This window comes from Burkholderia sp. D-99 (genome assembly GCF_011605345.1).
Taxonomy (GTDB): Bacteria; Pseudomonadota; Gammaproteobacteria; order Burkholderiales; family Burkholderiaceae; genus Burkholderia.
Genome location: NZ_JAAOXM010000004.1, coordinates 518238 through 575908 on the forward strand (window position 1 = coordinate 518238; position 57671 = coordinate 575908).

48 protein-coding genes (1 of these 48 only partly in view) are annotated in these 57671 nt (G+C 66.4%); 17 read left to right on the top strand and 31 right to left on the bottom strand.

Annotated features, from left to right (window positions below):
• Window positions 1-141 precede the first annotated feature (141 nt).
• The 19 genes from HAV18_RS19520 to HAV18_RS19610 all read right to left on the bottom strand — a co-directional run bounded on the left by HAV18_RS19520 (window position 142) and on the right by HAV18_RS19610 (window position 22213).
• Window positions 142-1485, bottom strand: a complete 1344-nt coding sequence (locus tag HAV18_RS19520) for an LLM class flavin-dependent oxidoreductase (RefSeq protein WP_166958669.1) — start codon at window positions 1483-1485, stop codon at window positions 142-144.
• Window positions 1486-1645: 160 nt separating this feature from the next.
• Window positions 1646-2077, bottom strand: a complete 432-nt coding sequence (locus tag HAV18_RS19525) for a biopolymer transporter ExbD (RefSeq protein WP_166958671.1) — start codon at window positions 2075-2077, stop codon at window positions 1646-1648.
• A gap of 12 nt (window positions 2078-2089) precedes the next feature.
• Window positions 2090-2515: a biopolymer transporter ExbD gene (locus HAV18_RS19530; protein ID WP_166958673.1), complete on the bottom strand. Its 426-nt coding sequence runs from the start codon at window positions 2513-2515 to the stop codon at window positions 2090-2092.
• A 12-nt stretch (window positions 2516-2527) separates the two neighbouring features.
• Window positions 2528-3466 carry a MotA/TolQ/ExbB proton channel family protein gene (locus HAV18_RS19535; protein WP_166958675.1) on the bottom strand — a complete coding sequence of 313 codons (939 nt, stop codon included), beginning with the start codon at window positions 3464-3466 and terminating at the stop codon, window positions 2528-2530.
• A 69-nt stretch (window positions 3467-3535) separates the two neighbouring features.
• Complete coding sequence (locus tag HAV18_RS19540) at window positions 3536-4231, bottom strand: energy transducer TonB (protein WP_166958677.1); 696 nt, start codon at window positions 4229-4231, stop codon at window positions 3536-3538.
• A 167-nt stretch (window positions 4232-4398) separates the two neighbouring features.
• Window positions 4399-5448: an LLM class flavin-dependent oxidoreductase gene (locus HAV18_RS19545; RefSeq protein ID WP_208102023.1), complete on the bottom strand. Its 1050-nt coding sequence runs from the start codon at window positions 5446-5448 to the stop codon at window positions 4399-4401.
• 83 nt (window positions 5449-5531) lie between these two features.
• Window positions 5532-7343: an amino acid ABC transporter permease/ATP-binding protein gene (locus tag HAV18_RS40195; RefSeq protein WP_166958681.1), complete on the bottom strand. Its 1812-nt coding sequence runs from the start codon at window positions 7341-7343 to the stop codon at window positions 5532-5534.
• Between the two features lie 32 nt (window positions 7344-7375).
• Complete coding sequence (locus tag HAV18_RS19555) at window positions 7376-7621, bottom strand: hypothetical protein (RefSeq protein ID WP_166957927.1); 246 nt, start codon at window positions 7619-7621, stop codon at window positions 7376-7378.
• 43 nt (window positions 7622-7664) lie between these two features.
• Entirely contained in the window at window positions 7665-8666 is a 1002-nt protein-coding gene (locus HAV18_RS19560; RefSeq protein WP_166958683.1) for an LLM class flavin-dependent oxidoreductase, read from the bottom strand.
• Between the two features lie 153 nt (window positions 8667-8819).
• On the bottom strand, window positions 8820-11306 hold the full coding sequence (locus tag HAV18_RS19565) for a TonB-dependent siderophore receptor (protein ID WP_166958685.1): 2487 nt from the start codon (window positions 11304-11306) through the stop codon (window positions 8820-8822).
• A 116-nt stretch (window positions 11307-11422) separates the two neighbouring features.
• Window positions 11423-12364, bottom strand: coding sequence for an ABC transporter substrate-binding protein (locus HAV18_RS19570; protein WP_166958687.1), 942 nt, complete (start codon window positions 12362-12364; stop codon window positions 11423-11425).
• A gap of 427 nt (window positions 12365-12791) precedes the next feature.
• Window positions 12792-14330 carry an MFS transporter gene (locus tag HAV18_RS19575; RefSeq protein WP_166958689.1) on the bottom strand — a complete coding sequence of 513 codons (1539 nt, stop codon included), beginning with the start codon at window positions 14328-14330 and terminating at the stop codon, window positions 12792-12794.
• 4 nt (window positions 14331-14334) lie between these two features.
• The gene (locus HAV18_RS19580) at window positions 14335-14874 is read right to left on the bottom strand and encodes a GNAT family N-acetyltransferase (protein ID WP_166958691.1); all 540 of its coding nucleotides are present in this window, start codon (window positions 14872-14874) and stop codon (window positions 14335-14337) included.
• A gap of 67 nt (window positions 14875-14941) precedes the next feature.
• Complete coding sequence (locus HAV18_RS19585) at window positions 14942-15826, bottom strand: alpha/beta fold hydrolase (RefSeq protein WP_166958693.1); 885 nt, start codon at window positions 15824-15826, stop codon at window positions 14942-14944.
• On the bottom strand, window positions 15823-17511 hold the full coding sequence (locus tag HAV18_RS19590; protein ID WP_166958695.1) for an ABC transporter ATP-binding protein: 1689 nt from the start codon (window positions 17509-17511) through the stop codon (window positions 15823-15825). The genes HAV18_RS19585 and HAV18_RS19590 overlap by 4 nt, the downstream gene beginning before the upstream one ends.
• Window positions 17508-18341 (bottom strand): ABC transporter permease, encoded by an 834-nt coding sequence (locus HAV18_RS19595; protein WP_166958697.1) that lies wholly within the window; start codon window positions 18339-18341, stop codon window positions 17508-17510. Before HAV18_RS19595 ends, HAV18_RS19590 begins: the two co-directional genes overlap by 4 nt.
• Window positions 18338-19339, bottom strand: a complete 1002-nt coding sequence (locus HAV18_RS19600) for an ABC transporter permease (protein WP_166958699.1) — start codon at window positions 19337-19339, stop codon at window positions 18338-18340. Before HAV18_RS19600 ends, HAV18_RS19595 begins: the two co-directional genes overlap by 4 nt.
• Before the next feature lie 4 nt (window positions 19340-19343).
• Window positions 19344-20972: an ABC transporter substrate-binding protein gene (locus tag HAV18_RS19605; protein WP_243771705.1), complete on the bottom strand. Its 1629-nt coding sequence runs from the start codon at window positions 20970-20972 to the stop codon at window positions 19344-19346.
• On the bottom strand, window positions 20972-22213 hold the full coding sequence (locus HAV18_RS19610; RefSeq protein WP_166958701.1) for an SfnB family sulfur acquisition oxidoreductase: 1242 nt from the start codon (window positions 22211-22213) through the stop codon (window positions 20972-20974). The genes HAV18_RS19605 and HAV18_RS19610 overlap by 1 nt, the downstream gene beginning before the upstream one ends.
• On the opposite strand from HAV18_RS19610, the gene HAV18_RS19615 reads away from it, so the two are divergent.
• From HAV18_RS19615 to HAV18_RS19645, 7 genes are read left to right on the top strand one after another with little or no spacing between them, the layout of a single operon-like run.
• Window positions 22212-22562, top strand: coding sequence for a hypothetical protein (locus HAV18_RS19615; protein ID WP_166958703.1), 351 nt, complete (start codon window positions 22212-22214; stop codon window positions 22560-22562). The two genes, HAV18_RS19610 and HAV18_RS19615, sit on opposite strands and share 2 nt — an antisense overlap.
• 27 nt (window positions 22563-22589) lie before the next feature.
• The gene (locus HAV18_RS19620; RefSeq protein ID WP_166958705.1) at window positions 22590-24902 is read left to right on the top strand and encodes a TonB-dependent receptor; all 2313 of its coding nucleotides are present in this window, start codon (window positions 22590-22592) and stop codon (window positions 24900-24902) included.
• Between the two features lie 13 nt (window positions 24903-24915).
• Complete coding sequence (locus HAV18_RS19625) at window positions 24916-26289, top strand: LLM class flavin-dependent oxidoreductase (RefSeq protein WP_166958707.1); 1374 nt, start codon at window positions 24916-24918, stop codon at window positions 26287-26289.
• Window positions 26286-27308: an LLM class flavin-dependent oxidoreductase gene (locus HAV18_RS19630; RefSeq protein ID WP_166958710.1), complete on the top strand. Its 1023-nt coding sequence runs from the start codon at window positions 26286-26288 to the stop codon at window positions 27306-27308. Before HAV18_RS19625 ends, HAV18_RS19630 begins: the two co-directional genes overlap by 4 nt.
• Window positions 27305-28360: an LLM class flavin-dependent oxidoreductase gene (locus tag HAV18_RS19635; RefSeq protein WP_166958712.1), complete on the top strand. Its 1056-nt coding sequence runs from the start codon at window positions 27305-27307 to the stop codon at window positions 28358-28360. The genes HAV18_RS19630 and HAV18_RS19635 overlap by 4 nt, the downstream gene beginning before the upstream one ends.
• The gene (locus HAV18_RS19640; RefSeq protein ID WP_166958714.1) at window positions 28357-29085 is read left to right on the top strand and encodes an LLM class flavin-dependent oxidoreductase; all 729 of its coding nucleotides are present in this window, start codon (window positions 28357-28359) and stop codon (window positions 29083-29085) included. Before HAV18_RS19635 ends, HAV18_RS19640 begins: the two co-directional genes overlap by 4 nt.
• Window positions 29082-30191: an LLM class flavin-dependent oxidoreductase gene (locus HAV18_RS19645; RefSeq protein WP_166958716.1), complete on the top strand. Its 1110-nt coding sequence runs from the start codon at window positions 29082-29084 to the stop codon at window positions 30189-30191. Before HAV18_RS19640 ends, HAV18_RS19645 begins: the two co-directional genes overlap by 4 nt.
• Window positions 30192-30237: 46 nt before the next feature.
• On the opposite strand, the gene HAV18_RS19650 is transcribed toward HAV18_RS19645, so the two are convergent.
• A complete protein-coding gene (locus tag HAV18_RS19650; RefSeq protein ID WP_166958718.1) occupies window positions 30238-31326 on the bottom strand; it encodes a sigma-54-dependent Fis family transcriptional regulator in 1089 nt (362 codons plus the stop codon).
• A 727-nt stretch (window positions 31327-32053) separates the two neighbouring features.
• On the opposite strand from HAV18_RS19650, the gene HAV18_RS19655 reads away from it, so the two are divergent.
• The 8 genes from HAV18_RS19655 (at window position 32054) to HAV18_RS19690 (ending at window position 42463) form a co-directional block, all read left to right on the top strand.
• Window positions 32054-33145: a 3-deoxy-7-phosphoheptulonate synthase gene (locus HAV18_RS19655; protein ID WP_166958720.1), complete on the top strand. Its 1092-nt coding sequence runs from the start codon at window positions 32054-32056 to the stop codon at window positions 33143-33145.
• Between the two features lie 36 nt (window positions 33146-33181).
• Window positions 33182-34411: a prephenate dehydratase gene (gene pheA / locus HAV18_RS19660; protein ID WP_166958722.1), complete on the top strand. Its 1230-nt coding sequence runs from the start codon at window positions 33182-33184 to the stop codon at window positions 34409-34411.
• 1 nt (window position 34412) lies between these two features.
• Window positions 34413-35051, top strand: coding sequence for a shikimate kinase (locus HAV18_RS19665; RefSeq protein ID WP_166958724.1), 639 nt, complete (start codon window positions 34413-34415; stop codon window positions 35049-35051).
• 329 nt (window positions 35052-35380) lie between these two features.
• Entirely contained in the window at window positions 35381-38128 is a 2748-nt protein-coding gene (locus tag HAV18_RS19670) for a non-ribosomal peptide synthetase (protein WP_166958846.1), read from the top strand.
• A 19-nt stretch (window positions 38129-38147) separates the two neighbouring features.
• Window positions 38148-39014, top strand: a complete 867-nt coding sequence (locus HAV18_RS19675; protein ID WP_166958726.1) for an alpha/beta fold hydrolase — start codon at window positions 38148-38150, stop codon at window positions 39012-39014.
• A gap of 75 nt (window positions 39015-39089) precedes the next feature.
• The gene (locus HAV18_RS19680) at window positions 39090-40496 is read left to right on the top strand and encodes a DHA2 family efflux MFS transporter permease subunit (RefSeq protein WP_166958728.1); all 1407 of its coding nucleotides are present in this window, start codon (window positions 39090-39092) and stop codon (window positions 40494-40496) included.
• A 393-nt stretch (window positions 40497-40889) separates the two neighbouring features.
• A complete protein-coding gene (locus tag HAV18_RS19685) occupies window positions 40890-41111 on the top strand; it encodes a hypothetical protein (RefSeq protein ID WP_166958730.1) in 222 nt (73 codons plus the stop codon).
• Between the two features lie 242 nt (window positions 41112-41353).
• Window positions 41354-42463, top strand: a complete 1110-nt coding sequence (locus HAV18_RS19690) for a polyamine ABC transporter substrate-binding protein (protein WP_166958732.1) — start codon at window positions 41354-41356, stop codon at window positions 42461-42463.
• Window positions 42464-42705: 242 nt separating this feature from the next.
• Here HAV18_RS19690 and HAV18_RS19695 read toward each other — a convergent pair whose 3' ends face one another.
• The 7 genes from HAV18_RS19695 to HAV18_RS19725 all read right to left on the bottom strand — a co-directional run bounded on the left by HAV18_RS19695 (window position 42706) and on the right by HAV18_RS19725 (window position 50783).
• A complete protein-coding gene (locus tag HAV18_RS19695) occupies window positions 42706-44097 on the bottom strand; it encodes a hypothetical protein (RefSeq protein ID WP_166958734.1) in 1392 nt (463 codons plus the stop codon).
• 468 nt (window positions 44098-44565) lie between these two features.
• Window positions 44566-45117 carry a DNA-binding protein gene (locus tag HAV18_RS19700; RefSeq protein ID WP_243771706.1) on the bottom strand — a complete coding sequence of 184 codons (552 nt, stop codon included), beginning with the start codon at window positions 45115-45117 and terminating at the stop codon, window positions 44566-44568.
• A gap of 44 nt (window positions 45118-45161) precedes the next feature.
• The gene (locus tag HAV18_RS19705; RefSeq protein ID WP_166958738.1) at window positions 45162-46409 is read right to left on the bottom strand and encodes an MFS transporter; all 1248 of its coding nucleotides are present in this window, start codon (window positions 46407-46409) and stop codon (window positions 45162-45164) included.
• Window positions 46410-46706: 297 nt separating this feature from the next.
• Entirely contained in the window at window positions 46707-47036 is a 330-nt protein-coding gene (locus tag HAV18_RS19710) for an H-NS family nucleoid-associated regulatory protein (RefSeq protein ID WP_166958740.1), read from the bottom strand.
• Between the two features lie 348 nt (window positions 47037-47384).
• Window positions 47385-48734 carry a reverse transcriptase family protein gene (locus HAV18_RS19715; RefSeq protein WP_166958742.1) on the bottom strand — a complete coding sequence of 450 codons (1350 nt, stop codon included), beginning with the start codon at window positions 48732-48734 and terminating at the stop codon, window positions 47385-47387.
• 265 nt (window positions 48735-48999) lie between these two features.
• Window positions 49000-49572 (bottom strand): plasmid fertility inhibition factor family protein, encoded by a 573-nt coding sequence (locus HAV18_RS19720; protein ID WP_166958744.1) that lies wholly within the window; start codon window positions 49570-49572, stop codon window positions 49000-49002.
• A 203-nt stretch (window positions 49573-49775) separates the two neighbouring features.
• Window positions 49776-50783 (bottom strand): DMT family transporter, encoded by a 1008-nt coding sequence (locus HAV18_RS19725; protein ID WP_166958746.1) that lies wholly within the window; start codon window positions 50781-50783, stop codon window positions 49776-49778.
• Between the two features lie 774 nt (window positions 50784-51557).
• Between HAV18_RS19725 and HAV18_RS19730 the strand changes: the two genes are divergently transcribed.
• Entirely contained in the window at window positions 51558-51830 is a 273-nt protein-coding gene (locus tag HAV18_RS19730; protein ID WP_166958748.1) for a hypothetical protein, read from the top strand.
• A gap of 697 nt (window positions 51831-52527) precedes the next feature.
• Window positions 52528-52956, top strand: coding sequence for a VOC family protein (locus tag HAV18_RS19735; RefSeq protein WP_166958750.1), 429 nt, complete (start codon window positions 52528-52530; stop codon window positions 52954-52956).
• A 298-nt stretch (window positions 52957-53254) separates the two neighbouring features.
• Here the strand turns inward: HAV18_RS19735 and HAV18_RS19740 are convergent, their stop codons facing one another.
• From HAV18_RS19740 to HAV18_RS19755, 4 genes are all read right to left on the bottom strand, one after another.
• Entirely contained in the window at window positions 53255-54238 is a 984-nt protein-coding gene (locus HAV18_RS19740; protein WP_166958752.1) for a succinylglutamate desuccinylase/aspartoacylase family protein, read from the bottom strand.
• A gap of 82 nt (window positions 54239-54320) precedes the next feature.
• A complete protein-coding gene (locus HAV18_RS19745; RefSeq protein ID WP_166958754.1) occupies window positions 54321-55649 on the bottom strand; it encodes an MFS transporter in 1329 nt (442 codons plus the stop codon).
• A 181-nt stretch (window positions 55650-55830) separates the two neighbouring features.
• Complete coding sequence (locus tag HAV18_RS19750; protein ID WP_166958756.1) at window positions 55831-56739, bottom strand: LysR family transcriptional regulator; 909 nt, start codon at window positions 56737-56739, stop codon at window positions 55831-55833.
• A 120-nt stretch (window positions 56740-56859) separates the two neighbouring features.
• Window positions 56860-57671 carry the 3' portion of an SDR family oxidoreductase gene (locus HAV18_RS19755; protein WP_166958758.1) on the bottom strand. 142 nt of this gene lie beyond the right edge of the window, so the window shows 812 of its 954 coding nt (coding positions 143-954); its start codon lies beyond the right edge, outside the window; its stop codon occupies window positions 56860-56862.

Below are 57671 nucleotides of genomic sequence, written 5' to 3' on the forward strand. Positions count from 1 at the left end.
TCATCGGGTTCCGCAGGGCCATAAAGCCACGGGCTTGCCTGGCATTACTCGGTGCCAACTGCCACGACGCCGTATCGCGCGGCCGGGCGCAAATCATCGCAAGATCACGCCAACCCGGCCGCTCACCGATTCACCGCGCGCTTACGTCGACGCAAAGCGATTGCGCGGATGGCGCACTCCGAGATGATCGCGCAAGGTCGTGCCGTCATACTCGGCACGGAACAGTCCGCGTGCCCGAAGGATCGGCACCACCTGTTCGACGAAGTCGGTAAATGCCCGAGGCGTACCGCCCCCGACAATGAAGCCGTCCGCAGCGTCAGCCTCGAACCATTCCTGCAAGCCGTCCGCGATGTGCTCCGGCGTACCGATAAAACGCGGACGCGGTGCAGCCAGCTCGAGCGCAACCTGGCGCAACGTCAGCCCACCCTCGCGCGCCTTGTGCTTGATCTCGTCCGTCACGCTGCGGAAGCTGTTGCTGCCGAGGTCGCCGATATCCGGAAACGGCGCGTCGAGCGGGTATTGGCTGAAATCGTGATGCTCGAAAAACCGCCCGAGATGGTCGAGCGCGCTTTCGATCGTGATCAGTTCCAGACTCTCCTGGTATTGCCGCTCCGCGTCCTCGGCGGAACGGCCCACGATCACGCCGATCCCTTGGAACAGCTTCAGGTCGTCGGGCTGCCTCCCCTGCTCGATCACCTGCTGCTTGAGACCGGCATAGAACTCGCGCGCCTGCTCCAGCGTATCGTGATGAGTGAAAACGGCATCCGCATGTCTGGCGGCGAGTTGCTTGCCTGCGTCCGACGCGCCCGCCTGAAACAGGATCGGACGGGCCTGCGGTGTACGCCCCACGTTCAGCGGCCCTTCGACGGAGAAATACTTGCCCTTGTGATTGAGCGTGTGAAGCTTGGCCGGATCGAAGAACACCCCGCTTGCGCGGTCGCGTACGAATGCGTCCTCCTCCCACGAATCCCAGAGCCCCTTCGTGACCTCGAGATATTCGTCGGCGATCCGATAGCGTTCGTCATGCTCGGGATGCTCGCTGCGCGAAAAATTACGCGCCGAACCTTCGAGCGGCGACGTCACGACGTTCCACCCCGCCCGCCCCCGACTCAGGTGATCCAGGCTGGCGAACTGCCGGGCAACCGTGAACGGCTCGCTGTAGGACGTCGACAAGGTCCCCACCAGCCCCACCCGCTCGGTGACGGCCGAGAGTGCCGACAACAGCGTGATCGGCTCGAACCGGTTCAGGAAGTGCGGAATCGACTTCGCGTTGATGTGCAGGCCGTCGGCAACGAACACGAAATCGAACTTGCCGGCCTCGGCCTGGCGGGCCACGCGCTTCGCGAAGTCCGGGTTGATGCTCGCATCGATCACCGCGTCGGAATGCCGCCAACCGGCGTAATGCCCGCCCGGCCCGTGAATCGTCGCGCCAAGATGAATCCGTCTGGGACGCCTGTTTTGCCCCGCCGCCTGCGTGTCACTCATGATCACGTTCTCTTCGCTGTACTGACATTAATGGAAGGCGCCACGCCCTTTTCACACCCATCCTCGTCATCTCGCGGTTCAAGGCACCCTGCCCGCCCCGTGATGGACGCCCAGCCGTCGCTGGCCGCGGGTGAAACGCACATCGGCGCCGCCGCGCGCGTCACTGCATGAACTGCTCGTTGCCGATCAGGCCGATCTTCGTCGCGCCTTCTCGCTGGGCCGAAGCCAGAACCTCGGCCACCGCCCGATAAGGCGCGGCCTTGTCCGGGCGCAACCGGATCTCGTCCTGATCGGCCGCGGCGGCCACTTCTCGAAACTTCGCATCGAGCGCGGGCCCGCCGCGTACGGCCGCACCGTTCCAGTTGACCGCGCCGTCCGGGGCAATGTCGATCTGCACCACCTGCGGCGGATGCGGAGGCGGCGGCGGATTGCCCACCGGCAGGTTCATCTTCACCGAATGCATCTGGATCGGGATCGTGATGATCAGCATGATCAGCAGCACCAGCATGACGTCGATCAGTGGCGTGGTGTTGATGTCCACCATGACGTCCGGCTCGTCGCTGCCCGCTCCGGAACCTACGTTCATACCCATCGTTCGAACTCCCTAGCCGCCCCTAGCGGGCGGCTCCGTAATGAAGGAAACCTTGCCGATCCCGGCCCGCTCGCACGCTGTCACGACCTTGCCGATGTACTGGTACGGCGTGGCCTGGTCGCCGCGCACGTGCACGTCCGGCTGCGGCGTCTGCACGGAAACGCCTTTCAGCCGCGCCACGAGTGTCGGCAGATCCACATGCTCGATGCCCCAGAAGATGTCGCCCTGCCGGTTCACCGCGATCTCGATGCTTTTTGGCTGCGTCTGCAACGCTTGTATCCGCTCCTTCGGCAGTTGCACCGGGATCGTATGGGTCACCACCGGGATCGTGATCAGGAAGATGATCAGCAACACCAGCATCACGTCCACGAGCGGCGTCGTGTTGATCGCCGAGATGACCTCGCCGTTGTCGTCACTGCCGCCGACACTGATCGCCATGACCGCCCCCGCTCAAGACTGAACCGCCAGCACCTGCGGCGCCTGTGCCGCAGGCGTCGCGATGCTGCCGGCCGCGCGCCGGCCGCTCGCGAGCAATACCGTATGCAGTTGTGCGCCGAAGTCGCGCACGCGCTCCATCACGGACTTGTTCCGTCGTACCAGGAAGTTGTAGCCGAGCACGGCCGGTACGGCCACGGCGAGGCCGATTGCGGTCATGATCAGCGCCTCGCCCACCGGGCCGGCGACCTTGTCGATCGATGCCTGGCCGGCAATGCCGATGGCCGTCAGCGCGTGATAGATACCCCATACGGTGCCGAACAGCCCGACGAACGGCGCCGTGGACCCCACCGTGCCCAGAAAGGCCAGGCCGTCCTGCAGCCGGTTCGACACGTTGGTGATCGAACGCTCGATGCTCAGGTCGATCCAGGTATTGCGGTCGACCGAATCGAGCAGCGCCGTATCGTGATGCTCCCCGGCCTCGATCGCGTTCTCGGCGATGAAGCGGAACGGCGACGCATCATCGAGCTGGGCCGCGCCCTCGGACAGCGTCGGTGCATTCCAGACCTGCTCGTCGGCCGATTTCGCACGGCTGTTTGCGCGCACCTGCTCGAGGAACTTGGTGATCATGATGTACCAGCTGCCGAGCGACATGACCACGAGCAGCCCCAGTACGAAGCGGGCCACGAAGTCGCCGTTTGCCCACAAGGCCCCCAGGCCATACGGATTCTCGACGGTTGCCGACGTCGCGGGCGCGGGCGGCGGCACCGCGAGATCTGGCGCACTTGCGGCACCCGGTTCCGCCACGGCCGGTGCCGCGCCGGCTACCGCCCGGCCCGGCGCCGATGCCGCCGCGTCCTGTGCAAGCACGGCTTGCGGTGCAACCAGCGTGCCTGCGGCCACGGCCGTGATCATCAGACTCGCCGCGAGAGCGGCACGAAAGCGTTTTTTCATAAGGACTCCGTATGCGTCGTATATCGATTCGGAACACTGGCCAGGTCGATCGGCTGTCCGTGGCCTGCGTCAATTCAGATTGAAGGAAAACGGCACCCGCACCCGCACGGGCTGCCCCTGGGCAATGCAGCGAAAGCGCTTGACCGCGTTCAGTGCCGCACGGTTGAGCACCGGGTCAGCCGGTTGCGCGACCCGCAGGTTCGTGACGTGGCCGTCCGGGTCCACCGTGAACTCGACCGTGACATCGCCCGTGATGTTGTTGTCCTGCGCTTCCGCCGGATAGACGATCGACGAGCGGACCTCATCCGAATTCGGACAGACGACACCGATCTCCTGGTTCACCGGCTTGGCGACCGGCACGGGCGCCGGTGCGGGGGGCGCCTCGTGCACGGGCGCGCTCGGCGCCGGCGCGGCCTGGTGGGTGATCGTCGGTTGGGGCGGAGCCTGCACGTGTACCTCCGGCGGCGGCACGAACGGCGGCGGCGGCGGCGCGACCCGCGGCTTCGACACGACCTTTTCGACCGGCTTCGGCGGCGGAGGCGGCGGCGGGGGCTTCACCGGAACGATGATGCGGGTCTCGATCGGTTGCTGGACGATTTGAACGACCCGGGTCGCCAGGCCGTTCACCAGCGCCCAGATCAGAACGAGATGCAGGCCGATGGCAATCGCGATGCCGCCGAAGCGACGCACCGGGTGAGTCCGTTTCTTGCCGAACGAGCGCGGACGGCTGACGGCCGCGAGTGGTGATTGAGAGACGCTGCTCATGGTCTGTCCAATGGCATTGAGGTCGGGGGGCGGGCGGCGCACGCCGGACGCGGGCGCCTGACGTTCCGGGCAAGCATCGGCGAGCCCCTCCCGGCCGGTGCAAGCGCATCAGGTCGATCGCCGGGTTCAGTCGCGCACGCCGCCCGATGCATGTCGTATCGATCCCGTCAGGCCGCGGCCGGTTCGCGCCGGTCGGCCGGACGCCAGCCGAGTGCCGGAGCGATACGCGCGACGAAATCCTCGAGGATCTGCCGGTAATTCTCGAATGGCAGGTCGTAAGGCAATTCGAGGCGCAGTTCCCGCACGTGCCCCACCACCGGATCGGCGAGCAGCCGCTCCACGATCTCGTCCGAGGTGCCGACGAGATCGGGGGCGAAGATCGTGCGTCGTTCACCCTGCGGCGCGAGCGTGCGGGCATGGCGCGCGTCGGCGAACGCCCGATAGCGTTCACGCTCACGCACGTTCGCGCCGTCGGTCGGTACGATCACACGCCCCAACGCGATACGCGGTTCGGCGGCTCCGCTCCAGTGACTGCGGTACAACTCGAGCTGCCGCAACTGCGCGTCGACGTAACTGTCGGTGCCCTCGCCCGAAGTCAGGTTGCCGATCAGCAAGTTGAAACCGTTTCGGGCGGCCCACTCGATCGAGCGCCGGGAACCCCCGCCATACCAGAGCCGGCTCGTCAGGCCGGGCGCATACGGGCTCACCCGTGGCCGCACCCGGCCGGCGGCCGATTCCACGAACGTGTCCTCGTCGCCGAGCCATTCGCCGGCGAGATTGCGACGCAGGCGCGCCACGCGCGCATGCGAGAAGTCGACCTGATCCGGATCGGTATCGAACAGCCGCTCGCCCAGCAGCGCGCCGTGATTCGGTGCGCCCGCGCTGAGTCCGACATGGAGCCGACCCTTCGACAGCACGTCCACCGTCGCCAGATCCTCGGCCAGCCGGAAAGGATTCTCGTAGCCCATCTGGATCACCGCGGCGCCGAGGCCGATCCGGGTCGTCCGCTGGCTCGCCGCCGCGAGAAACGTGGCGGCGGAGGAGACGGCGCGCTCGAGATGGCGCTGCCGTACCCACGCGCTGTCGTAACCGAGCGCCTCTCCCACGCGGAACAACTCAAGCGTCCGCTCGAATCCGGAAGCGGCGTCGTCGTCGGGATAATTCCCCGGCGTCAGGAATGCAATATGATCGATTCGTCCGTTGCTCACCATTTCCATCCTTCTTCATTTGCCACGGTGCCCGTGTCATGCCGTATCCGCCGCGAGCCGGCGAAAGCAGCCGGTCGGCAGGAGCGGCCGAGCTAGGACAGCACCTTGGACAGGAACTCGCGCGTGCGCGGATGCTCGGGCGCGCCCAGCACCGCCGCCGGCGGGCCTGACTCCACGACGCGTCCGCCATCCATGAAAACGATCGTGTCGGCCACTTCCCGCGCAAACCCGATTTCGTGCGTCACGACGATCAGCGTGGTGCCGGAGCGCGCGAGCTGACGAATCACGTCGAGCACTTCGTTGACGAGTTCCGGGTCGAGCGCGGAAGTCGGCTCGTCGAACAACAGCACCTTGGGCTTGAGCGCGAGCGCACGCGCGATCGCCACGCGCTGCTGCTGCCCGCCGGACAGCTGACGCGGCCACGCATCGGCCTTGCCGGCCAGGCCCACGCGGGCGAGCAGCGTGCGCGCTTCCGCTTCCGCCTGGGCGCGCGGCAGGCCCGCCGCGACCGGCGCCTCGATGATGTTCTCCAGCACGGTCAGGTGCGGGAACAGGTTGAAGCTCTGGAAAACCATGCCGACCTCGGCACGGCGGCGCAGGATGTCCTTTTCCTTGAGCTCGTAAAGCGTGCGGCCGTCGCGGCGATAGCCGACCAGTTCGCCGTCGATGGCGATGAATCCCCCGTCCACGCGCTCGAGGTGGTTGATGGTGCGCAACAGCGTCGACTTGCCGGAGCCTGACTTCCCGAGAATGACGGTCACGCTCCCGGACGGAATCGCCAGCGAAACGTTGTCGAGAACCTTCTGCAATCCGAATCTTTTCGATACCCGATGAATGCCGACGGCCGCTCCGACGCGCTGCTGCGCCCAGCCGGCCGCCTCGGCGCCGGACGCTGCGGCGACGCCGGGCCGGGTGCTCGCCGCCGCACCCCGGAACAACAGCGTCCCGATCGAACGCAGGCCGTTGCGCAAGCGCGCCGCGACACGCGAGACGGCCACCGGGTCGCGCGTCGCACCGCGCGCATAGTGGCGCTCGATATGCACCTGGATTGCCGACAAGGCGGTCAGGATGACCAGATACCAGACGGTCGCAACCATCAGCATCGGAATCACTTCCAGGTTGCGGTGGTAGATGATCTGGACCGTATAGAAGAGATCCGGCATCGCGAGGATATAGACGACTGCCGTCCCCTTCGCGAGGCCGATCACATCGTTGAACGCGGCAGGCAGGATCGCCCGCATCGCCTGGGGCAACACGATGCGCCAGGTCTGCCGTGCACGCGGCAGACCGAGTGCCGCCGCGGCCTCGCGTTGCCCCTGGTCGACCGACAGGATGCCGCCGCGGATCGCTTCTGCCGCGAACGCGGCCTGGGTCAGCGTCAGTCCGAGGATGGCCGCCATGAACGGTGTGATCAGATCCGTGGTCGGGCCGTGCAGGAAGACGATGTTCGTGAACGGGATCCCGAGCTGCACCGTGTCGTACAGATAGCCGAGATTGTTCAGCAGCAGCAACAGCACGATGGTCGGAATCGAGCGGAACAGCCAGATGTAGGCCCACGAGCACGAGGACAGCAGCGGCGAACGCGAGAGCCGCGCCAGCGCGAGGGGAATGGCCAGTGCGAAGCCGAGCACCGCACCGAGCGCCGTCAGCAGCAGGGTCTGCCCCAGCCCTTCGAGCACGGCCCGCGAGAAAAACCACTGCGCAAAGACGCTCCAGCCCCACTGCGGGTTGCCGAGCACCGAATGCAGCACGGCAGCGATCAGCACGATCGTTGCGACGGTCCCGACCGTCCTTGCCGGATAACGGGCGGGAACCACCCGGTCGTGCGTGTAGTCGGGCGCCGCCGGCGCTGCGCTCTCCGGCACGAAGGGGGTATTGCCGGCGATCCGGGAAATATCGTTCATTACGCTGCCTTTGCGCATGTCAGGTCGATCCGTCACGCCGTCGCGGCGGTTGCGTAGCGGTTCGCGCGACGCAGCGGGCCGGCATGGTCCCGCAACGCGGCGCCCGGTAACGCACCGCAGTAGCGGCTCCGTGCGTCGTCGGCGATCTCGCGACGCAGCCCATGATCCGGATGTCCGCCGCCGTCATTCTTCGCCGAGCCTTCGAGCGGCGAGGTCACGACGTTCCACCTGGCCGGCCCACCGCCGATCGGGCCGAAAGTGAGGTTGTGTTGGATCATGTTCGAATCCGCACGCTGGAAATTCAAACCGGGACAGTCGCCGTCAAGCGCCGACCGGCTGCTCGACACGTGCCAGCGCTTCAATCGAAGCGAGGCGTATCGCAGGGTCCGCCACCGGGTTGTCGATGACGAACTCGTCGATCCCGAAGCGCTCATGCAGCGCGTCCAGTTCCCGACGCACCTCATCCGGCGTACCGGCGACCACCTGCGGATGCAGTTCATCTACACGGTATTCGGTAACACCGATCTGGCGCGCGTAGTCGGCCGCCGCCTCCGGGCTTTGCAGGTTGACGCTCTGCCCGTTCCCGAATCGCAGCTTGAAGATTTTCAACGTGCCGACCTGGCGCTTCGCGTCCTCCGACGTTTGCGCCGCGACCGCGAACAGGGCGAGCAGCGGTACGCGCCCCGTCGCATCGCGATAGACGTCGATCGATCGCTCGATATTGGCGATATCGCCGTTGAAGTGGCCGGCGTAGCAGAACTGCCAGCCCTGGCGGGCAGCCAGTGCGGCACTTTCCGGACTGCCGCCCAGCAGGATGCGCTGCGGCGGCTCGGGCGGCGTGGGCAACGCCAGCGCACCGGCCAGCGGGTGATCGGGGGCGACGCCGTCGCCGAGAAACGCATCGAGTTCGGCGAGTTGCCCCGCGAAGTCCGGCTTCTTCGCCTTGTCGTGAAACCACTGCAATGCCCGCGTCGTGAGCGGCAGCCCACCGGGCGCCTTGCCGACGCCCAGGTCGACGCGTCCCGGCGCGAGCGCGGCCAGCGCACGAAACGATTCGGCGACTTTGTAAGGGCTGTAATGCTGAAGCATCACGCCGCCCGAGCCCACGCGAATCCGGGACGTATGCGCGAGCAGATGCGACACGATGATTTCCGGCGCCGAGCTTGCGAGGCCCGGCGCGCCATGGTGTTCCGCGATCCAGAAGCGCTTGTAGCCCAGCGCGTCGGCCCGCTTCGCGAGCGCGATCGTGAAACCCAGCGCATCATGCGCGCTCGCCCCTTCGGCAATCGGGCTTTTATCGAGAATCGACAGGGAATAGGACATGAGACTCAACCTCGAGAGAATGCGGACACACACCAGATTCAGATTCTCGTCACGCGGTATCGATGGGGCTGAGAATTCCGCGCTGGATTTCCATTATGTAGAACGCGTCGCCGCCCCGTTCCGGTCATTTCTGCTATGGATATGCGCGATGCATCAGAACAGATAGCGCGCGCGCAGATAATAAAATCCGCCATTGACGCCGATCGTGCTGCCGCCGCTGTACTGGATGCCTTCCAGCTGCGCTTCATACGGGAGCTTCGAAGGGCGAACGTCGAACAGGTTTTGCGCGCCGGCCGCGATCTGGAACGCCTTGGTCACGTCATAGCGCACCTCGACATCAGTCACATAGCGCGCGGCCTCCTCGAAGTGGACGAACTGCGAGGTCGAGAATGCATTCGGGCCGACGATGTAGGTCGCTTCGCCGGACGTCTTGCCGTAGCGCGTTTCGTGCAGCGTGACCGCCCACTTGTCGAGACGCCAGGTACCGCCGACGATGATCTTGTTCTTCGGTGTCGTGGTGGACAGCGACGCAATCTGCTGCGCGTTCAGCGACGGCTTTCCGTTCGATCCGTTCGCCACGTGCGTGACCGAAGTCGTATTCAGGTTCACGCCGAAATCCCAGTCCACCTGGCCATAACGACCGAAGCCGGTGTGATAGGTGCCGGCCAGGTCGATCCCGCGCGTGCGCGTGTTGGCGCCGTTGGTAAAGTAGCTGGCGCTGACCGCCGATGTCGGCACCGACCCGGGAACCGCCAGGCCCGCACCTTCGAGCGCGGCGATCGCCGCGGTGCCCGCCGCGGTTCCGCCGAGGACGATCCGGTTGCGGATATTGATCTGATATGCATCGATCGTCAGTTGCAGGTTGCGCACCGGACTGAGCACCAGCCCGAAGTTGTAGCTGGTCGACTCTTCCGGTTTCAGCGCCTGTGCACCGATCAGGTGAGCGCCCGGCGATGTCGTCGCCAGGATCCCGTTGACGGAAGCCGGCGACGTGGTCACGCTCGTATAGGATTCCTGAGCGAGCGACGGCGCACGAAAGCCGGAACTCACGCTGCCGCGCACCGCAATGGCCGGCGAGAACTGGTAGCGCGTGGAAATCTTGCCGTTGGTGGTGTCGCCAACGTCGTTGTAGTGCTCGTAACGCCCGGCCAGGTCCACCTGCCATTTCGGTGTCAGGAAGGTCGACAGGTCGATATACGTGCCGATCACGTTGCGCGAGATGTCGCTCGCGCTGACGGGCGCCAGGCCCGGCAAAGCGGCCGAGCCGCCGTAGATCCACGATGCCTCGTCGCCATTGCGGATCGTATAGGTTTCGCGACGCTGCTCGACGCCCACCGCGACATTCAGCGGCGCAGGCAGCAGTGGGACATTGAACGCTCGCGACAGGTCGAGGTTGTTCGTCAGCTGGGTGTTGCTGACGGTCGACAGATGAAAGGTGGACGGCGTATATCCCGATGCCGCATACAACCCGGTGTTGGCGGAATTGCGCATCCCGAACACGCTGTAATCTCCGCCGTAGGTCGTGCTCAGGTCCCACGCCCAGCCGAACAGGTTCTTGCCCTTGATCCCGGCGGTCACCGAGTAATCGTTCTCGTTGATCGTCTCGACCGGCACGAACCCGTTCGGATAGACCTGCGGCAGCACCGAAGGCGGACGATAGTTCTGGTACGCGTCGCCATTGCGGTGCGCGTAGGTGCCGAACCCGTAGAGTTCGACGTTGTCGCCGAGGTAGTAGCCGGCGTTGAAGCCGACCGTTTCGCGCGAACTGGCCGGGTCGCCCAGGATCGGGTTGTAATAGCCCTGCCCCTGCGGAAACCGCCCGAAATAATCGTCCGGCCCGGTCCGGATCGTATGGTTCTGCCGGTCGAATCCGGCGCTCAGGTCGAGGAAGCCCTTGTCGGCGAGATTCAGGCCGATCGTGGCGGACTCGCTGGTCTTGAAGCCGTCGCCCGAGTACGTCTGCCCGTTGGTCGTCGCGAGTTCGCCGCCGTGCGTGTTGCGCTTCAGGATGATGTTGATCACGCCCGCGATCGCGTCGGAACCGTACTGCGCGGACGCGCCGTCGCGCAGCACTTCGATATGGTCGATCAGGCCCACCGGGATCGTATCGATGTCCGCGCCGGTCGAGCCCTGGTTCAGCCCGGGATCGAGCGTGATGTTGGCGGTCGTATGGCGGCGCTTGCCGTTCACGAGCACGAGCACGTGGTCGGGCGTCAGGCCATGCAGCGACAGCGTATCGGTCAGCACGCCGGCATCGCCCGAGTACGAGGTCCGGGTGATCGACGGCGACAGTTTCACCAACGCATCGCGCAGGTTGGTCTGCCCCGTCGCACGCAACTGGTCGCCGCCGATCACGTCGATCGGCGTCAGGCTCTTGCTCGCGCGCGTCTCGGTGCGCGAACCGGTAATCACGACCCGATCCTGAACCTGCACCTTGCCGTCGGGCGCGTTCGACTCCGATGATGCCGACGCTGCCGGTGCGACCGCACTACTGGCAGGCATCGCGTCCGAAGCGGTGCCGTCCCCCGCCCCCGCTTCCTGCGCCCAGGCCGCGCCGTGAAACACGCCGGCCGCTACCGCCACCGATATCACTGTCCTGCGCGTCTTCGGCGAAACCCCTTCGCCCCGTGTGTGCCGCATGATTTCTCCGCTCTTTGCCAATGAGAGGCGTGCCATAAACCGTGTAATCATTAGTCGTGCAAACAATCATGAAAATACTGCCTCGTGCAGAATTCTCGTCGTCCGCTCGCGCCGTATCAGAGATCCGGAAGCCCCGGGGGATTCGTCGACGCCTTCGTGATCGCTTCGCTATCGAGATTCCAGCGGCCCAGCACCTGGCGATACTTGCCGTTCTGGATCAGGTCATTGATCGCACTGGTAATGGGCGCGGCGAGGCCGCCGCCCTTGCGCGTGGTCACGGCCACTTCGGCCGTGCGAGGCCATCCACCGCTGATCGTGCCGACCTGCCTGATCTTCACGCCCTGGCTCACCTGAAACGCCAACGCGGCGTTGACGCTGAAAATCGCGTCGGCGCGGCCCGATACCAGCGCCAGCGTCCGCACCGACGAGTCCTCGTAATACAGCACGTGAATCGGCTTCAGCCCGTGTGCGACATTTTCCTTGTCCCAGGCGAGCAGGATTTTTTCCTGATTGGTCCCGGAGTCGCCGATGATGCGCAACCCGGCGATATCCTTTGGCTCGCGAATCTGCTTGATGGTGCTGTTCGGCCCGACGTAGAAAGCCAGCACGTCGCGACGATAGGTCGAGAAGTCGAACTTCTGCTTGCGCGTCTCGGTCACGGTCACGTTCGACAGCACCGCGTCCACCTTGCCCGACGAGACGGCGAGCGGCCAGTCCTCCCATGCGAGCGGCACGAGCTTGAGCTTCAGGCCGAGTTCGTCCGCAACCAGCTGGGCGAGATCGGGATCGGCCCCGATGATCGTTTTCGTATCCGTTGCGTACGCACTGATCGGCGGGCCGCCCACCGCGATCCCGATCGTCAGCACGCCCGGTTCGACGAAGCGGAATTTCTCCGGGATCAACTTGATCGCCTCCGCATCCGGCGTACCGCGTGGGCGATCGTGCTGATCGGGACTCAGGTTGAATGGCGTCGCCGACTGCGCCAGGCCGGCGGCCCCCATCACCACGACCGCAAACACACCCGACAACGCCAGGCCGATTCCGCGACGACGATTCATGTTTCGATACCCCGTTGAAGTAGTCATTCGTCATGCGCCGGGCGGCCGACCCAACGGCCCGTCCGGCTTCAGATCCTGTCAATGGTCGATACGACCGGGCGCCAGCAGATTCTTTGCAAAAGGCAGTCACCTGTGCACGTCCCGCGCAATCGCCGGATCGTGTAGCGGTGCATGGCCGGTGCCGAGAAAAAGCGCGGAAGCTTCCGGTTGACGAAGAATGAATCAATGCGTTCGACACGCTTATTCCGCGTATCGCGTCATGCAATAGTGCGCGTCAGCCACTCACGCGCAAACCAAGCTTTTCCGAAATCGTTATTCAACCGAACACACATAATAAGGATTACATATCGTAAATATTGGACTGCACGGCGGATGCAATTCAACTGTGTCCGTCGAGGCATGCAGGCGTTACGCCGCGCACACAGGATCACCCTGCCGCACGCCGTGAATGCTTGCTTGTCCAGTCGGCACATGCCGCTGCGAATGCGCCGGCCACCAGCAGCAATATCGGCATCAGCACTTCAACGAATGCATTCCGGTATGCCGTCAAACCGGCCGACGACGATGCCTGCACCAGAAATACCCCGGTTCCCCACGACATGCCGATCGAGCAAGCGAGCCGTTGCGACAGCTGCAAAAAGCCCGCAGCCAGCCCACGCCCTTCATCCTGGCCGATCTCCGCGAGCGTCATGGCCTGATTCGGCGCGTGGATCAGGCCGCTGGCGAACCCCTGCAACAAGACGATCGCGGGATACGCCCAAAGGAGCCAGCGAACCGCGAAGTATTCGGTCGCCAGACCTTGCGCGACGACGGCGAGCGCATAACACGCGATGGCGAACACGGTTCCGGCACGGCCGAAGCGCCCGACGAATCGCCAGCTCCACATGGCCGATACGATCGAGGCCAGCGCGGCAGGAATCGACAGCGCGGCAAACAGCCGTGGATCGAGATGCAAGCCGTCGAGAAAAAACAATACACTGACCATCCCGAGGGTCACGCCCGCCGCAAACTGGCACATCGCCACGAGCGTGCCGAAGACATAGCCGCTCGAACCGACCAGGCCGCGGGTCAGGATCGGCGTGCCGCCGCGACGCTGATACGCCCGCTCCCACGCGAGGAACAGCAGCAGCCCGGCAATCGCGACCGCGATACAGACGCGTCGCGGCGGCAATCCGGCGGACCCGACCAGCGTCGCCAGCATCAGCGCGAGCGTGGTCGCGGACAGCAGGATCAAGCCGACCAGGTCGATCGAAAACCGGGCATCCGACAGCCGGTGGCGCGGCAAATGCCGCAGCGCCAGATAGAACACGGCCATCCCGAACGGCGCATTGACGAGGAACAGCAATCGCCAGCCGAGATCCGGCGGCACCGACGCAAGCACGAGCCCGCCGAGAACCGGTCCGACGAGCCCCGACAAGCCGCCTGCCGACGCATAGCGTCCGAGTGCCCGGGCTTGCGCCGCGCCGCGGAACAGGTCCTGGATCAAGCCGAATATCTGCGTATTGATCATCCCCGCGCCGAGCCCTTGCAGCACGCGCGCGACGATCACCGTGCGCGCATCGTCCGCCAGCCCGCCCAGCACGCTGAAGCCCGAAAACATCGCGAGTCCGACCAGGAACAGCAGCCGGCGCCCGATCACGTCGCCGAGCCGGCCTGCGGGGACGAGTGCAATGCCGAACGCAATGGAATAGACCGACGTGATCAGCTGTATCTCGGCCGTCGACGCGTGCAATCCGCGCCTGAGCGCCGGCACCGCGAGCGTGAATATCGCCTGATCGAGGAGCGTGGTGAAGCCCATCGCGACGCAGATGCCCAGCACGATGTTCGCGCTGGCGCCCGCATCGTTCGGACGGCCGTGGGCATCGCGCCGCCGCACCGGCCACCCGGACAGGCCAGCGGGCCGGCCCGGGGCGACGGATTGCGCCAGGTCGTCATGCACCGGCGCGGGCGCGTCATCGCGAGTCATCGATTCAATCCGGGCTGCCCGAGCGCTGAACCGGCAGCAGGTATTTCTCGAACAGCACGCCGGGCGGCGCGTCCTCGCCGAAGTCGTGCGACGACAGCACCGTATAGCCGGAGGACCGGTACAGGCCTACCGCTTCGGGTTGTCGGGGCCCGGTGCCGAGATGGACGCGCGTGTAGCCTTGCTGGGCCGCCTGCGTCTCGAGCTCGGCCAGTACGCGCCGCGCGAGCCCCTGACGGCGATGCGCATGACTGACCCAGATGCGCTTGAACTCGGCGGTGGCAGGGGTGTGATGGCGCATGAAGGCGCCGCCGGCGATGGCCTGCCCTGCTCGCAGCAGCAACAGGAACGCGCCGTGAGGCGGCGCAAACGCTTCCACCGGATAACGCACCAGTTCCTTGCTCAGCTCCTCTTCAGGGATGTAAGCCGCGTAGCGGCTGCTGTACTCGTGCGCCAGCTCGTCGAAGAGCGGCCGGGTGAGCGGGTCCGTGGCGGACACATAGACGAACCGGTCAAGCGGGTCCAGCGAAGATTCGACTTCAGACATCGACTGCCTCCTCACGTGCCGTTGCCCGGCATCCGGGCCGGCTGTTTCATGGTCCATCGGCGGGCGCTCATGGCGCAGGAGCCGGCTGGACGACGCGCTCGAGCAGGGACCGCAAGGCGGCGTTGACCGCATCGGGCTGCTCGAGCATCAGTTGATGGCCGCAGGCGGGCAGCACGCCGAACGATGCGTTCGGCAACGCATCGGCGAGCGCGCGTCCGCCGGCGGGCGGCGTCAGGCCGTCGGCGTCACCGGCCAGCACGGCGACCGGCAGGTCGAGCGTGGCCAGCCGGGCCGAATCGGGCCACGGCGCATCGCGCACCACGGCCTGCAACGTCGACATGCGGTTGCGGCGCGCGATGCGCGACTCGTAGGCGATGAGCGCCGGATCGGCCTGCGGGTGCCATGCGAGCCGCCGGAAGCGCCGCGCGAACACGGGCTTGATCCATTCGAGCAGCCAGCCCGGCAGCGCCGACGGTCGTGTCACCGGGCGCGCGAGCCGGGTGCCGAGCAGCAGCGCGCCGCCCGCTTCGTGCAGCCGACCGAGCGCGGCCAGCCGCGCGAGCAAGGCGAGCGTGCTGCCCGTGCCGAGCGAATGGGCGACCAGCACGTTGTGCGTCCCCTTGTAGCGGTCGAACAGCGCGAGATAGTCGCGCAGCGTTTCGTCGCCGTGGTAAGCGCCGCTTTTCGCCGGGGGCCGCGGGCTGTCGCCGTGGCCGAGAAAATCCCATGCCACGAGCCCGTAGCCTGCATCGGCGAAGGTTCGCCACAGGTCTCGCCACTGGTTCTTGTTGCCGCCGCCGCCATGCGCGAAGAACAGCACGGTGCCCGCATGCGGCGAACCCGGTGGCGCCGCGCGATGCGCGACGCTCAGCGTGCGCCCCGCGCGCACCTCGACCGGCGCGCCAGCCACGACCGCCGAGGCGGCGGCCGCGAAGTTCGAAACGGACGTCATGATTGCTCCTCGTTGATTCGGTGGACGTGCGAGGCGGCACCGTTCCTGTCGGTCGCGGGGATTCGCTCGGGCAGCACCGGCATCGCATCGAGCAGCGCACGCGTGTACGGATGACGCGCGGCGCCGAAAACCTGCGCGGTGTCGCCCAGTTCGACGACCCGCCCTGCGCGCATCACCGCGATCCGGTCGCAGATCTGCGCAGCCACGCGCAGGTCGTGCGTGACGAAGACGATCGCCATCGCGCGGCGCCGCTGCACCGACGCAAGCAACTCGAGCACCTGCGCCTGCACCGACACGTCGAGCCCCGACACCATTTCGTCGGCCACGAGGATCGACGGATCGAGCGCCAGCGCACGCGCCAGGCTGATGCGTTGCCGCTGCCCGCCGGAGAATTCGTGCGGATACCGGCCGAGCGCGTCCGCCGGCAAGCCGACCTGCGCGAGCAGGTCGGCCGCGAGCCGATACGCGGCAGCGCGGCCGACGCCGTGCGCGATCGGACCGGTCGCGACGATCTGCGCGATCGTCTGGCGAGCGTTCAACGATGCATACGGATCCTGGAACACCATCTGGATGTCGCGACGCAGCGGCCGCAGCGCCCGTTCGGTCAGGTGCGCGAGATCGTGCTCGCCGCGCAGTACGATGCGGCCCGCGTCCACCCGCGCCAGCCGCACCAGCGCGCGCGCGAGCGTCGTTTTCCCGGAACCCGATTCGCCGACGATACCGAGCGTCTCGCCGGCATGCAGCGTGAAGCCGACGTCGATCAGCGCATCGACGCCCTGCCGGCCTCGCGCCGGCAGGAACGGCAACGCGCGGCGCGGCGCATGGCGCTTGTGCAGGTTGCGCACCTCCAGCAGCGGCGCCCCGCTGCGGACGACGGCACGCGGCTCCACCCGACCGTGCGGCACGGCATCGAGCAGCGCGCGCGTGTAGGGATGACGCGGCGCGCGCAGCACGTCGGCCGCGCGGCCGCTCTCGACCGGCTCGCCATCGCGCAACACCACGACGCGATCGGCGACGCGGGCGACCACACCGAAGTCGTGCGTGATCAGCAGCACGCCGGTCCGTCGCGTGCGGGCCGCATGCTCGATCAGCGCCAGAATGCGGGCTTGCGTGGTGACATCGAGCGCGGTGGTGGGTTCGTCTGCGATCAGCAGGGCCGGTTCGAGGGCGAGCGCCATCGCGATCAGCACGCGCTGACGCTGGCCGCCCGACAGCGCGTCGGGATACGCATGACGCAGGCGCTCGGGCTCCGGCAGGCCGACGTCGCGCAACAAGGCCGTCACGCGCGCCGCCCCCTCGCGACGCCCGCTCGACACGCGATGGATGCGCAGCACCTCGTCGACCTGCGCGCCGACGGTCATCAACGGATTCAGCGCGGCGAGCGGCTCCTGAAAGATCATCGACACGTCGCGGCCGCGAATCGCGCGCCACTCGGCGTCGCTGCAGTGCGCGAGATCCCGGCCGCGCAGCGCGATGCGCCCGCCGGCGTGCCGCACGCCTCGCGGCAGCAGGCCGGCGATCGCGGCCGCAAGCAGCGACTTGCCCGACCCGGACGCGCCGACCACGCACAGCACTTCGCCGGGCGCGATCGTCAGCGACACGTCGCGTACCGCATCGCGACGCTCGGCACCGGCCGGCAAGGCGAGCGTGAGCCGCTCGATCGACAGCAGCGGCGCGGCGCTCATCGCACACGCTCCGCCATCGTCGATGCATGGCGCAAGCCTTCGCCGACGCGATTGACTGCGAGCGCGGTCGCGACGATCGCGAGCCCGGGCCAGATGCTCAGCCACCACGCGTCGCGCATCACGTTGCGCGCCGCGCCGATCATGAAGCCCCAGCTCATCTGGGACGGATCGCCGAGCCCGAGAAACGACAGCGCCGACTCGGTGAGGATCGCGCTCGCGACCATCAGCGCGGCCAGCACCGCGAGCGGCGGCCACACGTGCGGCAGGATTTGGCGCCATACCAGCGCGGCCGGCGACTCGCCGGCGAGCCGCGCCGCCAGCACGAACTCCCGGCGCGCCAGCCCGATGAATTCGGCGCGCACGAGCCGCGCGATCGCCGGCCACGACACCGCGGCGATCGCGACGATGGTCGATTCGAGCGATGCGCCGAGCACCGCCGCGATCGTGACCGCGACCGCGAATTGCGGCACGGTCTGGAACAGCGTCGCGAGCGCCATCAGCGCGCGGTCGATCCAGCCGCCGCACCAGCCCGCGAGCGCGCCGACCGACGCGCCGAGCACGAAGGTCGCGGCGGTTGCCGCGAGCCCGACGAACAGCGATACCCGCGCGCTCCACAGCAGCCCCACCAGCACGTCGCGACCGAGCATGTCGGTGCCGAGCGGATGGCCCGCGTGGAGCAGCGGCCGCAGCAACGGCTCGCCCGCCATGCGCCACGGCGACGGCAGCCACAGCGGCGCGGTCAGCGCAACGAACGCGGCGACGGCAAGAAACAGTGTGCCGGCCGCCGCTCCGGGCGTGCGCGCGAAACGGCGCAGGAAGCGCCCCGTCATCGCGCCTCCTGCCAGTCGACGCGCGGATCGACGAGGCCATACAGCAGGTCGGTCAGCGCGTTGAACCCCACCACGAGCGCCGCGACCACGGCCAGCAGCCCGAGCAGCACCGGATAGTCGCGCTGCAGCAGCGCGTCGTACATCAGCCCGCCGAGCCCCGGCCATGCGAACACGATCTCGGTGACGAGCGCGCCGCCCGCGAGCTGCCCGAGCTGCAACCCACCGAGCGTGACGACCGGCAGCAACGCGTTGCGCAGCACGTGACGGATCATCACGCGCGGCTCGGACGCGCCTTTCGCCCGCGCGGTTCGCACGAACTCGCACTCGATCACCTCGAGCATCGCGGCGCGCGTGAGCTGGACGAAGATCGCGCCGTACACGAGCCCGAGCGTCGTCGCGGGCAGCACCAGGTGGGCGGCCACGTCGAGCGCGTGGCGCCACCCCGTATAGCCGGCGCCGACGCTTTCCATGCCGAACGACGGCAGCCAGCCGAGCACCACCGAGAATGCGATCGCGCTCATCAGCGACAGCCAGAACAGCGGCGTCGCATAGACGACCACCGCCAGCGCGCCGATCGCGCGCGCCGCGCGGCGCGCCCACAGGCCGCCGTGCGCATCGCCATACGCCGCCACCGCGCCGGCCGTCACGCCGGCGACCACGGCGATCGCGAACGCGACCGCCATCAGCAACAGCGTCGCGGGCAGGCGCTCGGCGACGAGCTGCAGCACCGGCATCTGGTTGCGGTACGAGAAGCCGAAATCGACGTGCGCGAGATCGCGCAGATACAACCCGAACTGCTCGACGAGCGGCCGGCTCAGCCCGAGCTGCGCGCGCAGCCGCTCGACGTACGCGGCATCGCCCGAGCCCGCGTCGCCGGCGAGCACGAGCGCGGGGTCGCCCGGCGCGAGCCGGACCAGGAAGAAGTTGACGATCAGTACGCCGAGCACGACCGCAAGGCCCCGCAGCACCGTCGACGTCAATCGCAGCACCGTGTTCATCGCATCATCCGATCCACGTGTCCTCGAGGCTGTCGTTCACGCTGGTGGCCGTGCGCAGCAGGTTGTGGACGTTGCGCCGGTACACCGTCGGGTTGACCATCTCGAAGATGTTCGCGATCGCCGCGTCGTTCGCCAGCGTGGTCTGGAGCTGCGCATAGCGCGCGCGGCGCGCGGCCGGATCGGTATCCAGCGCGGCCGCGTCCCACAGCGCGTCGGCCTTCGGGTTGCGGTAGCCCTCGACGTTGCCGAACGGCGAACCCTTCGAGATGCCGTCGATCCGGTACAGCGGCGCGACGCCGAAATCGGGATCCGCGTTCTGGAACAGGAAGTTGTAGCTCAGGTCGAAATCCCAGTTCGCGACACGCGCATACCAGCCTGCCGCATCGGTCGTCTGTACGCGCAGCCGGAACCCGGCCTGGCCGAGCGCCTGCTGCGTGTACTCGGCGACGCGTTCCCACGCACCACCCTTTTCGCCGTTGAGCAGCACGAGCGGAAACTTGCCGACATCGACGCCCGATTGCCGAATCAGCGCGCGCGCCCGTTCCGGGTCGTACGCGAAGCGCGGCACGTTCGGATCGTAGAACGGCGACGACGACACGAACGGCCCGTTCGCGACTTTTCCGTAGCCGAAGAAGATCCGGTCGACGATGAACTGGCGATCGAGCGCATGCAGCACCGCCTGCCGCACGAGCACGTTGTCGAACGGCGGCTTGCGCTGGTTCAGTTCGAGAAACGCCATCCCCGTGAACAGCTCCCAGCCCTGCGTCGTGATGGCGACGCCCGGCAGCTTCGCAAGCCGTGCGATGTCCGAGTAGTCGACGTCGCCCGCGCGCAGCGCATGGATCTGCCCGCGCTCGAACGCGATCGAGCGCGCGGCCGCGTCGGGCACGATGTTGAATACGATCCCGTCGAGATGCGGCAACCCCTTCTTCCAGTAATCCGGGTTGCGCGCGAGGCGGATGTACGCGCCACGTTTCCATTCACGGAACACGAACGGCCCGGTGCCGACCGGATGCAGGTTCGCCGGATTGTTGCGAGGATCCTTGCCCTGGTACAGGTGCGCCGGCACGATCGGCAGCAGCCCGCTGCCGAGCAGGTTGATCAGCCCCGCGTACGGCTTCTTCAGGCGGATCGTTACCTGCAGCGGGCCGCTCGCGTCGATCGACGCGACGTACTTGTCGAACGTCACCTTCGTGCGCGGCAGCGCCTGCGGCGCGATTTCGTTCAGCGTGACGACCACGTCGTGCGCGCCGAACGGCTGCCCGTCGTGCCAGCGCACGCCCGGCTGCAGTTCGAAGGTGTGGGTCAGCCCGTCGGCCGATGCCCGCCAGCTGCGCGCGAGCACCGGCACCGCCCGCAGTTGCGGGTCGAAGCCGAGCAGCCCCTGGAAGATCTTGCCGCCCACGTATTGCGACGCGACGTGCGGCGTCAGCGCGTTGACCAGCGACGGCGGCTCCGGCTGCGCGAACAGCGACAGCGTGCCGCCGCGCACCGGCGCCACGGCGGCATCCGCCGCGAACACGCGGGCCGCGCCGCCGATCCCTGCCGCGGCCCCGGCGGCAGCGAGCACGTAGCGGCGCCGCGCCGGGTCTTCCGGTGCGAACGGCGACGGATTCAAAAGCGTGTCGTTCATCACAGATAGCCGTGGCGCGGCGGGTTGACCTGGTTGAGCACGTAGTTGCCGATCGCGTGATATTTCCAGCGCACCGGGTCGTGCAGCGTATGGGTGCGCGCATTGCGCCAGTGACGGTCGAGGTTGTATTCGCTCAGCACCGAGCGCGTGCCCGACAGTTCGAACAGCTTGTTGGTCGCGAGGATCGCGAGCTCGGTGCTCAGCACCTTGGCGGCCGCGACCTGCACCGACGCGTGCGCCACCTGCGCATCGTCGAGTTCGGCCGGCAACGCCTCGAGCAGCACGGCAGCGCGGTCGAGCAGCGCTTCGGTCGCGAGCAGGCGAATCTGCACGTCCGCGACGTCGCGGATCACGTACGGATCGTCCGACGCGCGCGCGATGCCGCTGTCGGCCCACGGCCGGCTGCGTGTACGCACGAACTCGAGCGTGTCGGCCAGCGCCGCGCGCGCGATGCCGACGTCGATGTTCGCGTGCAGGTATTGCGACACGGGGCCCGCGAGCGTCGGCCGCTCGAACGCGGCCTGGATCGACACCACGTCCTGTTCGTCGACCTCGACGCCCGCCAGCGTCAGCGTGCCGCTCGCCGTCGTGCGCTGCCCGAAGCCGCTCCAGTCGTCGACGATCTCGAGCCCCGGCCGGTCGCGCTCGACCAGCGCCTGCACGTAGCGGCCGTCGTCGTCGAGCGCGAGCACCGCGATCCAGTCCGCGAACAGCGCCCCCGTCGAATAGAACTTCTGGCCGTCGAGCACGAGCCGCCCGCCGCGCCGCGTCAGCCGCGTGCCGATCTCGAGCGCGTTCTTCGTGCCGCGCTCGGACGCCGCATGGCCGATCCGCGCACCGTCGAGCACGAGCCCGAAGAACTTGCGCCGCTGCGCGTCGTCGCCCGTCAGCCGGAGCACGTCGAGCGCGTGGAAGTGATTCTTCGGCAACTGGCCGATCGACGGGTCCGCCTGTGCGATGGTCCGCACGACCTCGCCGAGCGTCGCGAGCGACACGTCCGCGCCGCCGAATGCGCGCGGCACGGTGATGCCCCAGAGCCCGCTGCCCGAGAACAGGTCGAGTTCCGCGAACGGCAGCCGCCGCTCGCGGTCGCGCTGCGACGCGTCGCGCGACAGCTCGCCGGCAAGACGGCGCGCGGTTTCGAGCGCATGCGCGTCGTCGGCGATGCGGCTCGCAGGCGGGCGGGAGGAAAGCGGGGAAGACGCGCGAGCAGGCGTGTCGGCGGACGTGAAGGCGTTCATGAAGATCCTCGTGGACAGATACATGGCCTCCGTCGGGAGCAAGCACCGTGCCACCACCATCCGGCCGGCCTGTGCGGCCATGACGCCGCATGCGGCGCGCTGGATTTCCAGCGAGATGGCGCAAAAGCAGCACGCCGCGCCCCGCGCGACGGCACTGCTGGAATTCCAGCAAAACGACGGAAAGACGGAGGCGCAGTTGCGAGCGGCCAGCCTGCCCTTTCAGCGTCAACCCGTTGCGGGGCGTGGCGAAGCGCAGGTTGGTACACCTTTTGCGAATCCCCGCTCACGCGCCGCCGATCCGCGGCGCCATCGACCGGATGCGCGGCGCCGCGCCGGACCACCCGCATGACACGCGCATCGACTTGGGGATATACGGATGAAATACACGATGTTGAGCGCCTCGATCGGAGCGTCGGCGCTGCTGACGGCCGCATCGGGGCTCCATGCGCAGGAATCGCCGAACCTGACGGCGGCGCCGGCCGCAACCGCTGCGCCGGCCACCGCGTCGCAGAGCGCGACGCGTGCGACGACCAGCGCGCCGATCGCCGAAACACAGCTCAAGGACGTCGTCGTCACGGCCCAGCGCCGGCTGCAATCGGCCCAGCGGGTGGGCACCTCGATGTCGGTCATCTCGGGCCGCGACCTGAAGACGCTCAATGTCGAGACCGTCAACGACCTGCAGCACGCGACCCCGAGTGTCGAAGTCGAGCCGGCGTTCGGCGGCGGCCAGCCGCAGTTCCGCATTCGCGGCGTCGGCTTCAACGACTACACGTCGAACAACGCGTCGACGGTCGGCATCAACGTCGACGACGTCGCGTATGCACTGCCGATCCAGACCCAGGGGCAACTGTTCGACATCGCGCGCGTCGAGGTGCTGCGCGGCCCGCAGGGCACGCTGTACGGCCGCAACACGACGGGCGGCACGGTGAACTTCATCACGAACCAGCCGACCCGCGACTTCGAAGCGGGCACGAGCGTCGAATATGGCTCGCACAACCTGCTGACGACCGAGGGTTACGTGTCCGGGCCGCTGAGCGATCGCGTGCGCGGCCGCTTCGCGTTCACGACGCAGGACTTCGGCGCATGGCAGAACAACCGCGTGACCAACCAGACGCTCGGCAACCACGACAGCGCCGCCGCGCGCGGACAGCTCGACTGGGACGTCACGCGCGACTTCAAGCTGCATGTCGGTGCGCACGGCGGCTTCGACAAATCCGACAACGAGGGCCTCTACCTGTTCACGCCGTATACGTCGCCGAAGACCGGCGAGGTGATCCCGGCCGATGCCGATCACACGAAGACCGGCTGGGGCGTGAGCCCGGCGTTTTCGCGCGCGACGGGCCTGTCGACCGACGCGAAGCCGGGGCGGAACAACCTGAACGGCGGCGTCGACCTGACCGCGACGTGGAATCTCGGCCCGGTCGAGCTGAAGAGCATTACCGCGTACAACTACCTGCACCGCCGCGAATATGCGGACTGGGACGCGACGCAATACCACGACTCCGACGAGTACTTCGACGACACCGTCAACGAAGTCACGCAGGAGCTGCGCGCGTCGTCGCGCGGCGACACGCGGCTGCGCTGGGTCACCGGCCTGTTCTACTCGCACGACGATCTCGACGAGAAGTTCTATTCCGACTTCAGCGACCGGCTCGGCTTCATCGCGCTTACGCGCTACCGGCAGTCGGTCGATACGCTCGGTGTCTACGGCCAGGCGACCTACGACATCACGAAACGCCTGCGCGGCATCGTCGGCGTGCGCCAGGAACACGAGAAGCGCGAGTTGCGCGGCTTCACGTCGGGCATGCTGACGCCGTCGTTCGTGCCGTTCGCGGGCTTCCAGGGCGGCGACGCGAACCAGTCGCTGACGTCCAACGGCACGTCCGGCAAGGTCGGGCTCGAGTTCGATCTCGCGCCGGCGACGATGCTCTACACGACGGTGAGCCGCGGCTACAAGTCGGGCGGCTTCACCGCGCACAACACCGGCAATTCGAACGCGCTCGCGCCGTTCAAGCCCGAATCGCTGACCGCGTACGAGGTGGGCTTCAAGAGCGACCTCACGCGCTCGCTGCGCTGGAACGTGTCGGCGTTCCACTACGACTACCGCGACCAGCAGGTGCTGTCGGCCACCTTCGACCCGAACTCCCAATCGCTGGTCGGCACATTCGTCAATGCGCCGAAATCGCGCATCGACGGCTTCGAGACCGACCTGAAATGGCAGCCGGTGCGCGGGCTCGAAATCTCGCAGTACGTCGGCTACAAGAGCGGCAAGTACACGTCGCCGTTCGTCACGTACAACACGCAGGCGTCGGCGGCCAGCGGCCACAACGTGTTCACCGATTACAACGGCACCGCACTCAGCTTCCCGCGCCTGAGCTACGGCGGACAGGTCGCATACAGCTGGCTCGCGGGCGGCTACCGGCTGCGCGCGGAGACGAACTACAGCTATCGCGACGCGTATTCGCAATTGCTGCTGCTCGGCCCGAACTACACGGTCGACAGCTACTGGCTCGTCAACGCGAGCCTGACCGTCACGTCGCCCGACCGGCACTGGGACGTCGCGCTGTGGGCGCGCAACCTGTTCAACCGCCAATACGACCTGACGAAGAACTTCTTCCTGCCCGGCACGAACGTTGCCGCGGCCGGGCAGCCGCGCACGGTCGGCGTGCGCGTGACCTACACGTATTGAGGAGGCCCGCCGGATGACGCGCCGCACCGACACCCTGAAACTCAACGCGATGCTGAACGGCGCCGGCAGCCATGTCGTCGGCTGGCGCCATCCGCTCGCGCAGCCGAACGGCAACCGCGACTTCGCGCATTTCCGCCGCATGGCGCAGACGGCCGAACGCGGCAAGCTCGATGCGCTGTTCGTCGCGGACGTGGTCGCGACGCAGGGCAGCCACGTCGACTCGCTGCGCCGCAGCGCGCGCGCCGACACCTTCGAGCCGCTCACGCTGCTCGCCGCGCTGGCGGCCGTCACGCACCGCATCGGCCTGATCGCGACCGCGACGACGACCTACAACGCGCCTTACCACGTCGCCCGCAAGTTCGCGTCGCTCGACCACCTGAGCGGCGGCCGCGCGGGGTGGAACCTCGTCACGTCCGTCGTGCCCGACGAAGCGGCGAACTTCGGCGCGAGCCCGCACCTCGCGCACGCCGAGCGCTACGCGCGCGCCGACGAGTTCCAGCGCGTCGTCGCGGGGCTGTGGGACAGCTGGGAAGACGACGCATTCATCGAGGACAAGGCTGCCGGCCTACATTTCGATCACCGCAAGCTGCACGTGCTCGATCATCACGGGCCGCACTTCAGCGTGCGCGGCCCGCTGAACGTCGCGCGCGCGCCGCAAGGGCATCCGGTGCTCGTGCAGGCCGGCTCGTCGGAGGCGGGCCGCGAACTCGCGGCACGCTGCGCGGAAGTGATCTTCACCGCGCAGCACCGGCTCGACGACGCACAGGCGTTCTATGCGGACGTCAAGGGCCGGCTCGCGCATCACGGCCGCCGCCCGGCGCACCTGAAGATCCTGCCCGGCGTGATGCCGATCGTCGGCGCGACCGAAACCGAAGCGCGCGACAAGCTGCGCGCCCTGCAGGACCTGATCGACCCGGTGCTCGGGCTGCGGCTGCTCGCCGACAATGCCGGCGATTTCGACCTGTCCGGCTATCCGCTCGACGGGCCGTTGCCCGACCTGCCGCCGAGCAATCGCAGCAAGAGCCGGCAGCAGCTGATCGTCGATCTCGCCCGTCGCGAGAACCTGACCATCCGCCAGCTCTACGAGCGCTTTGCCAGCGCGGGCGTCGTGACCGGCACGCCGAAGACCATCGCCGATCGCTTCGAGGAATGGTTCCTGTCGTACGGGGCGGACGGATTCAACGTCGCGTTCGCCTGGGTGCCCGGCGGGCTCGACGATTTCGTCGACCTGGTCGTGCCCGAGCTGCAGCGCCGCCGGCTGTTCCGCACCGAGTACGAAGGCCCGACGCTGCGCGATCAGCTCGGCCTGCCGCGCCCGCCGTTCTTCCGGCGCCCGTCGTCGCTGCGCGGCGATACGGTCGCACCGGTCGGCGGAGGTGCCGCATGACGCGCCCGTTTCGTCTCGGCGTGCTGACGCGCGTCTATGCGCCCGATCCGTCGCCGCGCGTGCTGCACGACACGCTCGCGCTGATCGAGGCGGCGGAAGCGCTCGGCTTCGACAGCGCATGGGTGGCCCAGCACCATTTCGGCAGCGAAACCGGCCGGCTGCCGTCGCCGCTCGTGCTGCTGGCGGCCGCCGCGCGCCGCACGCGGCGCATCGCGCTCGGCACCGCCGTGATCGTGTTGCCGCTCGAATCGGCGTTGCGTGTCGCAGAGGATGCGGCCGTGCTCGATGCACTGGCGGACGGCCGCCTTCAGCTCGGTGTCGGCGCCGGCTTCGAGCCGGACGTGTTCGCCGCGTTCGGCCGCGATTTCGACACGCGCTCGGCGCGGCAGGCCGATGCCCTTGCGACGCTGCGGCGCGCGCTGGACGGCGCGCCGCTCGGTCCCGCCGGCGCGACACTGCAACCGGGTGCGCCCACGCTGGCCGCGCGTCTCTGGCAGGCGACCAGCCATGCCGAGGCGGTCGCGCGCGACGGCCTCGGGCTGATCGTCGCGCGCACGCGTCCGGAACAGGACGGCGAAGCGGCGCTCGTGGCACGCTATCGCCGCGCCTGGACGCATCCGCGCGCGCCGCGCGTCGCGCTCGTGCGAGCGGTCGTGCCGGGCGCGGACGCGGCCAGCGTCGAGGCCGCGCTCGGTCCCGACATCCTGCGCTACGCGGCCCGGCTCGCCCACGCGAGCGGTACCCCGGCGCCGGCGCCAGCCGACATCCCCGCGCTGCTCGATCGCTTCGGAGTCCTGCGCGGCGCATCTGCCGACATCGCGGCCGCGCTGCAAGCCGATCCAGCGTTTACCGGCGCGACCGAGCTGGTCGTGCAGGTACAGACGACCGGCACGTCGCATCGCGACGCACTGCGGCGGCTCGAAGCCGTCGCCGGCGCGATCGCGCCGGCACTTGGCTGGACGCCGGCCGCCGCAGCCATCGAAGCCGCTTCGCCCACTTCCGCTCCGATCCCGACATGACACATTCGCCCTCTCCCGCACCGGCCGCGCAACGGCCGTTCAAGCTCGGTTTCCTCACGCACGTCCACGGCACCGGCGACGCGCGCCGCGTCTACGCGGAGCTCGAAACGCTGTTCGTCGCGGCCGAACAGCTCGGCTTCGACGGTGGCTTCGTCGCGCAGCACCACTTCCGCGCGGAGTACGGCCGGCTGCCGTCGCCGCTCGTGCTGCTGGCCGCCGTCGCGCAACGCACGCGCCGTATCGAACTCGGCACCGGCATCGTCACGCTGCCGCTCGAGGATCCGCTGCGGCTCGCCGAAGATGCGGCGGTACTCGACTCGCTGGCCGGCGGCCGGCTGCAACTCGGGCTCGGCAGCGGCGGCGCGAATCTCGACGCGTTCGCCGCGTTCGGGCTCGACGCCGCTACGCGGCAGGCGCACTTCGCGAGCGCGCTCGAGCGCCTGCAGGACGCGCTCGCGGGCCGCCCGCTCGCACACGGCGCCGCCGATGCACCGCCGCTCGTGCTGCAACCGGCGGCGCCGGGCGTGCGCGCACGCCTGTGGCATTCGCATGCGTCGCCCGACGGCGCGCGATTCGCGGCCCGGCACGGCAACGGCCTGCTGCTCGGCACCGCCGTGCACGATCCGCGCATCGTGCAGTTGCCGCTCGCGCACGCGTATCTCGACACGTGGCGCGAACAGGCTCACGCCGTTGCACCGGCGCCGCGAATCGGCGTGGTGCGCGCGGTATTTCCCGCACGCGACCGGCGCACCGCGCTCGCCGCCCTCGCACCCGACGTGGTGCGGCATATCCCGTGGCTCGCAACGAGCGGCCATCCCGGCGTGACCGATCCCGAACAGATCGTGCGGCTGCTGAACGTCCACTACGGGCATCCGGACGACGTGATCGAAAGCCTGCGCGGCGACCCGGCGCTGCTGCCGTTCGCCGATTATTTTCTGCCGGTCGTGCAATCGGAAAGCACGTCGCTGGACGACGCGCTCGCGCGGCTGCGCACGCTCGCGGAAACGATTGCGCCGGCGCTGGGCTGGCGGCCGGCCCTCGCCGCCGCATGAGCGCGCCGGGTCTGCTGCTGCGGCTCGACATCGGCTGCGACGACACGCGGCCCGATCCGGCCGCCGACTGGATTGCGATCGCCGAGGCCGGCGTGTCGGCCGGCTGCGATGCCGTGCTGCTGCCCGCGCAGGCGGCCGGTCCCGATCCGTGGATGGCGGCCGCCGCGCTCGTCGATGTGCTGCCGGCCGTGCGCGTGATGGTGACACTGCAGGCAGGAGCGATGCTGCCCGTCGCGGCCGCCCATCTCGCGCAGAGCCTGCAGTCGCTCAGCCGCGGCCGCGCGCTGCTCGCATGCGAGGCCGACGCGCCGGACATCGACACGACCGACCAGGCCATGCATCTGAACCGCGACCAGCGGCTCGCGCGCAGCGCCGAATTCCTGTCGCTCCTGCGCGCGATGTGGGCGGCCGATTCGGCGCTGCAGTATCGCGGCACCTACTATCGCGTCGAGCATGCGCGCCTGCCGGATCTCGCGGCATCGCGGCCTCCCGTCTACTGGTCGCTCGCGGAGCGGCACGAGATCGCGTTCGCCGCGCCGTGGTGCGACGGGCTGCTCGTGCCCGCCCGCGTGCCGCGGCTGGAAGCGGCCGTCGAGCGCGCGTACCGCACGCGCGGCCTCGCACCGCCGCCGCCCGGCGCGCTGCTGCGGCGCACGCTCGGTTTCGACGACGCGCGCCGCACGCGCGGCTCGCACCGGATGAACCACCGGCGAGGCAACGCATGAGCATCGATTTCGCGTGGTTCCTGCCGACCAACGGCGACGGGCCCCATCTCGCCAACAGCGGCCTGCCGCGGCCGCCGACCTTCATGCAGGACTTCCGGCCGGCTACGCCCGAATACCTGCGCGGCGTCGCCCGTGCGGCCGAGGCCGCGGGCTTCGACAGCCTGCTGCTGCCGATGGCCGCGGGCTTCGAGGATCCGTGGCTGGTCAGCGCACAGCTCGCACGGGCAACGTATCGCCTCGCGCTGATCGTGACGTTCCGGCCGGGGCTCGAGCAGCCCGAGCAGATCGCACGCAAGGCGGCGACCCTGCAGCGCATGAGCGGCGCCCGCCTGCGCCTGTTCGCGGTGAACGGCTCGAGCGCATACGAGCAGCGTGCGCTCGGCGATTTTCTCGATCACGACGCGCGCTACCAGCGGACGTCCGAATACCTGCGGGTATTGCGGCGCCTGTGGCGGGGCGCCGGTCATTCCGTGGCCGGGCACTACTACATGCTGAACCCTTCGCATGCCGGCGTGCCGCTCGCGACCCCGCCCGCGATCTATCTCGGCGGGGCGTCGACGCTCGCCGAGCAGGTGGCCGCGAGCCAGGCCGATACCTACCTGCTGTGGGGCGAGCCGCCCGACGCCGTGCGCGAGCGCATCGCGCGGCTGCGCGCGCTGGCCGCGATGCACGGCCGCCGGATCCGCTTCGGGCTGCGCGTGCACGTGATCGCCCGCCAGACCGAGCGCGCGGCATGGGCACGCGCCGACGAACTGCTCAGCGAGATTTCCGACCAGACCTATGTCGATGCGCAGCGTCAGCTCGCCGCCTACGAATCGGTCGGCCAGCAGCGCCAGACCGCCCTGAGCCGCGGTGCGCTGCGCTCGTTGCGCGAGCTGGAGGTGTATCCGAACCTGTGGGCCGGCGTCGGCCTGATTCGTGGCGGCGCGGGCACCGCGATCGTCGGCAGCTACGACCAGGTCGCCGCGCGCATCCACGAATACCGGACGCTCGGCATCGAGACCTTCCTGCTGTCGTCCTATCCGAACCTCGAGGAAGCGACGCACGTGGGCGAGCAGGTCTTGCCGCGCGTGCGCATGCGGCTGGCACGCGCCAGCCTGCCCTGACGGGCCTGGCGGCGAACCGGGGCGACGGCGACGCGCGTCGGGCGGGTCAGTCGTCGAGCGCGGATTCCGGGCGTGGCTCGTTGAGCAGTCCGTGGCGCGCGAGCAGCGTGCGCATCGTGTTGCGCGTGACGCCGAGCAGCTCGGCGGTGCGCACCTGGCTGAACCGGCAATGCTCGAACGCCTCGGAGACGACCAGTTCCTCGATGTCGCGCAGCAGGCTTTCGCCGGGCGCGCGAAACAGGCGGCGCACGCCCGTGCGGATGTCGTCCTGCGGCAGGGTCGTCGCGGCGGCGTCCGCGAGCGCATAGCCGGCGAGCGCCTCCGAGAACTTCAGGTGCTCGGGGCGGATCAGGTTGCCGTTCGACACGAGCAGCGCGAGGTGCATGACGTTTTCCAGCTCACGGATATTGCCGGGCCACGGATACGCATGCAGCGCCTGGACCGTGCCCTCGGACAGCATCGGCTGCGGTCGCTTCAGCTGCGCGCAATAGCGCCCGCGGAAATGCTCGGCGAGCGGCAGGATGTCCTGCGGCCGCTCGCGCAACGGCGGCAACCGTACGCGAGCGAGACTGATCCGGTAGAACAGGTCCATCCGGAAATTGCCGGCCAGCACGGCCTGCTCGAGATCGACGTTGGTCGCCGCGACGACGCGGACGTCGACCTGTCGTGGGCGGGTCGCGCCCACGCGCGTCACCTCGCCTTCCTGCAGCACGCGCAGCAGCTTCGCCTGTAGCGGCGGCGCGAGATCGCCGATTTCGTCGAGAAAGATCGTGCCGCCGTGCGCTTCCTCGAAGTAACCGAGGCGCCGCCCCTGCGAGCCGGTAAACGCGCCGGGCTCGTGACCGAACAGTTCGCTCTCCGCGAGCTGCTGACTGATCGCGCTGCAGTTGACCGCGATGAACGCGCCCGAGCGGCCGCTGACATGGTGGATATGACGCGCGACCAGTTCCTTGCCGGTGCCCGTCTCGCCCATGATCAGCGCGGGCGCGGCACTGGGCCCGATCTGCTCGACGAAGCGCAGCACCGCGCGCGACGCGGGATCGGCAAACACGAGCGCCTTCGCGCGCACCGACAGGGGGCGATGCTCGCTTTCCGGCAGCGCAATGAGCGAAGGGAAATCTGTGCGGTTGTCCATGATCCAAACCCTGGCGAACCGGTTATCGATACTGGCGTCCGCCCAAGGGATTGATCATAGTCAACCCCGCGCACAGGCAAAATGCCGATTGCTGTGATGCTTCGCTGCCGCGCGCAGATAACGAATCCCGTGTGCGCCGCCCGGCAGGATGTCCGATGTATCCGGAAGCTTCCGTTCGGCAGCCACGCGCGCCCCCTTTGGGAGCGCTCAGTCCCATTTGATTCCGGCGTCAGTTTCACGGTTGCAACGGACATTATCCTGGTCAATTCCGTAACGCGGCCGTCGTATTCGTTTCAGAACCCTCCAACTATAAACAGGATGACTTTCGAGCCGGAATTACGACGAAACCATTCAAATAAAATACCAAAATCTTTCAAATTCATTCGCTCAGCCAATCACACCCCAAATTAAATTCTCCTTTTTATAAACAAATTCCAACTATTCCCATGCCATCGGCACGCCATCAATTTAAACAACAACAGTGACTCGATATGAATTTTTGCTATTTGCTAATAAAAATTTCTTATGTTGCGCCGCAGCGTTAACCCTCCTATAGTTCGACGAAACAATACATACCGGTTCGAATAAATCAGCCGGATTGAACAGAATTCGTTTATTTCGCTTTTGTTTTCAATCGCCGAGCGCATCTCGCAAAAATAAATTCGCTCTATGGATTTGCATATATTTCCTTGCACAATCATTTTGGCAATTGCCTCGGAGCTTCAAGATGTCATATCTGCACGGTAAGGAAGAATTTTTCGACACTGAGCTCGTGTCTCCATCCGATCTCAAGAAAATTCTCTATTTGCCAAAAGAGGATCTTCAGCTTATAGAGCATGCGCGCGCGGCCATATCGAATGCCCTGAATGGCATATCCGACAGGCTTCTGGTTATTGTCGGCCCCTGCTCCATTCACGACACCGCAGCGGCATTGCAGTACGCGGAATATCTTTCCCTCCTTCGCGGCCGGTTGAGCAGGGATCTGGAAATCGTGATGCGCGTCTACTTCGAGAAACCAAGAACACGCCTGGGCTGGAAGGGTTTGATCAACGATCCGCACCTGGATGACACCTGCGACATCGCGGCCGGCTTGCACACGGCGCGCAAACTCCTTCTCGACATCGCCGCGATCGGCTTGCCGGTTGCAACCGAATTCCTGGATGTAACGAGCCACCACTACTTGTCGGATCTCGTCAGCTGGGGGGCCATTGGTGCAAGAACGACGGAGTCCCAGATCCATCGCGAGATGGCGTCGGGCCTGCCTTGCCCGATAGGGTTCAAGAACGGCACCGATGGCGGCATCAAGGTTGCCGTCGACGCGATCCTTGCGTCATCCCGGCCGCACCATTTTCTCGGCATTGCGCAGGATGGCCGTTATGTCAGGCGCAGGACCCCGGGGAACCAGTCCGGTCACCTGGTACTCCGAGGCGGGCCCACACCCAATTACGACGAGCAAAGTGTCGCTACGGCATGCAGCATGCTGTCGGCGAACGGCTTGACGCCGCGCGTGGTGGTGGACGCCAGTCATGGCAATAGCGGCAAGCAGCATGAAAACCAGTTGTCGGTTTGCGACGAACTGAGTTCCCGGATCGCGCGTGGCGATGCTCAAATCGCCGGCATCATGATCGAGTCGAACCTCGTTGCCGGTAGCCAAACGCTGAAGCCGGGCAAGGCACTTGTCTATGGGCAAAGCGTGACCGACTCATGTATCGGCTGGCAGGAAACCTCGCTCATTCTGCAGCGGCTCGCATTCGATGTCCGAAGGCGACGCAAGCTCCTTGCCGGCGCCAGCCAGCCGTTGCAGGTCCAGTTCGGCTGAGAGACCGCTTCAGAAAGCCCCGGATCCGACTACGCCATGATCAATGCCAGCCATACCGCACCGCAGCCCGACGGGGATGAGATCGGTGCTTGCCTAGCCCGCATCGACGCGATCGACACGACGATACTCGCGCTGCTCAACAGCCGCTGCGAGGAGGCCGCGCATATCGACCGCACGGAGCCGCGCGCCGGGCATCCGTCGCCCCAGGCCTCGTGGGAGTCGCGGATTCTCGAACGTCTGGGCGTCGAGAACCGCGGCCCGTTGGCGCCCGCTCACTTGAACGAAATCTGGCAGCAGATCTTCAGGTCGTGCCGCGCGGCACGACAACCGTTCCCTTTGCCTACCGCCTATCTGGGACCTGCCGGAACGTACAGCGAAGACGCCGCCGTGTCGCACTTTGGCATCGGGCAGCCTCGGCTCCCGTGTGCGACGGTCGACGAGGTCTTCAATGCCGTAATCGCCGGTACCGCTGCGTACGCGGTCGTACCGGTCGAGAACTCGGCGGAAGGCCCCGTGGCGCGGACGCTGGACCTGATCGAACAGGCAGGCTTGCCGATCACCGGGGAAATCATCCTGCCGGTCGTCCACTGCCTGCTTTGCGTCACCGACAATCTGGAAGGCGTCCAAAGCGTGCTGGGACACCCGCAGGCTCTGGCGCAATGTCGCCAGTGGCTGGACACACACCTGCCCGGTGTGGAGCGCCGGCCGGTATCCAGTAACGCAGCGGCGGCCAACGCGGCGCACGAATCGTCCGCGCAGGCCGCCATCGCCAGCGCGCGTGCGGCGGGCATCTATGGACTCCAGGTGCTTGCCCACGGGATCCAGGATGACCCGTTCAACAGTACGCGGTTTCTCGTCGTCGGCGCGTCGCCCGGATCGCCAACCGGGCACGACCGTACGCTGGTACTCGCGGAAATCGCGAACGCGGCGGGCAGTCTCGCGCAGCTGCTTGCGCCACTGGAGCAACGCGGGATCTCGGTGACGCGCATCGAAACCCGGCCGATCCGGGGCGAACTGTGGAGCTACCGGTTCTATCTTGAACTGGCCGGTCATCCGGAAGACGAACTCATCGCCGCCGCGCTCAGCGAAATGGCGGAGACCTCGACGAGGTTTCTCGTGCTGGGGTCCTATCCGTGCAACGTAAGCCCTGATGTCGCGCCGACGGCTGGCATCGAACCGAATGCTCGCGACACCCGTGTGCGCGGCGGGAGGGCCCGCGTGCCCGCCGCCGCGCGGGCACAGGTTGCGGCTCGCAGAGAGACATGACGTGAACTCGATCCCGGCAAGCGCATCCGTGCACGCACACTCCGATCCGTCATCCACCGACAGCCGAACGGGGGACGATCCGGCACGCATCGCGCTCATTGGCATGATGGGTGTGGGAAAAACGGCTGTCGGACGGCAGCTAGCGGCAATGCTGAAGTTTCCGTATGTGGACTCTGACCGCGTTGTCGAGGCCAGGACAAACTGGACCGTGGCGGAGTTGTTCGCGCACGACGGGGAAGCTGCGTTCCGTGCGATGGAGGCCGGTGTCGTCGACGAACTCACGCGGTGGCCACGGGCTGTTATTGCCACGGGTGGCGGAGCCATCCTGGATACACACACACGTCTTGTGTTGACCAGTCGGACGCGAGTCGTCTGGCTAAGGGCGGAACCCGAGGAACTCTTGCGCAGGATGTCGGACGACTCGCAACGCCCGTTGTTGCGTCACGGCGACCGGCTGCAGGCATTGCTCGAACTGAGTGCACAGCGCGCCCCGCTCTACCGGCAATGTGCGCACGTGCAGGTCGACACGGATGGAAAAACCGTGGCCGAAGTCGTCGCAGACATTCTCGGTCATTTGAGCCCGAGCCATTTGAATCGCGAAACCGGTCGCGACGCCGTAACCCATGCAGGTCCGTCATGATCTGCGCGCGGTCGCACACGCCATCGCAGCAATGATTTCATGCGCGTCGGGCTGAAGAGACCGGACCGGGCAACGCCCGCCCGATCCAGATTCACGCTTCGAGCACATGAAACATGCGGATATCGGCTCACGCGGCAAGGTTCGACCCATTGAGCCTTTGATCGCGTAAGCCCAATCATTTTTTGGATAGGTTTGCAAGAAACGATACGTATTCCTTAATTATTAACAAATATCGAACCCCGATACATTGTTTGGAGGGCTACACCGTGTCAACCCTGATTCCGGAATCTCCCGTTCTCGAGAAGTCCCGTGCGTATCGTCCCCAATCAATGAGCGTTGTCGACCTGTTGTGGCGGGCTGCACACCGATACCCCAGCTCGGGGTTACGGTTCATCGCCAGTGTTCCCGGCGAGGAGGACTTGTTCGTCACGTACGCCGCGTTGCTCAACGAGGCACGGAACATCGCCTCCGCGCTGCGCCTTCTCGGGCGCCGGCCCGGCGACAAGATCGTGCTCGTGCTCGATGACGCGCGAGATTTCATCCCCGCGTTCTGGGCATGCCTCCTGGGCGGCCAGATTCCATGCCCGCTCGCCCCGATCCGCAATGATCCGGCTCGCTGGGAACGGACGATCGAGCATGTCTGCACGTTGCTGGACGATCCGCTGCTGATCACGACCGAGGCGCTTGAAGGCTACCTGCCGGACGATTCGCTGGTCGTGACGCTCGACACCTTGCGCCACACGCTGCAGGGATTCAACCACGCGCCCGCGCATGAGGCATTCCCCGACGACCCCGCCGTATTCGTGCTGACATCCGGCTCGACCGGCAATTCGAAGGCGGTGGTACTCACCCACGGCAACCTGCTTGCGTCGATGGCCGGCAAGAACGAGCGCCAGCGGCTGAGCGCGTCGGACGTCACCCTCAACTGGATCTCGTTCGAACACGTCGCCGCGCTGCTCGAGGCACACCTGTTGCCGCTCTATGTTGGCGCCCAGCAGGTGCACGTGGATTCGGGCACGATCATCGCCAACCCGCTGGTATTCCTCGATCTGGTCAGTTGCTACCGCGTATCGATGACCTTCGCGCCCAATTTCCTGTTTGGACAGATCAATGCGGCACTCCGATCTGCCAGCCCGGGCGCACTGCAATCGAGTTCCGTCGACCTGTCCAGCCTGCGGCACATCGTATCCGGCGGCGAAGCGACCGTTGTCGACACCGGCCGGCGATTCCTCGAGCTGCTGGCGCCGTTCGGGCTGTCGCCGCACGCGCTGTGGCCGGCCTTCGGCATGAGCGAAACCTGCGCCGGGTCGATATATTCGCGCGAGTTTCCGGCGGCGGACACGTCGCGCGAATTTGCCGGCCTGGGTACGCCGATCGCGGGGCTGCAGATGCGCATCGCGGACGAAGAAGGCGTAGCCGTTCCAGATGGCGAGCCCGGAGAGCTGCAATTGCGCGGCGCGATGGTCTTCAGCCAGTACTACCGGAACGAAGAAGCGACGCGCGCAGCCTTCACCCTGGACGGATGGTTTCGCACCGGGGATCTCGGGCGTGTCGAGCACGGAAAACTTCATCTGGTCGGCCGCAGCAAGGACAGCATCATCGTCAGCGGCGCGAACTACTTCAGCCACGAGCTTGAAACGACCGTCGAACAGCTCGACGGCATCGAACGCTCGTTTGTCGCGGCTTTTCCGACCCGTCCGAAAGGTGTCGATACCGAGCAGCTGGTCGTCGCGTTCGCCACGTCGATCCCGGCGGACGACGAGGCGCGGCTTCATCAGCTATGTATTGCCGTGCGCAACACCACGATCCTCCAGTGGGGCTTCCGGCCGACGCTGATTCTGCCGCTGCCCAAGCACGCGTTTCCCAAGACCAGTCTCGGGAAGGTCCAGCGGGCCACACTGCGCAAGCGCCTGGAGGCGGGTGAATTCGCCACCGAGATTGCGCACATGGCGGAGGTGACAAGCCGGCAAACGGGCGGATACGTGGCGCCGGAGGGCGCGACCGAGACGGCGCTGGTCGAGATTTTCGCCAACCTGTTTTCGCTCGAGCGCACCTCGGTGAGTGCAACGGCGAGCTTTTTCGACCTCGGCGGGACGTCGCTCGACATCCTCAAGCTCCAGCAGGCGATCGACCGCCGCTTCGACGGGACGCTGAAGATCTCGTTGTCCATGATCCTGCAGAATCCCAGCGCCCGCCGGCTGGCCGCACGTCTCGATCCAGCACGCGCAACGAACGCCACCTATGACCCGATCGTTCCGCTGCAGACCACCGGCACCAAGACGCCGCTGTTCTGCATTCACCCTGGTGTCGGCGAAGTCCTCGTGTTCGTCAACCTGGCGAACTATTTCGTCAACGACCGTCCGTTCTACGCGCTTCGCGCTCGCGGCTTCAATCCCGGCGAGCCCTACTTCGGGTCGTTCGACGAGCTGGTCAAAACCTATGTCGACGCGATTCGCGCGCGTCAGCCCCATGGCCCTTACGCGATAGCAGGCTACTCGTACGGCGGCGCCGTGACCTTGCCTGTCGCCAGGCTGCTCGAGTCGCAGGGAGAACGCGTGGCCTTTGTCGGCAGCATCGATGCGCCCCCGCTCATCCGGCACCCTCGCGGCAAGGTCGATGCCGTCGAGAGCGCCGTCATGCTCGCCTTCTTCCTGTCGCTGATCGACACCGAGCAGATGGAGACGTTGCCGGCGCAACTGCGCGCGATCGAAGATCGTCAGGATATCCATGAATATCTGTACGGCATCGCGCCACGGGATCGCCTCGCCGAGCTCGGGCTCGACCTGCCGGGCTTCACCGCGTGGTCGAAGCTTGCCCTGGCGCTATCCGACATGGGTCATGCGTACGTGCCGTCGGGCACGATCGAATCGGCCACGGTGTTTTATGCGGACCCACTGTGGGGCGCCAAGCAGGATTACCTGGATCGGGAACTCCGGCGCTGGGACGAATTTACGCGGGCGCCAAACCGCTACATCGAGGTGACCGGCGAGCATCACACGATCCTCGATCCGCGGCACGTGACGGCGTTCCAGGCGACGCTGCGCGCGGAAATCGACCTCGCGCTGAACGGCCTGTAACGCCGCACCGGAGACAGACATGACAACGACCGTCCGGCAGTTGAGCGTCAACGACGTCGACCTTGACTATGTGGATCAGGGTGCGGGCAACACGATTCTATTCGTGCACGGCTACATTTCGGATCACCGCGTATGGGACGCCCAGCAGCAGACGATTCCCGCCGGTTATCGCTACATTGCGCCTTCACAGCGCTACTTCGGCACCCGGCCGTGGCAGGACGAAGGCGACCGCTTTTCGTTCGCGACGCACGTCGACGACCTTGCCGCCTTCGTCCATCGCCTGGACGTGGCGCCGGTGCACGTGGTCGGATGGTCGTACGGCGCGGCGCTGGCGCTGGCGCTCGCCGTGAGGCACCCGGATTGCGTACGCAGTCTCTTTGCCTATGAACCGGGCAGCGTGACCTTCGTCACCGATCCCGACGACATCCGCATCCTCGCCGACGACCGTGCCGACATGGTGACGCCCGCCGTGGCAGCACAAGGGCGCGGCGACCTTCGTGACGCGCTGCGCCAGGTGTTCGACCACGCGAATGGACGTACCGGCCTGTTCGATACGCTGGCCCCGGCGACACGTTCTGCATTCCTTGACAACGCCCGGACCATCCCTCTGCTGTTCCGCTCGCCGCCGCCGCTCCCCATCACCGATATCGAGCTCGGCCAGATCAGGGTGCCGGTGGCCATTGCAAGGGGTGAGCTGACCCGCACGTTCTATCGGGTCGTCGCGCAAACCGCCGGCCGCTTGATTCCCGACGCACGTCTCGTTGTCCTGCGTGACGGCATGCACGCGGCACCGGTTCTCACACCTGAACGGTTCAACGAAGCGTTCCTTGCCTTTCACCGCGACATCGACGCCTGGCCGACATCTCCGGTACGGGCACCCGCTTGAATACCCGCACGTCATGCACGTTACGTACGTGTTGCACGACCCCCAGGGCCTTTTGAACCAATGGATAACCCAATCATGAATGCACCCGACGAAAAGCGTACCCAGAAATGGGTCCTCACGCTGACATCCATCGCCGCATTGATGGCCATGCTCGATTCGATGGTCGTTGCGACCGCGTCGAACGCCATCCGTGCAGACCTCCATGCATCGATCGGCGCGCTCCAATGGACGATGAACGCCTACAACCTGAGTATCGCCGCGCTGCTGCTCAGCGGCGCGGCACTCGGCGACCGCTTCGGGCGGCGGCGCATTTTCGTCCTCGGACTGTTGCTGTTCGTCCTGGCCTCGGCAGCCTGCGCGTTGTCGCGAAGCGCGCAATGGCTGATCGTGGCCCGCATCGTACAGGGCGCGGGGGCAGCGCTGATCACGCCACTGGCGCTCGCACTGCTGAGCGCGGCGTATCCGCCCGAGCATCGCGGCAAGGCACTTGGCCTGTTCAGCGGCATCATGGGTCTTGCGCTCATTATCGGCCCGGTGCTCGGCGGTGCCATTGCCGGAAACGCCGCCTGGCAGTGGATCTTCTGGCTCAACGTACCGATCGGACTGGCCCTCATCCCGCTCGTGCAGCGCCACATCCCCGAGAGTTTCGGCCCCAACGTCGCGATTGATGCCCCGGGTGCGCTGCTGGTCATGGGCGCGGCGCTTGGGCTGGTCTGGGGCCTGACACGTGGAAGCGCCGTCGGTTGGTCAAGTACTGAAGTTGTCACCGCGCTCGCCGCAGGGTTCGTACTGGCGGTCGGATTCATCTACCAGGAATCTCGCACGGCCCAACCAATGGTGCCGTTGCGCTTCTTTCGCTCACGAGCGTTTTCTTCCGGTATCGGCGCAAGCTTCCTGTTCTATGCGGGCATGTACGGCGTCGTGTTCTTCCTGCCGCAATTCTTCCAGTTCGCCCAGGGCGAAGGGCCTTTCGGCGCGGGGCTGCGTCTGTTGCCGTGGACGGCGACGCTCTTCGTCGTCGCTCCCGTGGCAGGCAACATTGTCGACAAGATCGGCGAGCGCCCGCTGATGCTCGTCGGGTTGTTACTGCAGGCGCTTGGCTTCGCGTGGATCGCGTGGGAAGCCAGCCCCGACGTTCCCTATACGCACCTGATCGTGCCGCTGGTGCTGGCCGGCGCCGGCGTTTCGATGGCAGGCCCCGCCGCGCAGAAGGCGGTACTGGGTGCGGTGACGGTCAAGGAAATCGGCAAGGCGTCGGGGATATTCAACATGTTCCGGATTCTCGGAGGCGCGTCCGGGATCGCCATCGCAGTCGTCGGATTCTCCAGCGCCGGCAGCCTCGGTTCCGCCAGGGAATTCACGCTCGGGTTCGTCTACGCGATGGCCATTGCAGCCATCCTCTCGCTTGCCGCCGTCGTCGCGTCCGCGTGGCAACCGGCCCGCGTCGCGGTCACCCAGGATCCGGCCGACGCAAAAATCTGAGGACACTGCACCACGTCTCGCCTCGGGGGCAGCAGTTGCCTGAACTGCTCCCCCGCAAAATCCGGCGAGATCCGACTGAATCCAAGGCCGTTCATCTCCGCACCCTTCCACCCGGTACGGCGTCTTTTTGTATGTCGACATCATCGCCGTCACGCCAAACGCGTTCATCGCCCAGCGAATGCCTAGGGAAAATCCGGAGACATCCTTACAGCGATTTATCTGATGATTCACGGAAGCGTCATGTTTCGGCGATCCAGTCGTCCGCCAGGCTTTCAATTCGCGTCACGAAACCGATGCCGCCTCGCGGCCATCACGATGACCGCGGTCTGAAACGGCAGTCGCTGGCAAATCGTCAGGCGCTCAATACTTTCAACAACCCGGTCGAGAGTAATCGTGAGATTCCGTGGCCCGCTGGTGCGGTGGAGACGAGGCGACGCGCGAAACCTGCGCGCCGCGATCGCGTCCTCCGACGACAGTGACGGCTGGCAAAGCCCTCGCCTGCATCTGTCGATCTACACCATCCTGTCCTGTCGTTCCGTTCGCCGCCACAACGCCGTCGCCGCGCGTGCCTACGTCGCGATCCATACCGACGACGTGGCATCGCTGCTGCCTTAGCGCGCCGCCCCTTTCCCTCTATCCGTTCGACCTGATCGCCGTGTCGCCAGACCGGTGACGGGTTCGGCTCGCGCTTCGTTTCCGCGCGATCCCTCTCGCAATCGAACGGACTCCTCATCGTTGCGTATCGCGCTCGCTCACCGCGAGCGGCGATCACGCACGCCCGCTTCATCCGATGAACCATCGCGCCCCGACCCGCGCATCGCGGATCGACACGCGCACCGAAAATGGAAGACTTCGTCATGCGAATCCACACGCTTCACCGTGCCATTGCAACCGCCGCCATCCTGTCGGCCGCCGCGTCCGCCGGCACGACCGCCCATGCGGCCGGTGAACTGAACATCTACAACTGGTCCGACTACATCGCACCGGACACGATCCCGAACTTCCAGAAGCAGACGGGCCTCCATGTCCGCTACGACAACTACGACAGCGACGACACGCTGCAGGCGAAACTGCTGTCGGGGAATTCCGGCTACGACATCGTCGTGCCGACGTCGAACTACATGGCCAAGCAGATTCAGGCGAGCGTCTACCAGCCGCTCGACAAGTCGAAGCTGCCGAACCTGTCGAACCTCGATCCGCTGCTGATGAAGATGGTCGCCGACGCCGACCCCGGCAACCAGTACGGCGTGCCCTGGGCCTACGGCACCGACGGCATCGGCTACAACGCCCAGGCCGTGAAGAAAGCACTCGGCGACAAGGCACCGGTCGACAGCTGGGCGCTGGTGTTCGATCCGGCCAACATGGCGAAGCTGAAGAGTTGCGGCGTGTCGTTCCTCGACCAGGCCGTCGACGTGTTCGCGGCCACGCTGCAGTACATGGGCAAGGATCCGAACAGCACGAACCCGGCCGACTACCGCGCGGCGTACGAGGTGCTCAAGAAGGTGCGCCCGTACATCACGCAGTTCAACTCGTCGGGCTACATCAACGATCTCGCGAACAACGACCTGTGCGTGTCGCTCGGCTACTCGGGCGACGTCGGCATCGCGCACCGCCGCGCCGCCGAAGCGAAGCGCCCGTACGAGATCCGCTTCGCGAATCCGAAGGAAGGCGGGCTGCTGTGGTTCGACATGATGGTGATCCCGAAGGACGCGCCGAACCGCGACGCCGCGCTGAAGTGGATCAACTACCTGCAGGATCCGAAGGTCAACGCCGGCATCACCAACGCGGTGTTCTATCCGACAGCGAACAAGGCCGCGCGCCAGTACGTGAAGCCTGCCATCGCGCGCGATCCGTCGGTATATCCGGCCGACGAGGTGTTGAGCAAGATGACGCTGCTCAAGCCGATGCCGCCCGAGATTCGCCGGCTGCAGAACCGGCTGTGGGCGCAGTTGAAGACGGGGCGTTGAGCGGCGCGACGCGGGACTGAACCGTGCCTGCGGCGGCTCGCGCCGCAGGCAGTGTCCCGATCGGCAACGTAATAGTCGAGCCGCTCCGACAGAGCGTCGACCGCCTGCCGGATCTGGCCGACGAGCCCTCGGCCGATCATCGACTTCATGAAGAACGGCCGCGCGCCCCTTAGCGTAAGGCTATTGTCGATATGGTTGCCGCCCGCCCGCCGCGACGGGCGAGTCGGCCAGCTGGTCTCGACTTATCGCTTTCCGCTCCGGGGCATCGCGAATCGCAGCAATGCCATGCAGATCGACACGCTCCCTGCGATCACCCACCAGATGATCTGCAATCCTCTCCATGAAATCTGCCAGAGACGACGAACCCAATGCAGACTTCTCCGCCTTTCGGTCGGCGTGCGCTTGTTCAAGCCTGCCGCCTTGGCCGTCGCAAGCGCGATTTTCCCGCCGACGACAATGGAAAACAGCACGTAGTAGATCCATCGATAGTGCTTCGACCGACGATCGTCCTTGACCAGCGTCAGCAGTTGCTCTTGTCGGTCGCGAAACGCGACGAGTGTCGAGACGACACATTCGCTTGCAAGCGATGCCGGATTAAACGCATCGTGCCTGACGTCTCGCCCGTCGAGCCGTTCGGGAAACGACGCGCAGAACTGTATCGGGGTTCTCAGGCACCGCGACGAGGACGGCGGCATCAGGCTGACCCGACCGTCGATCCGCGTGACAGGACACATGTCCTCGTTGTAAGTCGCAATTTCGTTTCGCAACGACGTGATTTGCTCCGGTGTCAGGCGTTGCCCGTTAATCTGGTACATATCCGCGGCAGCATGCGGCCCCGTCACGACAAAGACAGCCGGATCTTCCGCCGAGTAATCGAGCAGCGTTTGCTGCACGCTCGACGCCCAGCGGCATGACAGGCTCTCCCCCTGCCTGTTCTGCGCGCACCACGATTCATACCGTTCCGCCTGCTTCAGCAGATAGGCGCTCGCTCTCTGCGTATCGCGCGAACGCTCCTGCAGCGACTGGACATGCCGGTTCGCTTGCGAATCGAACACGAAAAAAATGCCCGCGAGCAACGCGGCCGCGTACCAAACATGATCGTAGACATGCCCGAAACCGTCGCCGATCGGCAGGAGGTCGATGAGCACAAGCACGCCGCACCATCCCGCGACCAGCCCCAAACCTACCAGCGTCAGCATGCCCCAGCCGCTGCCCAGCACACCGCTCCCGCCGATGACGAACGAATCGGGCGCAAACGAAATCAAGGGCCACCAGCCCTGCAACACCAGCAACCCCGGCAGCAAAAGAATTGACAATGCAACCAGGGCCCCCGTCTTCCGGGCGAGCACATATCCCGTCGTGATGTAGAGGAACGCCAACACCAGCAAGAGTATCCAGAGCACGGCCAGAATCGGCAGCATCGCTTCGCCTGGCGACCAATAGCTCGAAACGATCTGCCCTTGCGCATCCTGCTCGACAAAATTCGACGAGACAAGTCCGAGCCCTTCAAAACTTTGCTGAATGTTCCAGGCGCCGCCTTTCAATATCACGAGATAGGGATATATCAGCCAGCCAAAATATTTACCGAGAAGATACCCCGACCGCTCCGCTACGATATAAACAATCTCATTCATTTTTCAATCCGTCGAATCAACACGATCGGCCCATCGAAAATCCCGGCCTTAACCAGAATCATTCTAGGTGCGATATGCCAAATACAACAATCGACAGATCTCTTTTATATATTCTAAAAAATCAGGCTCTTTGTTTTATTTCACCGGCAATCACGCCGTGACGGACTGGTTTGCCGATCAGCGCCTCGCCGGGCAAGCGGGAACTCCCGCCAGAGCCGCACGCCCCTGCACCGTGTTGCATGCCACCGCCGCGAACACCATCACGACGTGAACCGCATCTACCAACACGTCGACCGGCGCACTCCGTGGCGTCTGGGCCATATGTGGCGCGATCCCATCAGCGATGCCTCTGCACGCGGCTCGACCATGAAGCATGACTGCCATTCGACCGGGAGCGTGCACTCGACATGCGGGACGACCGGCCGCGACACGAGAGCGTCCGATCTCCACCGAGGCCGATTGCATGAACTATCGCTTCGCGTGCGCCGCCGCAAACGCATCGTCCACGAACCGGATCACGTCATCGAGCGACGACGTGCACGTGGCGTCCGGCGCCAGCGACGCAAACGCGCCGTCCGGCCCGAAACAGACGAGCGGCTTGCGCCAGCGCTGCGCGAGCGCAATTTCTTCGGCCGTGCCGTGCCCGCCCGGCAGCGCGACGATCAGGTCGCTGCTCAGCACGTTCACGTAGTTGCGGTTGATCGTGTGCGGCTCCGCATCCGGCTCGCGGCGCGGCAGCGGCGTGAGGATCGGGATGTCGACGAACGGATGCGGATAACCGTCGAGCGGCACGAAGCCCGCAAGCGGATCGGCCTGTGTCGGCAGGATGCCGATCGATCGCCCGGCCCGCCCGGGCACGCCGGCGAACGCACGCGCGACCGCCAGCATCACGCCCTGCCCGCCGCCCGTCAGCAGGTTGAAACCGGCCTGCGCGAGCCATGCGCCGAGCGGCTCCGAAAACGCGAGCCACGGCTCCTTGCCCGAGCCCATCACGCCGATCGTCTTGTTGTTCTGCTGCATCGTGGTTTCCGGTGAAGTCGTTGGATTGCGCGCGATCGCCGCGCTCATTCGAGCTCGACGCCCTTGAGCTCGGGAATCAGGAACAGCGTCGCGACCATGTCGAGCACGTAGAGGCCGGCGAGCATCGCGATGGCCGTCTGGAACGAGTAGTGCGCGGCCAGTGCGCCGACCGCGACCGGGCCGAAACCGCCGACCGCGCGGCCGATATTCCACAGCACGTTCTGCGCGGTTGCGCGCGCGGCCGTCGGATAGCCTTCCGACATCAGCGTCCCGTAGCCACCGACCATCCCGTTGACGAACATGCCCATCAGCGCACCGGCCCACAGCATCGCCGTGGGGTCCGACAGCTGCGCGTACGCGATGACCGTCGCCACCGCGCCGAGCTGGTACAGCAGGAACGTCGGCTTGCGCCCGATGCGGTCGGCCAGTTGCCCGAACACCCAGACGCCGATCATCATCCCGACGACCGTCGCCGCCGTCCACAACCCCGACTTCGTCAGCGAGAAGCCCATCTGTTTCGACAGGAAGGTCGGCAGCCAGATCATGATCCCGTAGTAGCCGAAGTTCTGGACCGAACACAGGATCACGATGCCGAGGCTCGTACGCGCGGTGCGGCCGTCCGCGACGAGCAGGCGGAACGCGTTGGGCTTCGGCTGCGCCGCGCGCTGCACAAACGCTTCCGGCTCGTGCAGCTTGTTGCGCATCGCCCAGGCGAGCAGCGCGGGCAGCACGCCGACCAGGAACATCCCGCGCCAGCCGATGTGCAGCAGCAGGAACGGTGTCAGCAGGGCGGCCAGCAGCACGCCGGCCTGCCAGCCGAGCGCGACGTAGCACGACACGCGTGCGCGCTTGCTCGCCGGCCACGCTTCCGCCGCGAGCGCCATGCCGATCCCGAACTCGCCGCCCAGCCCGATGCCCGCGATGGTGCGGTAGACCAGCAGATCCCGGAAACCCTGCGCGAACGCGCACAGCCCGGTGAAGATCGCGAACAGCAGGATCGTCCAGGTCAGCACGCGCACGCGCCCGTAGCGGTCGCTCAGTGCACCGAACAGGATGCCGCCCGCGACGGCGCCGATCAGCGTCCAGGTGACCAGCGCGCCGCCCTGCCCGGAGGTCAGATGCAGCGCCGCCGTGATCGCCGGCAGCATGAAGCCGAGGATCAGCAGGTCGAAGCCGTCCATCGCATAACCGATCGCCGATCCGGCCAGCGCTTTCCATGCGTACGCGCCGACCTGCTCCACGCGCGGGGCCGACGGGCCGCCGAGCGTCGAAGATTTCATGTTTGCTGCCATGGTGTCCCGCCACGATTGTCCGGCGACATTCTAAGGCCTGTGCCGGCGAGCGAAGGGCCGGCAGGCCGGCCGGTGGCGAGGCTCCGCGCGCGTCGGCACCCGCTTGCGGGACGGCATCGCGCAAACCTGCGGGCAACGAACGGGAAGGAACAACAGCGAGCCAGTGTCGGCGGCGAAGCGTGCGATGTCGCGGTCAGGCCGGACACCGGATGAAAAACGGCGTGGTGGGTGCATGTTGCCGGCCAGCCCGCTTGCGCGAACCGGGCGGCGCCGGGTGGCCCGGCGTCCCGGCCGGCTTCAGCCCTGGTCGTCTCCGGGCCACCAGGTCTTGGCCTCGCGGTCGACAGCAAGCGTATCGAGATCCCTGCCTTCGAGCCATTTCGGCCGCGGGCCGCGGCCCGACCATGAGCGGCCGGTCGTCGGATCGTAGTACTTGGCAGGTGCCTTGCGTTTTCGCTGGACGATGTAGCCAAGCGCGCTCAGCACTTCCTGCTGCGTAATTCCCAAAAGCTCGACCTGTTCCTTGAATGCCGCGAGCGCGGCCTGCTTCTCCTTCTGCTTCGCATCCGACAGCTTGATGTTCAGGTCCCGAAGTTGTGCTTCGAGTTCCTGCAGGGCCTGGGTCATGTATTCATCCTCTTTGGGCATGTTTTCGCAAAAAGCTCCGATGGCGGAACCTACCACGAAGTTCCGCCGATGGGTGCTCTCAAATGTGTGAATCGTTTGCCAGAGCCGGCATGGCTTGCGCAATACGCACTAAACGACGTCGCGCGTCAATCAATGACAGACAGGACCGGGCCGGCATCGCGCAGCCCGCCGCGTACGAAGGCACGGTGAACGGCTGCGGCAAGTAAGCGCCGCACCTGGCACAGGCGCGGCATGGCGCGAATGATAGCAGTGCGCGGCGTCGTGATGCATAAGCCGCGGGACGGCGTTGATACGAACCCGGCCGCTTTTCGGCCGCTTATCGGTAGTTTACCGGCCGACGTCGCGGGCTTCCCACGCGATCCGGTCGAACAGCGCGCGCAGCTTCGCGCCGCGCGCCGCGTTCAGCGCGGCCGCATGCGCGACACGCCCGGCGAGATGCGCACGGAAGTCCGGATTTGCATCGCGATTCTGCGACGCCGGCCCGCTCCGGATGCAGTTGGTCAGGATGGCTTTCAGGAGATCGAACTCATCGCGCGCCAGGTTCGGATGACGATTGACGACCACACCGGCCAGTTGCTGGCGCATGCCGCGCCGCATCACGCGCGTCTTGCGCAATTGCAGCGCAAAGCCCTCCTCCAACGCGATCGCGGCGACCCGGACCTCCAGCCGCTCGACGTCGCGCGCCAGCGCGCCGCCGCCGGAAAATGCGAGATCGTCGGCATAGCGCGTGTAGGTCGCACCGAGCGAACGCGCGAGCCCGGCGAGCCGCATGTCGAACCGGAACGCGCACAGGTTCGCCAGCGCCGGCGACGTCGGCGCCCCCTGCGGCAGATGGCGTTCTCGATAGCGCTGGCGGCCGATCCAGTCGAACCGGTCGCGCAGGTCCGGCGCGAGCAGCCGCGCGGACGGTACGCGATTGGTGCACAGCCTGGTGAGCGTGCGCGCGACTTCGGCCGGGTACCCGAGCGTGACGAACAGCGCGTGAACGCGCGCGGCGCGGATCGATACGAAGAAATCCGCGAGATCGAAACGCACGACGACATCACGATCCGCATGCGGCGCCGCGAACGACACGATCCCGTGCCCCTTGCGAAAGCCGTGTACCGCACCGTGCGGCGCGATGCGATCGAGCAGCCCGTGCAGGATGCGGCGCTGCGCTTCGCGCAGCCGGCCCTTCGGGATCTCGACCAGGCGGCACCCGCCGCTGCGCTTGTCGTGCGCCACGTACGTGTAGTGATGCAGCGGCGTGGCGCTGCTGCGCGCGTCGACGCGCCAGTGGTCGGACAGCCAGTCGAGCTCCGGCACGCGCACGCCGAGCCAGTCGGCCAGATCGCCGGGCGTCGCCCATTGCGGCACATCACAGCCGGCCAGCAGCGCCGGCAACGGCTGCTGGACTGGCGGCCGCCGCACGACGCGGATCGCGGCCGGCCGATCGCTGCCATACCACGCGAGCACGAAAGCCGGCGCATCGGCGAGGTCCGCCGCAAGCGCATCGATGTCGACGTCGACCCAGCGCGCGCCGAAGCGTGCGAGCGCGGCATCCGCGACTTCGTGCGTCCACAGTGGTGCGCCGCCGAGCACGGTTGCCATCCGGGACAGCACGCCGGCGCGTTCAGGCGCACCGGCCAGCATGGCCTCGGCAATCGTGCGGGTGGTATCGCGCAGGGATGAAGACATGGAGAAAGATGGGCGGGACGATGAGCCAACGTGACGGGTACTGCGAGGAGTCACGTTGCGCAACGCGCAACGGCGCTCCTTGCGACGCATCGGGATGTCGATCTGACCCACGGGGTAGCCCCGTAGTCCTGGAACATCGGTTGCCTGTTCCGGGCGTGTGCTTGACCCACCGGCCCGCGATGCGACTTTAATGGCCGCGAACGCGGCGTGTCAAACCCGGTGGCGATCCGCCTCCGCCGGAGCGCGCCGGATCGCGACGAACGACCTACGCGTGCCGGTAAAACAGTTCGCGGTACGCGATCGGCGCGACGCCGACGCCGGCCATGTTGTTCAGCATCGTGGCCCAGGTCGCGTTGTCGACGCTGACCGGAAACGACCGCACGCGGTTCGCGAGCAGCCAGAAGGTGCGCGTCATGCCGTTGCTCATCGCGACTTCATACCCGCTTCCCTCAAGCCAGTAGCCGACCGGCGGCAGCGCCACCGGTTCGAGGCGGCCGGCCCGGAACGCGGCGGCAGCCGACGCGTACTTGCTGTCGAGCGGCATGATGCGGCGCGGCACGCAGTCCTGCGAGTTCAGTTGCGGAAATCTCGGGCTCGTGCCGAGCCACAGGCCGTAGAACGTCTGAGCGTCGAGGTGCACGACGTAGCGCTCCGTTTCGGCGGGCATCGCCGCCATGTAGCAGTCGGCCTGGCCCGGAACGGCAACACGCCACATCGCGCGCTGCGCGCTCAGGTCGACCAGTTCGCACGCCTGCGGCCGCGGCTGGATGGGAGACGGTCGTCCTGCTTCACGCAGGTCGCGCGCGCGATCGAGTCCGATACGAAGACGTGTCAGCATGGGCCCTCTGTTTCTCTCGTGATTTGTTCGAATGAGTCAGGATGCGGGCCAATACGTCGTCGCGTGTCGGCAATGCGTGTGCCCGGTGTCCTGACACTCCCGGTGTGTTCGGGAACCCGCGCAGTGTAGCGTTTTTCGGTGCGCGTCAAGATGAGCGCGCCCGACCTGCGCATCGCAGCCCAGACGGAAGACCGGGTGCCGTGTCACGATCGATCGCGCTGCCCCGCGCCGCTCGGCACGATTGCGCGGCCGGCCGTGCCTGCGTGCGTCAGCGCGATGCCGATCACGACCAGCACGAGCGCCGGCACCACGTACCACCGCAACGGTTCCCCCAACAGCGCCGACGACAACAGGACGCCGAAGATCGGTACGAGGAACAGGTATATCGATACGGCGCCCGCCTTGTTGTAGGACATCAGGCTGTTCCACAACAGGAAGCTGGCGGCGGATACGAAAGCCAGATACGCAAGCACGAGTACCGACCCGGGCGAGAAGTCGAATGGCGCCACGCCGGCTTTCGCGCCGCCGACCGCGATCAGGGCAAGGCCGCCGAGCAACATCTGCATCGCCGTGAGCGGCAGGACGGGCAGGATCGCCGGGGCCGCCTGCTTGCTCAGCATGTTGCCCAAAGCGGCAAAAAACATCGCCGACAACATCAGGCCCTCGCCGCTTCCGATCGTGAATGCGTAGCCATTGGCCATCACGTGGTAGAACACGATGCCGGCAAATCCCAGGACGGCGGCAGCGACCTTGGTCGCGGTCATGCGGTCGTCGGCATGCATGACGTGCGCGAGGCCCAGTTGAAAGAACGTGAGCGTGCCGGCGATGATCGCGCCTTCCATGCCGCTGCTGAGCGCAATCCCCGCGTAGAAGAAAACGTACTGCAGGAACGTCTGTACGACACCCACTCGCACCACCGCGACGGCCGTTGCCCGGTTCAACGGCGGCCGCGGGACGCGCGCGACGGCCATCAGCGCGAACAGCAGCAGCGCCGCCAGGACGAAGCGATAGCCTGCAAATTCGATCTGCGGGAATGTGTCGTCGCGTCGAATGCCCAGCATCCCGTATCCGACCTTCACGACCGGAAACGCGCTGCCCCACAGGCAAGTCGCTGTCAGCGCGGTCACGAAGCGACCGGCGGGTGCCGCAAGGAAGCTCGTCACGCCGGACCGTGCAGGCCCGAACACGTGATCGACCGGTTCATTTCGCAACGTGGCCTCCATCGACCAGACAGTCCGCTCCGGCAATGAAGGAGGCGGCGTGCGACGCGAGAAAGCACACGGCCGCCACGACGAGACTCGATGACATGCGTGGCCGGTTCCTGACACGTGTGCACGGTGTCCTGACGCTCCCGATGTGCTCGGGAACCCGCGCAGTGTAGCGTCTTTCCATTCAGGCACGAGTCGAGTCGGCCCGGCCGGCGCCGACAACGGGATGAACATGGACAGATGCGCGCTGCGCAGCTCGCGCACCGGACGAACAACGCGTTCGTAATTCAGGCAAGACCCCGTCCGGTTTCCCGGCCAGGGATTCATCCCGCTCTCACACGCTCGAGCCCCGCGAACACCCATGCGCTTCGTCTGCCGCGCCCGCACCACCCTCATCCATCGATTCAATATTCGTCGCCGATTATTTAAATATCGAAACAATCAAAAACAAAAACAACAACACGCAGAATTCAATGAAATAGCATTCAAACAAAAAATTATCGAATTCGATTAACGATAAATTAATTCGATTGGCGCTCTCAAATTCAAATAAATAGTCTGTGTTGTGCGCCGCAACACCGCAAGCCATAATCAACGAGATAACGGAGGCGCAGCACGAATCATCGTATTCGTGTTTTGTCGCATAGTTTCACCGTACCAGGCCACCGTTGATTTCCAGACACTTGCGAATCAGCAATCCGTAAAGACAGACTTGTCTTTGCGGACGTGACCGACGTCGTCATATCGCATCATTTCATTCATTTCCAAAGGAAAGTCATGAAGAAGATTGCAACCGTGCTGTTTTCAGCACTGATGCTCGCCTCCACGTGCGCGTCCGCACAGGCGCTTTGCAAGGCCGGCAAGATCGACAAGATCGAAACCGACCCCACCGGCAACCTGCTGGTGACCATCAACGACGGCGTCTATTCGTTCAGCGCCAAGGAAGTTTATTCAATTATTTACCAGGTATATTCAGAAAACAGGAATCTGTTTATCTATGGAAACAATTGCGCGAATGGCTCGCCGGCGACCCGCTTTGCCATTCGTTAATCGACCTTGAAGCGCTCGACGATTATCAATACGTGGAGCCTGGAGCTGGATTGACATTCTGAATCCAGCGCCACGGCGGGCTGTGGTGCCGACATTGCGCAACATGACACCTTCATGCCCGCTGGCTGATCGCCCCTCTGCCACGCCCTTCCCGGTATCAGTGAAGCCAGGTTGCTTGCCGTTTCGAGTCAAGCGCTGTCCGGTATGTGTCGCGCCCGGCGCATCGTCGTGAGGTTCGCACCGAAATGCCGCATCGACGGCTGCACGATCATGCAGTTGCCATATGGTGTGACGATCGGTGTGACGATCGCGTCGTCACTGTCACGCGATCTCGGTGCCGGCCTTTGCGATCGCCTCGAGCTCCGTCGCATGTGCTGGACGTGCAGTGGAATCGGTAGTTGGCGTAGCCGGTCGAGACCGACGCCCGGTTCGTTGCGCCGGGCTCGCGCGTGATTGCGTGCGCAGCTTGTGAAAGCGTATGCGCGGTCGTAGCATCAGGCTTTCCTGCTTCATCGACAGGTTGAATCCTCAGCCACGAGCTGACGCTCGATCGAGCCGGCTAGTTTGCCGACAACCTCTGCGTGCTCTGCTTTGATGCACTCATCCTGTTGCCCCACATGCGCGGCAACAGGATGGACACGCGGCTGTCGAATATCGTTATGCGCAGACAGTACCCATCCACGTCGAAGGCGCCCCAATGATCGACCACGTTTATATCTCAGTCACCGACATCGAAAAGTCACTGATCTTCTACTCCGAAGCCCTGAAGCCGCTCGGCTGGAGACTATTCGGCAACTACGACTCCGCTTCGGGCCCGGAGAGCGTCCCTGATCTTTACGGCATCGGTGACGACGTGTATGGCAAGGGAGAGGGGGTTGGATCGAGCATCTGGCTACGCAAACGCAAGCCCGGCGAAACCGGGCTTTACCTCGGGATCGTCTGCGATACGAATGAACTGGTCGACGCTGCCTACGCAGCTGCAATCAAGGCCGGCGGTATTGACGAGGGAAAACCGGCGGATCGTACCTACTTCGCCCCCGGTTACTACGCAGCCAACGTCGCCGACATCGACGGCAACCGTCTTGAGTTCGTACACAAAGCGTGGAACCCCAAGCGACACGCGTAGCAATCCGATTGATACGCGGGTGGCCTGGCTGTTCGTACAAGCTTTGGACGATCCTGCACCGGATACAGGGCTCCTGTGCGGAAGTGCGGTTGGCCGAATCGGATCGAAAACAGACTTGCGGCGCCGGTCGAGCCGGCGATAGCCCTGCGCCCGGACAATCCATGCGGGCGCAAACGCCGTAGCGGCGATTTGTCTGCGCCCCGCTCACGGGTGCGTGAATCGGATGCGGTGTAGCACACGACACCCCGGCTGAGCGAGACCGCGCGGGGCGTATCCCGGCGGTCCGCCGCAGGCAACGTCAACGCTCCAGCAATCGCCCCAGCCGCATCATCGTGACGTTCACGCCGAGATGCCGCATCGACGGTTGCACGATCACGCAGTTGTCATACGGCGTGACGATCACGTCGTCGCCGTCGCGGGCAATCTCGGTGCCGGCCTGCTCGATCACCTCGAGCCCCGTGAACGGTTGCGAGAACCGGAAATCCATCGAACGCGCGACGACCGGCTCCGTGATCTCGACGAACTTCTGCCGCACCGGTGCAGGCTGCGCGAGGAAGGCCGCGACGTCGTCGCGCGCAACCACGCCCGCATGCAGCAGGAAGCGCGCCGCGCTGTCGAGCGCGACATCGCGCGCGCTCGCGGCGAAGTGCTGGCCCGTCTCGATCAGCAGCGCATTCTTCGCGCTCGCCGGATCGCCGAAGCCGCCGTAGTCACGCAGCCGCGTGCCGTTCGCATGGCCGCGATCGATGATCACGTGCTCCGGCGTGCCGATGGCGGCCGCCAGCGCGATCGCCTTCTCGAGCGGCCCGGTCATCATCAGCGGCGCGGACGCTTCGTGCATCGAATGAATGTCGAGCAGCAGGTCGACCGTATCGAGCAGCGGACGCATCGCGCGCGCACGCGCGATCTCGCGGCTGTCGCGCGTGCCGTCGAGCGCGGCCGGCGTCCACACGCGATTCATGTCCTCGTCGAGATAGCGCGTCGCGTCGGCGTTCTCCGCGCTGAAGTGCTCGTATGCGCCGACGTTGCCGAAGCCCAGCGACAGCCGGCCCGCAACCGGGTGCAGGCCTGCGGCCAGCAACGCGTCCACCGCGATCGCGCCGCTGACTTCGTTGCCGTGCGTCAGCGCGAGGATCATCACGTGCTTGCCGGGCCGGCCGCTGTCGAACGTATGCAGATAGTCGATGCCCGTATTGCCCGCGCGCCAGCGCGTGATGTCGGGGAAGGCCACTTCGATCGGATAGGCCGGCAATGCGGCGCGGATGGCTTCAAGCGTGGTCATGTCGGAAAGGCTCAACAGGGGTTCTGGAAAGGCGCAGCCGGCGTGTGCCGGTTGCGCCGGAATCGGGTTCGCGGCCCGCGCGTCACGCCTCGGTCACGCGCGTCGACGGCGTGGCGGCAGCCGCCGCGCCGCGCATCCGGCGGCCGAGCGAAATCACCGACGTGATCCCGAGCACGGCCGTCGCCATCACGTAGAAACTCGGCGCCAGCTTGTTGTGCGTCGCGTCGATCAGCCAGGTCACGATCAGCGGCGCGAAGCCGCCGAACAGCGTCACCGAGAAGTTGTACGACAGCGCGAGGCCCGTGCCGCGCGTGCTCGTCGGGAAGATGTCGGCGAGCAGCGCCGGCAGCGGTGCGAGGCTCACGGCGATCAACAGGCCGACCAGCGCCTGGACCGCGAGCAGCGTCTCGACCGTCGGATAGCGGTTCAGCACGACGAACAGCGGCCACGTCGTCACGCCGACCAGGATCAGCGCGATCAGCATCACGCGGATGCGGCCGAAGCGATCCGACAGATGCCCGACGACCGGCGCCGCGACCATCAGCATCGCGCCCGTGACGACCGCGCCGAGATACGACGACGTGGCCGGGATATGCAGTTGCTTGACCGCGTACGTCGGCATGTACAGCTTGTGCACGTAGTTGAAGGCCGTGGCCGTCGCGACGACACCCGCGCCGAGCAGCATGTTCGCGCGATCGCGCCCGAACACCTCGCGCAGCGGCGACTTCGCGCGCCCTTGCTCGCCGAGCCGGCGGAAATCGGCCGGTTCGTCGATGTTGCGGCGAATGTAGAGCCCGACCGGGCCGATCAGCAACCCGACCGAAAACGCGACGCGCCAGCCCCACGCATGAAGCTGGTCGGCGGTCAGCAGCAGGCTCAGCAGCGCCGACACGCCGGCCGCGAGCACCGTCGCGAGCCCCTGCGTCGACATCTGCCAGCTCGCGAAGAAGCCGCGGCGCTTCGCATCGGCCTGCTCGACCATGAACGCGGTCGCCGCGCCGAATTCTCCGCCCGTCGAGAAACCCTGCAGCATCCGCGCGACGATGATCAGCAGCGGCGACGCGATGCCGATCTGCGCATACGTCGGCGCGAACGCGATCATCGCGGTGCCGAGCATCATCAGCGCGATCGACATCGTCAGCGATGCCTTGCGGCCCGCGCGGTCCGCATAGCTGCCGAGCACGATCGAGCCGAGCGGACGCGTGACGAACGAAATGCCGAATGTGCCCACCGACAGCAGCAGCGAGGTCGCCGCGTCGTGCGTGGGAAAGAACAGCTGGCCGATGACGATCGCGAAATAGCCGTAGATCAGCAGATCGTAGAACTCCAGCGCGTTGCCGATGCTCGCGGCGCAGATCTCGCGCCACGGGTTGTGCGGGGCCGGCGTCGCGGCGTGCGTATTGCGGGTCATCCCTGTGCTCCTCCGGTAATGCTGGCCGTCAGGATTTTGAAAGACGGCGCGCGGCTGTGCCGGCGGCCGTTCGGGCCAGTCAAGCGCGGAGTGTAGGCAACGCGGGGCGGGCGTTCGTGCCGTTTCGGCACGCAATCGTGCCGATCGGCGCGCGGGCCGCGCAGCCGCTGCTCACGGCAGGCTACGCCGCGCCGTCGTCGCGTGACGGCGCGGTGCGCCAGATCGCATCCAGTACCGGGTGCGGGTCGTTCCGGCGCCGGTACAGCGCGATGTCGAAGCCGATCTGCCAGTCGGCGCCGCCGACGATCGCGAGTTCGCCGCGCCGCACATCGTCGGCCACGAGCCGCTGCGGCAGCCACGCGAGGCCGAGCCCGCGACGCGCCATCGCGAGGATTGCCTCGTACGAGTCGGCCTGGTACACGGGCCGCAGCGTCGGGCGGTTGGGCATTTCGGCGAGATGGCGCGCCAGCACCGCGCGCAGGGTCAGCGTGCGCGCGAACGCGAGCCACGGCACCGGCGCCTGCCCGGCCGGCAGCCGGTAGCGCACGCTGCCGCGCGCATCGAACGCGCTGACCGGCACCAGCACCTCGCGCGCGACGGACAGCCAGTCGAAGCGGTCGCGATCGATCAGCAGCCGCGTATGCGGGCTCGAATAGACGATCAGCATGTCGGCGTCGCCGGCCGTGAGCTGCAGGATCGCTTCCTCCGCGCTGCCGGTCGACACGGTCGCCGTGAAGAAGCCTGCGCGCGCAACGGTTTCGTCGTACCAGTCGGGGAAGAAGGTGGCCGAGAGCGTGCGGCCGGTCGCGATCCGGAGGTTGTTCTCCAGCACCGGCGACGCTTCCTGGAGTTGCGTGCGTGCGCCGTGCAGGATGTCGAGCGCGTTCGATGCGGCATCGAGGAAGACGGTGCCCGCCGCCGTCAGTTCGAGCGGCTTCGTGCGCGCGATCAGGCGCGCGCCGACCCATTCCTCGAGCGACCGGATCCGGCGGCCGAACGCCGGATGCGTGACGAACCGGTTCTCCGCTGCGCGTGTGAAGCTGCGCGTGCGCGCGAGTTCGACGAAGTCTTCGAGCCATTTCAGTTGCATGGCTGGGCTCCTGGGTGGGCGATGAGGTGCGGGCCGGTGCGCGCGGGCCGCAACCGTGGCGCAGCCGCCGCCGTGGACGGATGCGGCTCATGCGGCGCGAGCCGCGCGTGGCGCCCGATCCTACCGCACCTGCGGCGCATCGCGCAGCACGGCGCGCAGCGCGATATCGAACGGTGTCGCGTGATCGATCCCGGCTGCGCGCAGGCACGCAGCGTCCAGGTGGCAATCGTACGGACGTGGCGTCGCGTCGGTCGGCTGGTCGATCCGCCTGAGCAATGCTTCGATGCCGAGCGCGGCCGCGATCCGCTGTGCGATGTCGTACTTCGTCATCGGCTCCTCGCCCGACCAGTGTCGGATGCCCGTGATCGATGCACCCGCGAGATGGCGCAGCGTCAGGTCGCGGATGACGTCCGCGACGTCCGGCGTATACGTCGGGTAGCGGATCGCCCAGGCGTCCATGCCCACCGGGTCGGCGCCCGGCCGCGCCGAGGCGGCGACCGCCGGCACGAGGCTCGTGACCGCCGATTCGCTCCAATCGACGATCGGGCCGTAGAGCAGCGGGAGGCGCAGCACGCATGACAGCGTCGACGCGGCGAGGAGTGCCGCCTCGCCTTCCAGCTTCGTGCGGCCGTAGATGTTCAGCGGATTCGGGGCGGCGTCCTCACGGTACGGAGCGGCCTTGCCGTCGAAGACGTAGTCGGTGGAGATGCCGAGCGTCCATGCCCCGTGGCGCGCGGCAAGCGCACCGATACGGGCCGGGGCCGTGACGTTGATCGCGCGGGCGCCGGCAGGATCGCGCTCGCAGACGTCCGGGCGGCGTTCGGCCGCGCAGATGATCACGGCGGCCGGTTGGCGGGTGGCGAACAGGTGTTCGAGGGCCGGTTCGTCGAGGACGTCGAGTTCGGCGAGGTTTTCCGGGGGCAGCGCAAGGC

Bases quoted from the DNA above. Each gene is read 5' to 3' on its own strand.
- HAV18_RS19615 (WP_166958703.1), top strand. From the start codon at position 22,212: ATGAAGATCCTCGTGGACAGATACATGGCCTCCGTCGGGAGCAAGCAC.
- pheA (WP_166958722.1), top strand. From the start codon at position 33,182: ATGATCAATGCCAGCCATACCGCACCGCAGCCCGACGGGGATGAGATC.
- HAV18_RS19700 (WP_243771706.1), bottom strand. From the start codon at position 45,117: ATGCAGCAGAACAACAAGACGATCGGCGTGATGGGCTCGGGCAAGGAG.
- HAV18_RS19525 (WP_166958671.1), bottom strand. From the start codon at position 2,077: ATGGGTATGAACGTAGGTTCCGGAGCGGGCAGCGACGAGCCGGACGTC.
- HAV18_RS19740 (WP_166958752.1), bottom strand. From the start codon at position 54,238: ATGACCACGCTTGAAGCCATCCGCGCCGCATTGCCGGCCTATCCGATC.
- HAV18_RS19540 (WP_166958677.1), bottom strand. From the start codon at position 4,231: ATGAGCAGCGTCTCTCAATCACCACTCGCGGCCGTCAGCCGTCCGCGC.
- HAV18_RS19675 (WP_166958726.1), top strand. From the start codon at position 38,148: ATGACAACGACCGTCCGGCAGTTGAGCGTCAACGACGTCGACCTTGAC.
- HAV18_RS19745 (WP_166958754.1), bottom strand. From the start codon at position 55,649: ATGACCCGCAATACGCACGCCGCGACGCCGGCCCCGCACAACCCGTGG.
- HAV18_RS19595 (WP_166958697.1), bottom strand. From the start codon at position 18,341: ATGACGGGGCGCTTCCTGCGCCGTTTCGCGCGCACGCCCGGAGCGGCG.
- HAV18_RS19625 (WP_166958707.1), top strand. From the start codon at position 24,916: ATGACGCGCCGCACCGACACCCTGAAACTCAACGCGATGCTGAACGGC.
- HAV18_RS19705 (WP_166958738.1), bottom strand. From the start codon at position 46,409: ATGGCAGCAAACATGAAATCTTCGACGCTCGGCGGCCCGTCGGCCCCG.
- HAV18_RS19590 (WP_166958695.1), bottom strand. From the start codon at position 17,511: ATGAGCGCCGCGCCGCTGCTGTCGATCGAGCGGCTCACGCTCGCCTTG.
- HAV18_RS19535 (WP_166958675.1), bottom strand. From the start codon at position 3,466: ATGAAAAAACGCTTTCGTGCCGCTCTCGCGGCGAGTCTGATGATCACG.
- HAV18_RS19545 (WP_208102023.1), bottom strand. From the start codon at position 5,448: ATGGAAATGGTGAGCAACGGACGAATCGATCATATTGCATTCCTGACG.
- HAV18_RS19555 (WP_166957927.1), bottom strand. From the start codon at position 7,621: ATGATCCAACACAACCTCACTTTCGGCCCGATCGGCGGTGGGCCGGCC.
- HAV18_RS40195 (WP_166958681.1), bottom strand. From the start codon at position 7,343: ATGAACGATATTTCCCGGATCGCCGGCAATACCCCCTTCGTGCCGGAG.
- HAV18_RS19680 (WP_166958728.1), top strand. From the start codon at position 39,090: ATGAATGCACCCGACGAAAAGCGTACCCAGAAATGGGTCCTCACGCTG.
- HAV18_RS19575 (WP_166958689.1), bottom strand. From the start codon at position 14,330: ATGACTCGCGATGACGCGCCCGCGCCGGTGCATGACGACCTGGCGCAA.
- HAV18_RS19530 (WP_166958673.1), bottom strand. From the start codon at position 2,515: ATGGCGATCAGTGTCGGCGGCAGTGACGACAACGGCGAGGTCATCTCG.
- HAV18_RS19655 (WP_166958720.1), top strand. From the start codon at position 32,054: ATGTCATATCTGCACGGTAAGGAAGAATTTTTCGACACTGAGCTCGTG.
- HAV18_RS19730 (WP_166958748.1), top strand. From the start codon at position 51,558: ATGAAGAAGATTGCAACCGTGCTGTTTTCAGCACTGATGCTCGCCTCC.
- HAV18_RS19630 (WP_166958710.1), top strand. From the start codon at position 26,286: ATGACGCGCCCGTTTCGTCTCGGCGTGCTGACGCGCGTCTATGCGCCC.
- HAV18_RS19600 (WP_166958699.1), bottom strand. From the start codon at position 19,339: ATGAACACGGTGCTGCGATTGACGTCGACGGTGCTGCGGGGCCTTGCG.
- HAV18_RS19710 (WP_166958740.1), bottom strand. From the start codon at position 47,036: ATGACCCAGGCCCTGCAGGAACTCGAAGCACAACTTCGGGACCTGAAC.
- HAV18_RS19695 (WP_166958734.1), bottom strand. From the start codon at position 44,097: ATGAATGAGATTGTTTATATCGTAGCGGAGCGGTCGGGGTATCTTCTC.
- HAV18_RS19585 (WP_166958693.1), bottom strand. From the start codon at position 15,826: ATGACGTCCGTTTCGAACTTCGCGGCCGCCGCCTCGGCGGTCGTGGCT.
- HAV18_RS19715 (WP_166958742.1), bottom strand. From the start codon at position 48,734: ATGTCTTCATCCCTGCGCGATACCACCCGCACGATTGCCGAGGCCATG.
- HAV18_RS19565 (WP_166958685.1), bottom strand. From the start codon at position 11,306: ATGCGGCACACACGGGGCGAAGGGGTTTCGCCGAAGACGCGCAGGACA.
- HAV18_RS19670 (WP_166958846.1), top strand. From the start codon at position 35,381: ATGAGCGTTGTCGACCTGTTGTGGCGGGCTGCACACCGATACCCCAGC.
- HAV18_RS19645 (WP_166958716.1), top strand. From the start codon at position 29,082: ATGAGCATCGATTTCGCGTGGTTCCTGCCGACCAACGGCGACGGGCCC.
- HAV18_RS19560 (WP_166958683.1), bottom strand. From the start codon at position 8,666: ATGTCCTATTCCCTGTCGATTCTCGATAAAAGCCCGATTGCCGAAGGG.
- HAV18_RS19605 (WP_243771705.1), bottom strand. From the start codon at position 20,972: ATGAACGACACGCTTTTGAATCCGTCGCCGTTCGCACCGGAAGACCCG.
- HAV18_RS19580 (WP_166958691.1), bottom strand. From the start codon at position 14,874: ATGTCTGAAGTCGAATCTTCGCTGGACCCGCTTGACCGGTTCGTCTAT.
- HAV18_RS19690 (WP_166958732.1), top strand. From the start codon at position 41,354: ATGCGAATCCACACGCTTCACCGTGCCATTGCAACCGCCGCCATCCTG.
- HAV18_RS19620 (WP_166958705.1), top strand. From the start codon at position 22,590: ATGAAATACACGATGTTGAGCGCCTCGATCGGAGCGTCGGCGCTGCTG.
- HAV18_RS19650 (WP_166958718.1), bottom strand. From the start codon at position 31,326: ATGGACAACCGCACAGATTTCCCTTCGCTCATTGCGCTGCCGGAAAGC.
- HAV18_RS19735 (WP_166958750.1), top strand. From the start codon at position 52,528: ATGATCGACCACGTTTATATCTCAGTCACCGACATCGAAAAGTCACTG.
- HAV18_RS19635 (WP_166958712.1), top strand. From the start codon at position 27,305: ATGACACATTCGCCCTCTCCCGCACCGGCCGCGCAACGGCCGTTCAAG.
- HAV18_RS19610 (WP_166958701.1), bottom strand. From the start codon at position 22,213: ATGAACGCCTTCACGTCCGCCGACACGCCTGCTCGCGCGTCTTCCCCG.
- HAV18_RS19520 (WP_166958669.1), bottom strand. From the start codon at position 1,485: ATGAGTGACACGCAGGCGGCGGGGCAAAACAGGCGTCCCAGACGGATT.
- HAV18_RS19640 (WP_166958714.1), top strand. From the start codon at position 28,357: ATGAGCGCGCCGGGTCTGCTGCTGCGGCTCGACATCGGCTGCGACGAC.
- HAV18_RS19720 (WP_166958744.1), bottom strand. From the start codon at position 49,572: ATGCTGACACGTCTTCGTATCGGACTCGATCGCGCGCGCGACCTGCGT.
- HAV18_RS19750 (WP_166958756.1), bottom strand. From the start codon at position 56,739: ATGCAACTGAAATGGCTCGAAGACTTCGTCGAACTCGCGCGCACGCGC.
- HAV18_RS19570 (WP_166958687.1), bottom strand. From the start codon at position 12,364: ATGAATCGTCGTCGCGGAATCGGCCTGGCGTTGTCGGGTGTGTTTGCG.